This window comes from Gammaproteobacteria bacterium (assembly GCA_029884425.1).
GTDB lineage: Bacteria > Pseudomonadota > Gammaproteobacteria > S012-40 > S012-40 > JAOUHV01.
On the sequence record JAOUHV010000017.1, the window covers coordinates 1 to 46,459 of the forward strand.

Consider the following 46,459-nt stretch of genomic DNA (forward strand, 5'->3'; position numbering starts at 1 on the left):
TTCGTTCAGCTTGATCATCGCCTCGTTAATTTGCTCCGCCCCTTGAGATTGGAAATGCATCGCTTGATGCACCGCCTCAAAACGCGGACTGAGCGTTTCTACCAGATCGATAATTTCCGACTGCTGTTTGCTGACGATCTGCACCTCGTTGACCCCGTGACGCACCAGATCGGTAAAGAAACGAATACTGTCAACTCCCACAGCAACCGAGTCCTGCATCTCGCGAATCATGTGCTCAATGTCCAGAGTCGATACCGCAGCCTGGTCGGCAAGGCGGCGAATTTCCACAGCGACCACCGCAAAGCCACGACCAGATTCGCCGGCTTTTTCCGCCTCGATTGCCGCGTTTAGCGACAACAGATTGGTCTGATCGGCCACTTTGGAAATGGTAGTCACGACGCCGCTGATGCTGGAGGCTTTTTCTTTAAGCAGTTCCAGTTTGTCACCCACGGTGACAACACCCTCGGCCAACTGGCGCATAATATTTTCCATGCGCGACAAGCCAGCGTGACTGTCTTCTGCCGAATTGGAGGCGCGCTCTGCCACACGCCCCACTTCATCCATGGTGAGTACCAGATCTTTGGTGGTAGCAGAAATTTCAGTCGCCGTCGCGGCGATGTCGTGCGTGGTTTGCGCCTGATTTTCTGCGGTTACTTCCAGTTGCGACATGGAGGCAGAAATTTCGGTGGCAGCGGCGGCCAGTTGCACTCCAGAATGTTGAATCTGCGCGACCAGTTCGTTCAAACTTTGAATCATCCCTTGTACGCCCATCGCCAGCTTGGCGAAGGCATCTTCACCTTCCATGTGGACGCTGGCGGTCAGATCCCCTTCGGCAACGTGATTAGCCACCTGTAGCAGCAAATCCACTTTTTGTTGCAATACATCAACTGCTTCACGTTTCTCTTCAATCGAGCCACGAATGTAGTCGACCATCACCTGCAACCGAGTACCCAACTCACCGATCGCATCTTTACCATCAAAACCAACCGTAGCGCTGTAATCCCCCTCAGCCACGCGATTGACCACCGCGAGCAGACTGTCCACTTTGGATTTCAATTCATTGGCGGTGGCATGTTCACGCTCGTGCGCGACGCTGATATTGTCCGCCATGGTGTTGAAGACTTCACCCAAACGTCCCATTTCGTCATTGCTGTCCCATTCCATCCGTGCGTTTTCATCGCCTTCAGAACGAGATTGCAATACTTCCATCATGTGACTGACTGGGCGATTAAACCAACGATTGATGAGCAGGTTGGCGATCAACAATCCAAGCGCAAACAAACCCAGGTTCATCGCGATGTTGAACAGGGTTTCTTCTTTGACTTTGGCATCCATTTCTTCCAGTGAGAAACTGACGCGCACTGCACCATTGACCGAACCTTCGGGCACTTCATGACAGGCCAGACAGTCAACGCCGCGGGTGTCGCGCGTCGCTTCAAACGGCGTCAGGATCGTCAATATCCGTCCTGTGTCGGTTTCGCTGACCACGGTTTGTGGCTCACCTTGCAGTGCCAGGTTATCCAGATCATCCACCGCTTGGGCATCAGCTGAACCTGAACCGTATTGAATCGATACTGGTAGGCCGCGAATCACTCGCGCCTCTCGTACGTGATCACGCGACAGCAACTTTTCGCGCAGCAATCCTCGCTGATCCATCGTGCCAGTCAGCATCATGGTGTTCAGACTGTCGAAATACCAGGTGGTCAAGTCAGTGACCTGCTGCTTGGCAACGGAAAGCGCATATTGGCGCTCGCGGTCAACCGACACCAGGGTGCTCACCACCATTACGGCCAAAAAGATAAGCGCAATGCTGATATTCAGCTTTGCGCGAATAGACAATCCACCAGAAAAAGCCATGCCAGCTCCCTTTGCCACATTTTCTAACAAAATCATTGGGCTACTGCGCTCCCAACCGGCTAGGCGGTTGAGAGCTAACAGTTAATCGGTCGCACAGGCAAAAAAATGAAATCGAATCCAGAAAATTGGATTCGATGCTGAGTTACAGCGCTTTGCTGAATTGCAGATTGTAGGACGCACCGCCAATGGCTGACGCACCGGGTTCGGCCAAACCCTCCTTATGACCATACACCCGCAAGGTCAGGTTCCCGGCGTCCGGCGGCGAAATAAATTCGCAGCGCTGCACCGTGGACGGCAAGGCACTCGCCACTGCCGCAGAATCAGGTACCTGAGGACACAAATCACCCGCCGAGTCGGAATACAAATTCATGTAGACCACTTCGGTTTGGCCGCTCATTGTCAACACGTAGCTTGTATTGGCCTCCAAACCTGCCAGTTTGTAAATGCTTAGCGCATCCCCCATAGCCGCATTCGATGACACCATGCCGCTGACTGCAGCCGCCGCCGGCTGTAGTGTCTTTGCAGGATACGCCGTGCTACCTTCGTTTTCGTAGACTTCAGGCATCACCTGCAGCCTGTAAGGCACTCCACCCAGGTCATCAAGCACGCCAACGTATAACTTACCGCTACTGGTCAGGGCTCCACAGGCCAAACTATTGCGATTCGCCGCCAGGGCCAAACAGGACTCACCAAAACTATAGGGCCGCTGCGCAACCCACAGACGGCTCTTATCCAGTCGCAACGTAGCACCGTTGGCGGTCACCACCTTTACCGTGTAACGCCGATTCAGTGGCAACCCGTTGATCACATGGCTATACCGCTGGACCGGGTCCAATTCACGAACAGAACTGATGTCATAGACCGCACCCTCTTGGAACGTACCGAGGCTGGGCAGTTCGGTCACGTTGATCTGCGTCGTTGACGAGACTGCACCGCCACTGCCGTCTTCGATAACCAGCGAAGTCGTTCCCACCCCCATGGCGGTCACACTACACAACTGGTTATCCACATCGAAAACGCTGCCTTGGGCAACCCCGATATTTGCCGTCATGCACAGCAAATCACTGGGCGTATTGCCCAGATTACCGTCAGCATTGACGTAGGTCACTGAAAAATCACGCACTTCACCAACCACCATGTTGATCACCGCAGGCAACGATACCGATATGCTGGGTAGCCCCGCCGCGGTCACCTGCAGCACCAGATTTGCGACGTGATTGGTGTTAACCCGGGCGGAGACAATCACATTGCCCGGCCCATTCAGCTGCAACACGCCGTTAATCACTTCCGCGACATTGGCATCGCTGGTTTGCCACTGTACCGAATATTCATAATCGGCCAGTATCGAACCATCGGTACCAATCACTGTCAGGATCGGAGTCAGATAAATACCTGCTGGAAACTGACGGGCGGGCACCGGCAAATCAATCGCCACACTGGCCACCCCCTTGGGAGCAATCTCGAACACCAGCGGATTACTGGGCACGCCTTCGTAAGTACCAACCAACGTCACATTGCCGATGTTGTAGCTAACAAATTCGCCCTTGGTGGTCACCGCCCCCATGCCCGGAGGATCCACTTGCCAACTGATCAGGTCGCTACGCAGATCGACCACAGGCTTGGCACCGTTGTAGTCCGCCCGCACAGACAAGCCAACTTTTTCACCCAGCGACAACAGCGTCTTGCCACCCACGGCGCTCAATACCAGTTTGCTCGGTTTCATCGGCGTAACACTGATATCCGCAGTAGCCTGCAACGTACCCTTGGCCGTACCGGTCAATGTGGCTCCAATACGGGCAACCCCTTCCTTCAAACCGGTCACCTTGCCATCGGCAGCCACCGACGCGAATTCCGCGCCGCTTTCCACCGACCTGGTGGCATCATAGGCAGGATCAGTGCGGTCGGTGTATATCGCGTTAACCATCAATTGCAGCACACCGCCCACTGCCACCTGGGTGTCGGTTTTGTCGATTTCTATGCGCTCAATCGCTGCCGGCGTAATTTCTATCTTTTGCTCAACCGATTTGTCCTGATAGGTCAGCTTCAGCACCGCCGACTCATTCGCCCGCAGGCCGCGATAAAAGGTACCGCTCTCCGTCGTCACCCGCTCAAGGATGCCTGTTGGCGTCACCGTCCACAGCACGTCAGGATTGCTGGTAATATCGTAACGAGTGTCGTCATTGACGTATTTGGCTTTTACCGTCAATCCAACTTCCTCGCCCTTGGGCCATTTCCAGATATTTTTGCTGGAAACCACACTGATGCTTTCCAACTGCGCGGGCACCACTTCAACCGACAGTTTGGCCTGTGCGCCGGCAAAATCCACTCCCAGATTACCTTCCCCTTCCTGATCTCCGCGCAATGCATACCCCGTCAACACACCATTCTCGCCGAACTTGCGCAGCAATTGGAAATTATCGGATAAATACTCGGAGACCGCCGCCCAGCGGGTCACATCCTGCGTGCGCCCCCCCTCGTAATGCGCAATCACTTTTACATCCACCTGCTGGTACAGGGGCAATTTGGTCAGGCTGGGGACAGTTACAATCTCCAGCGACTTGGGGGTAATGCGTCCACCAAACCGCATCTGCCCCTGGTTCACGTCCACCTGGTATTCAAACGAATGATGGCCGCCTTCCGAGGGAAAAATATTGTTCAAAACCATCGACCCCGAACCCTCATTGAGGATTTGCGCAACACCCGAGGAAGAAATTGTGAATAACTCTGGATTGGTGGAATAGAAGAAATAGTTGTACGTCAAATCCTGCACGTACCGCTGTTTGGTCGCACCATATCCGCGTTCGAACCGACCGGTCAGACGCACTTCGCCATTGACCAACTGCGGCTCCAGAGCCATCAGATCCGCACGAACCAGTTTTACATCAAACCGTCCGACATATTTCTTGTCGGTGGTCATCAATTTGATGGTGCACTTGCTACCATCGTTAGTGCCTCGCGTCTGCAGCAAGTTTTTCGATTTGTTCGGCCCTACGTAGGCACGCGCAACAGATTCATCATTGGTTTCCCACAAAACCTCGCCATCGTACGGACGGGAAGTACCGTCAGAATATTCCATCTTGGGCTGAAGCTGAACAATGTAACCGGAGGGAAGGCTGACCTCCTCGACGCCCAGGGTCAGACCGGTGGGCGTGGGCTCCATGACTTGTGATGTACCCAAACCGCAGGCCGACAACAGCAGCAACAGCGCTAATCCGAGAATTCGAGAGATGACTGACATATGCATGAGCACCAAAATAACCCACCTGACTTAGGGAAACCTTATTTTACTGGATATGCACCCGGGCGCTACTGACGTTTTTACCTGACACCCCATGGCAAAACTCGCCCTCAGACACTCAAGCACGCCCCACTTTGACACGATAAACACCGTGAATTGTACGCCAACGACCGGGAAGCGCCATGAGTACCGTACACAATTATTACGAAAACCTGGTATTCAGCCAGATTCGCAAGCAAACTGCGCAACTGAACCTGATTTTGGATCAAGAACAGTTCGAGGACGCTGCCTGCCTGGCATTAAACCGCCTGCCGCCGCGCTATGTCCGTTTTGACGTTGATACCACGTTTTACCTCAGCTATGACGAAATGATGGACATCGAACGACGCGTGGTAGCTGCCGTGACCGAAGCATTAGCCATCGTTCGGCAGCCGTCCTGAGGCTACCGTGCACCATATTTGCAACCCAATAATTAACCGGGCAACGACTAAACTACTCTAAGACATTAAAGTCTAACTTAGCCCCGTCGACGTAGTTGCTCAGCAAACCCGTAATCAAGCGCAAGGAATCAACCATGACACGCAACGCACTCAAACAACTTCGAAAATTTGAACAAAGCTTCTGGTTCGACAATATCCAGCGCAGCATGCTGGACAACGGCGACATCGAACGCATGATCGCAGATCAGGATCTGCGCGGCATCACCTCCAACCCATCCATTTTCGAAAAAGCCATTACCAGCGGCAGCGACTACGACAGCCAAATCCGTCAGTTGCTGCGGGAAAAACCCAGCGCCGACAACCGCGCATTTTTCTTCGAACTGGCCATTCGCGACATCCAGGGCGCGGCTGACAAACTGCGCGGCGTGTATGATCAAAGCAAGGGTCTGGACGGTTACGTCAGCCTGGAAGTCTCACCCGACCTGGCACACAACACTCAGGCCAGCATTGACGAAGCCCGCGAGCTGTTCCGCCGCATTAACCGCCCCAACGCGATGATTAAAATTCCTGCCACCAAGGCTGGCATTCCGGTCATCGAGCAACTGATCGCCGACGGCATTCACGTCAACGCCACGCTGCTGTTCTCGGTGGAACGTTATGTCGAAGTGGCCAAAGCCTACATCCGTGGCCTGCAAGCCCGCAAACAACGCAGCGAATCACTGGCCGTCGCCTCGGTCGCCAGCTTCTTCGTCAGTCGCGTCGACAGCAAACTTGACCCACTGCTGGACAAATGCGCCGGCAAAACTGCGGCTCATGATGCGTTGCATGGCCAGATCGCCGTCCTCAACGCCAAAGCCGCCTACGTCGAATATCAAAAACTGTTCGACGGCAAAGACTTCGCTGCACTGAAATCCGCAGGCGCAGTACCTCAGCGTCTGCTGTGGGCCAGCACCGGCACCAAAAATGCGGCTTACAGCGATGTGCTGTACATCGAACAACTGATCGGTCCACACACCGTCAACACCATTCCGCCAGCGACCGCCAAAGCGTTCCACGAGCACGGCAATGCCGCCAACACCCTGATGCAAAATTTGGCTCAGGCACCGGCGCAATTCGGTCAACTGGCCAAGCTGGGCATCGACATGAACAAGGCCATGCAGGAGTTGGAAGACGAGGGTGTGTCCACGTTTGCCAAATCGTTTGACAATCTGCTCGCCGCCATAGGTGAAAAGCGCAACAAATTAGCGCAAAATGCCGCTTGAACCGAACCACCGATCCCGCCACCAGGCGGGATCGGCCTAATAGGAGTCTCAACATCGACATGGAAAGCCAACTGCGAATTTTTGCTGGCATCGAACAACTCAACCAAGCCGCCGCCGAACTGTGGCTAAGTCTGGCCCAACAAGCCATCGCCCAACGTGGCAGCTTTCACATCGCCCTGTCCGGTGGCAGCACTCCAAAGCTGCTGTACCAGCGCATCGCCACACTGGCCAATGCCGAGCTGCTGCAACACAGCCATTTTTACTTTGGCGACGAGCGCTGCGTACCACCGGATCACCCGGACAGCAACTACCGCATGGCAAGGGAAGCGTTGTTTGACCGCGCAGCCATTCCTGCCGCCAATATTCATCGCATCGACGCCGAATTGCCTGCAGCGCAGGCCGCGCAGCGCTACCAGGCGCTGCTGCAGCGCCAGCTTCCCAGCGTCGACGGCATGGGCTGCTTCGACCTGATTTTGCTGGGCATGGGCGAAGACGGCCACACTGCCTCACTGTTCCCCGGCACCACCGCCCTGAGCGAACAACACAACTGGGTCTGCGCCAACGAAGTGCCACAACTTCACACCTGGCGCATCACCTTCAGCTATCCGTTGATCAACCATGCCCGCCATGTCGCCATTCTTTCCGCCGGCGCCGGAAAGGCCGAGGTCATGCGTCAGGTCCACCAGCACAGCCAGCAGCCGCCCTATCCGATCGAGAACATCCGCGCCAGCCACACATTGCACTGGTTGCTCGACCACGCGGCCGCCAGCCGCCTGGAACCTCAGTCATGAGTTTGCGGCTGGCCGCTGACATTGGCGGCACCCGCAGTCGGATATTGGTCAAAGACGTCCAGCAGCGCGAGATCTGGCGACAAAGCTACCCCAGCGCCAACTACGCCAGCCTCACCCAACTGCTGCGCGAAGTCATTGCCCAAACCGGCCCGATTGATGCCGCCTGCCTGGCGGTCGCCGGCCCGGTCAACCCAACCAGGGAGGGACAGCAGGCCCAGGTCACCAACCTGCCCTGGCTGCTGGACAGCGAGCAGCTCAAGGCTGAACTCAACATCCCCTGGCTACTGCTGATCAACGATTTTGCTGCCGTCGGCTACGGCCTGGATGAACTGGCCGAATCCGACCTGCTCACCTTGCAACCCGGAAAACCTCAGCCAAACGCGCCACGGGCGCTGATCGGCGCAGGCACCGGTCTGGGGCAAGCCCTGCTACTGCCGCAACCACAGGGATACCGGGTACACGCCACCGAAGGTGGTCATGTGGACTTCGCCCCCAACAATGCCCTGCAGCAGGAATTGCTGACTACTCTGAATCAGCGCTACCCACACGTGTCGGTGGAGCGCGTCCTGTCCGGGCCGGGACTCGTCGCCATTTTTTCGTTTCTCGCCGATCGGGCGGCGCTGCCGTCTGACGCCCTGGAGGCCATACTCAGCCAGGACGACGCCGCCGCCCACATCAGCCACCTGGCCAACCAGCAACAGCATCCGCTGGCGCGACAGGCGCTGGACATGTTCGTGCAAATCTATGGCGCTCAAGCAGGCAATCTGGCCCTGAGCGTGCTACCCTATGGTGGTCTGTACATCGCCGGTGGAATTGCCGCTAAGATACTGCCCCGACTACAAAAAGGGGATTTTATGGCGGCGTTTCTGCACAAGGGGCGGATGAACAAGTTACTGACCCAGATCCCGGTCAACATCGTGCTCAATCCAGACGTAGGTCTGCTGGGCGCACTCAAATTAGCCAGCTCACGCCAACGACCATGATTCAGCAGAAAATTTACGATATCCAGGTACACGTCAAACCCCAATACCTGCCCGACCAGTCGTCACCGACATTGGGCCGGTACACTTTCGCCTACACCGTCACCATCACCAACACCGGCAACCAGGCCGCACGCCTGCTCAGCCGCCACTGGATCATCACCGACGCCACCGGCAAGGTGCAGGAAACCCGAGGTGAAGGTGTGGTCGGAGAAACCCCCTATTTGCGTCCCGGCGACAGCTACGAGTACACCAGCGGCACCGTCATGGACAGCCCGGTCGGCTGCATGGAAGGCAGCTACCAGATGCTGGCAGACGACGGCATCCAGTTCGACGCCACCATCCCTGCCTTTACCCTGAGCATCCCCCGAGCCCTGCACTAGTTCACATTCCGCATAAACACTGCCTCCAGCCCCTTAAACCTTGGAAAGTCGCTGCCGCTAACGGCCTAGAACCCTTGTTGTTTGGACCAGCTGGAGAGCGAGTGCTAAACACCCAACGCCCGTTTTTGATCGACGACCCTGCGTCGTCGCTGCCAGAGACACCTCGTCTGATGATGCCCTGTGGCGTCAGGCTGGCGCACATCGGTTCGCCAAATCTCGTCAAACACCACAAGGATCCGTGATGATTTCGCCGTCGGACATTCTGTCACGCATTGAAAAGCTCAACAGCCTGGGTATTTCCCTGTCTGCTGAAAAGGACAAACACAAACTTCTGAAAAAAATTCTAGAAGGCGTGCAGACCATCACCAATGCCGATGGCGGCACCCTGTATCTGCTCGACGAGCCCAAAAAGCACCTGCGGTTTGAAATTTTGCAAAACCATTCCAAAGGCATTTATCTGGGCGGCCCCGGTCAACCCCCCATCAACCTGGCCCCAGTGCGTCTACGCCTGGCCAATGGCAAATCCGATACCTCGACCGTCGCGGCGTACGCGGCCAACACCGGCACCACCGTCAACATTGCCGATGCCTACGAAAGCCAGGGATTTGATTTTAGCGGCACCAAAGAATACGACCGCATCATTGGCTATCGTTCCAAATCGTTCTTAACCATCCCGATGCGTAATCACGAAAGCGATGTCATCGGTGTGCTGCAATTGATTAACAGCACCGACAAATCCACCGGCGAAGTTGTCCCCTTCACCAGCGAAGACCAACGTCTGGCCGAATCGCTGGCCTCACAGGCCGCCGTGGCATTGACCACCCACATTTTGATCACCGACTTGCAGGTATTGCTGGAAAAATTTATTGGCGTTATCGCCGACGCCATCGACGAAAAATCACCTTACACCGGCTCTCACTGCCGACGCATTCCAGAAATTGCAATGATGTTTGCCCAGGCCATTCACGACAATGAACACGGCCCGCTGGCAGAGGTGCGCTTTTCTGACGAGCACATGTACGAAATTAAAATTGCTGCGCTGATGCACGACTGCGGCAAAATCACCACGCCGGTGCATGTCATCGAAAAGTCCACCAAACTGGAAACCATTTTCGACCGCATGGAATTAATCAATTCACGATTTGAAACGCTGTATCGCGATGCTGAAATTGATTGGCTGAAGGTGCAACTTGACGCTAATGGCGACAAGAAAAAACTCAAAGCGGCAGAAAAGCACTATCGCGATACGCTTGCCCAGCTCAATGACGACCAGCGTTTTTTGCAGCAAAGCAACAAAGGCAGCGAGTCCATGAGCGCCGATGCACAGAATCGCGTCAAAGAGATTGCCAAACGCCAATGGCGCGACAGCGAAGGCCAGCAGCGGCCGTTGCTCACTGAAAATGAAGTCCTCAATCTCAACATCGTCAAAGGCACCTTGACCAGCGACGAACGCGCCATCATCAACGGCCACATTTCCACCACCCTTCGCATGCTGGAATCACTGCCCTTCCCCAAGCATCTGAAAAATGTGCCCGAGATCGCCGGTGGTCATCACGAGCACATGGACGGCAGCGGCTATCCACGCGGTTTAACCCGAGACCAAATGTCAGTGCAGGCGCGCATGATGGGCATCACCGATATTTTTGAAGCGCTCACTTCCGCCGACCGCCCCTACAAAAAACCCATGCCCCTCAGCCAGGCATTGGGCATCCTGGCAAAAATGCGCGATGACCAGCACATTGATGCCGACTTGTTCGAAATTTTTATTCGGCAAAAAGTCTATCTGCAATACGCGGAAAAATTCCTCAAACCCGAGCAGATGGATCACATCGACGAAGCTGCGCTGTTACAGCGTTCGCGTGCGCACCAGCGCAAAAGCGCCTAGCCACGAAATCGGCCATCGTCTTTGAACAAACTATTGCGATTATTCAGCACCCACGTCACGAACCGTTCCTCACGCAACGCCAAACGCACCAACAGCGGCAAACGGCCATGAACCTGCCGCAACACCATTGCCATCACCTTGTCATTCTGCGCGAACGCCGCCATTGACTGGCCACTTTGCTGCGCGGCCTGCTGCAGCATCAACTGAACCATGGGTAAATGCGGTTCAATCAATCGTTCTATTCGCTGACGAACTTGTTCCACTGACATGCTTAATTCCCTCCTGCAATCACTTCATTCTAACCGTCCTGCCCCTGCCGTACAGCCTGGAGCCATGTTATTCTTGCCCCCATGCAAAATAATCCCTTGTTGGCCGCCCATCCCCGACACAACGCCGTGGTTAAAGCCTCTGCCGGCGTGGGCAAGACCTATCTGCTCGTGACCCGCCTGCTGCGTCTGCTGCTGGCCGGCGCACAGCCCGATGCCATCCTCGCAGTCACCTTTACCCGCAAAGCGGCGGCAGAAATGCAAACCCGCCTGCTCGAACGCCTGCTGGAACTGTGCGCCAGCGACGATCAACAACTGCGCAAACAACTTCGCGACATTGGCGAAGATGACAGCGACGCCACCTGTCAGCGCGCCCGCCAGTTGTTCGAACAACTGCTACGCCATCCCATCAAGGTTAAAACCACCACCTTCCACGCCTTCTGCCAGGACATTCTGCGCCGATTTCCGCTGGAAGCCGACGTGCCGCCAGGTTTCGCCCTGCTGGACAAAACCACCTTGCTGTTGGACAGCGCCTGGGACGCAATGTGCGATCAGGCCACGCGTGCGCCCAACGACGAACTGGCGCTCGCACTGGAAACCCTGTTCAGCCACTGCGGCACGCTCAACAGTGCCCGCGAAGCCCTGGATCAATTTATCAATTTCCGTGCGGACTGGTGGGCCTACATCGCCGACCAGACTGATCCCGTTGCCTATGCCAGCCAGCGCCTGCAACAACAACTCGACATCAATGCCGACGACAAACCGCTCGCGCTGTTGCAAAACGAATCCACACAACAACAATTGCGCACTTTTGCGCAACTGCTGGCCAAACATCAGACTGCCACCAACGAGAAATTCGCCCAAACCCTTGCCGATGCGCTCGCCAATACACCGGACCACGAGGCGTTTTTCAGCAGCGTGCAGGAAGTATTTTTCAGCCAAAGCGGACCTCGCTCACGCAAGGCCAGCAAAGCCCAGCAAAAATCCATGGGCGTGGATGGTGAACAACAGTTTCTGCAAATTCACAGCGAAATGTGCGCATTGCTCGATCGCATCAACGACCTCCGGGCACGACATAAAACCTATCAGCGCAGCCATGCCTGGTATCTGGCCGGCAATCATTTTTTGCAACAATACCAGCGCCTGAAACAGGAACAACGCCAACTGGATTTTGGTGATCTGGAATGGAAGGCGTATCAACTGCTGAGCAACAGCGACAATGCCCACTGGGTGCAATTCAAACTCGACCAGCGCATTGATCATTTGCTGGTGGATGAATTTCAGGACACCAACCCCACGCAATGGCGACTGCTGCTGCCACTGCTGGAAGAAATGGCCCAGGCACAACGCGACAGTCGTTCAGTGTTTCTGGTGGGTGATGACAAACAATCCATTTACGGATTTCGTCGCGCCGATCCGCGCCTGCTTGATCAAGCCGGTCAATGGCTGAAACACCATCTGGATGCGCGCCAGTATCCGATGGATAAATCACGCCGATCCTCACCAGCCATCATGGATGTGGTCAACAACACGTTTGCGCACGAGCAAATGCAACCGCTCATGCCGTTTTTTACGCCGCATGATACGCATCAAACACTGTGGGGCCAGGCAGAATTACTGCCCCTTTGTCGCGCCGAAGACAGCGATGCCAACGATGAAGAAGAAATCAGCATCGAACTGCGCAATCCACTCGAACAACCACGCGCTGGCGGTGAAGCCCATGCCAGCACGCTTGAAGCCAGTTTGGTCGCGCAAAAAATCCGTCAATTGATCGATCAGCAAACGCCGATTGGCGACGAAAAAAATGCCCGCGCCTGTCGCTATCGCGACATCATGTTGCTGTTGCGCTCACGCACCCACGTTCAGGCATTTGAAACGGCGCTGCGCGAACACGGCATTCCCTATCTGGGCGCGGACCGTGGCACTCTGCTTGAAACGCGCGAAGTTCAGGACATGGTGGCGCTGCTGGAATTGCTCACGCTGCCATTCAACAATCTGGCGCTGGCCACCTGCCTCAAGTCGCCACTGTTTTCCTGCAGCGATGACGATCTAACGCTCATTGCACAACATTGTTCCGCACAAAAAAGCTGGATGGATACGCTACTGGCCGATGACAATTTTGCCGCGCCGCTCTCGCCTGCCTTGCAGCGCGCCCGCGAATTATTGTCGCAATGGCTGCCGCTGGCCTTGCACACGCCCATTCATGATCTGGTTGATCACATTTATCACCAGGGCGATGTGCTGGCGCGTTACCAAGCCAGTATCCCGTTTTTTTTACGCCAACGGGCACAGCGCAATCTGGGCAAATTTCTGCAACTGGCGCTTGAGGTCGACAGTGGCCGCTATCCCAGCAGTGGTCGCTTTCTGGCTACGCTGGCTGAAATGCGTGGCAACACTGACGAAGCGCCCAACGAAGCCAGTCCAGGTGAAAGTGCCGATGCAGTGCGCATCATGACCATTCACTCTGCCAAGGGACTGGAGGCGCCGGTGGTGTTTTTGCTCGACAGCGCGCGCGAAACCCAGGCCCGCCACGCCAACAAGGCGCTGGTCTACTGGGCAGATGACAACACCTCCGAGCAAAACAAACCGGAGTATTTTTTCCTGCTCGGCAAAAAAGACGATCAGGACGCGATCAGCCAACAACTGCTGCAACAACTGGCCACGCGCAACCAGCAGGAAGATGCCAATCTGCTGTACGTTGCCATCACGCGCGCACGGCAATTGTTGTTCATCTCCGGCAGTCAGGGAAAACGCAGCAGCAACGGCGGCTGGTACGGCCAGTTGCAACAATCGTGGCCGCATGATGACGAACAACAGCCACAAATTATTTGTTCCAACACACCGCCGGCAATTCGCCAAACTGACACAACCACCACGCCGCAACCACAACCGCAGCTGGATTGGTTGCATCAAGCGGCCACCAGCGACAGTAACGAACAGGCGTCCAGCCCCAGTGAACTCGGCAACGATGAACTGGTCGACAGCGAATGGCAGGGCGAACACAATCGCCAGCGCGGCAATGCGATTCATCGCTGCTTGCAATTGCTCAGCGAGCAGCCCACGCTGGATCGGATGCAATTAAAAAATCAGTTGGCGTTTGAAATTAACGTCAGCCACGATGCCGATATTTTGCAACTGGCCATTGACGAAGCCATGCAAACACAACAGCATCCGGCAACGCATCATCTGTTCGATAGCACCAGCATTCAACGCAGCTGGAACGAGGTCCCGGTGCAATATCGTCAACGCCAACAGCAGCAACACGGCATCATCGACCGTCTGGTGGAAACCGACAACGGCATTATCATCTGCGATTACAAAACCCATCGCGTGCAAGGCGAGCAACTGGCACAAACCGCGCAACACTATTTCCCACAACTACAGGCCTATGTCGATGGCATACGCCAATTGTGGCCAAACAAAACCATACAGGCACAACTGGTATTCACTCACACCAACACCGTCGTTGCGGTCCCCCTGGAAACACGCCCTTAGGAGCAATCAATGAGCACTAACGAATTTGTTCACGTTGTCACCGAAACCAGTTTCGAGCAAGACGTCATACAGCGCTCACAACACGTTCCTGTTGTGGTCGACTATTGGGCTGACTGGTGCAACCCCTGCAAAATTCTGATGCCTATCCTGGCCAAACTCGCCGGTGAATATAAAGGCGCGTTTCATCTGGCCAAGATCAACACCGAACAACAGCGCAATTTGTCCGCACAGCACGGAATACGCTCGCTGCCCACGGTGCGCATTTATCGCCACGGTGAAGTGGTTGACGAGTTCAACGGCGCGATTCCGGAAAGTCGGGTGCGCGAAATTATTGAAAAACACATCCACCGCCCGGAAGATGAATTGCTGCAGCAAGCGCTTCCGCTTCTTGCCTCGCAGCAAACAGCCCAGGCAGTTCCGCTGCTGCAACAGGCACTGCAACTCAATCCACACAGCATAAAAACACTCACGTCATTAGCCGATGCCTATTTGGCGCTGAACATGAGTGATGAACTGGCGACAATGATACAAAATTTGCCGGTCAATCTGGCCGAAGACAGCAGTTTGCAAGTCTATGTTTCACGCATGCGCTTCGTTCAACGGCTGCAAAACGCACCGGATCAGGCCAGCCTGGAACAACGCATTGCCGCCAATGACAGCGATGTGGAAGCCCATTATCTGCTCGCAGCCTATCGGGCCACTCAGCAACAATGGGAAGCAGCGATGGATGGTTTTTTGAAAGTCATTTCGCTGGATCGAAAATTCGGCGATGACGCCGGACGCAAAGCCGTGCTGGAAATTTTTAATATTCTCGGCGGCAGCGGCCCAGTGGTAACCATGTATCGAGTAAAAATGGCGCGCCTGCTTCACTAGCCCGGCGCGCCCAACAAGTTACGATCATTGCACCGCGTAACCGCGGCCACGCCAGGCGCGCATGCCGCCTTTCACCACACGCAAGTGGCTAAACGCATGCCGCGCCAGCAGCTCCGCAGCCTTGCTGGAACGTCGATCTGTATGACAAATCAGTGCAATCGGTTGTGCCTTATCCGCACCCAATTCGGCCAGACGCTGCGGCAGAGCCTCCAGCGGAATATTGATCGCGCCAGCAATGTGCCCCAATTCGCCACGAAATTCGTCAGCATTGCGCACATCCACTACCAGCAATGACTCCGCATTTTGTTGACGCTGCTGCAGTTCATCAACGCTAATCATCTGCCGCTTCATTTGCTTGATAAAGCGCGGCAAAAACATCGCCACCGCCAACAAAGCCACAGCCAACAGAATTTTTTGAATTAAACCATCACCACCGGCAACGGCTTCGCGACCTGCATAACCAAGATAGGTGTAGGCAATTGCGCCAGGCAGCATGAAAACATACGACGCCAGCACAAATTGCAGCAGCGGAATTCGCGTCAATCCCAACGCATAGTTCAGTAAATTAAACGGAAACAGCGGCACCAAACGAACAAAGGCGACAAACCGCCAGCCTTCGTTTTCCACGCCCTGTTTGAGCTGTTTCACCCGGCCTGTGGATTTCTGCTCAACCCAATCCGAAGCAATGTAGCGCGCTAACAAAAATGCCACCGTGGCCCCCAAGGTCGCGCCGGTCAGGTTATAAACCGTTCCCAGCACTGGGCCAAACAAGGCTCCACCAACAAGTGTCAACACCGCACCAGGAAAAAACAGCACCGTGCCCAAGGCGTAAATCAGCATGAACAGCAAACCGCCAGCCGCACCCGTATCGCTGATTTGCGCCTGCAATGCCGCCACATCCAATTGATCACGAAAATAACTGGCAACCAACACGCCTGCGACAATCAGCACCAACAACAACCATTTGCCAAGATTATTTTTCATCGCTGTTACTCCACTGCCGACGATTAATGGCATAGCCAGTAATCTTGCCTTTAAAAGGCAAACTCAACATTCCCGGCAACCACGTCACCTGCTTGGCCTCACGATAGTGATGAATACCGATGGTCATTCCCTGATGACCATGTCGCGGCTGCGCGATGTATGTGCCAAACAATCTATCCCAGATCGCCAGATTAAAACCAAAATTGCTGTTGGCTTCGTTATCCTCCACCGAGTGATGCACGCGGTGCATGTCCGGTGTCACAATCAACCAGCGCAGCACCGCATCCAGCGAAGCTGGCAAACGCACATTACCGTGATTAAACATCGCCATCGCATTCAAAATCACTTCAAACACCACGATGGCAATCACCGGCGGCCCCAGCACAATGATGGCGGCAAACTTGATCAGCATCGACAAAATGATTTCCAGCGGATGAAAACGCGCGCCAGTCGTCACGTCGTAATCAGGATCTGCGTGATGCACGCGATGCAAACGCCACAACGTCGGCACGGCATGCACCAGCACATGTTGCAGATAAATAATGAAATCCAGCGCCACCACCGACACCAGCACCGCCAGCGGCAATGACAGTGGATAGTGGTTCAACAATCCCCAGCCCTGCTGCGCCGCAAACGCAGCCATGCCCACGGCCGCCGCCGGAAACAGCAGTCGCAGAATAAAACTGTTGAGAAAGACCAGGCCAAGATTGTTCAGCCAGCGCACACCTCTGGAAACCGTCAGCATCCGCGCCGGTGCCAGCGTCTCCCACACCCCCATCAACATCAGGGTGCCAAAAAAGAAGCCCATGCGAATGGTTACTTCATGCTGGGCAACAAACTCTGCAAAAGCCATAATGCGCCTCGGGTTAATATTCAAATGATTACTTGAATACAATATAGTCCAGCACTACCTTGTATTCAAGTAATTATTTGAATACCATGAACCCAGTCACACAACAGGTTCATGGCATGAGCAGTTTTAAAAAACAGCTATTCACCCAGTTTGCCCATATTGCCAAGGCAATGAGCAGCGCCAACCGATTGGAAATACTGGAATTTTTAGCCCAGCGTGAATACTCGGTCGAAGACCTGGCGCAGCGGATGGACCTGAGCATTGCCAACACCTCACATCACCTGCAGCAACTGCGCCACGCCGGCCTTGTCACCAGCCGCAAGGACGGCCTGCGGGTGTTTTATCGACTCAGTGGCAACGATGTTTCAATGCTACTTGATCAATTACGCGGTGTCGCTGAACGCCATCTGGACGAGGTTGGGACGCTCATTGACACCTACCTGCGCGCCAAGGACGACATGGAACCCATCCCCCGCGACACCCTGCTACAACGCGCCAAGGAAGGCTCGGTCACTGTTTTGGACGTCCGCCCTGCCGAAGAGTTCGCCGCGGGTCACCTTCCCGGTGCCATTAACATTCCGCTGGCGGATTTGAAAAAACAACTGGGACAACTGGATAGCCAACACGAAATCGTGGCCTACTGCCGAGGCCCTTACTGCGTATTGGCGTTTGATGCGGTAAAACTATTGCGCGAACAAGGACTGTCAGCGCGACGTTTGGAAGATGGCTTTCCCGAATGGCAAAATGCGGGGTTGCCGGTTGAGAAAACAGACAAACAATAATACCGATTGAATATTTCTGCCACGGCAAACGGTCATGCTACAGCCCAAACTGCTTGCGTAAAATGGCATCCATCCAGCGGCTGGGCAGCAGCCAGGCCAGCGGCGCAACGATTTTGGCCTGGCCAACGCGATAACGCGGTTTAGGATTGGTTGCACGCAACGCAGTTTCAATCACCTGCACCACACAATCCACAGACACGGCATTTTTATCCGGTGCCCCTACCGTTGCCAAGTACCTGGAAATCGCCGGCTCGTAGGGCTGCAACCGCTGCGCATCGAACGTTTTCTGCGATGTCTCACTGCGAGATCGACTGCGCTCCCAAATCGAGGTTTTTATCGGCCCCGGTTCAACGATGCTGACCTTGATGCCTTGCCCCTGGGTTTCCATACGCAGCGCATCAGTCATGCCTTCCAGCGCGAACTTTGACGCAACATATGCTCCCCAGAATGGAAACGCCACACGTCCCGACAACGAAGTCACCATCACCACCCGACCTTGGGTCTGCCGCAACAATGGCATGAACGCCTGCGTCACCGCCAACGTGCCGATGACATTCACTTCCAGTTGCTGACGCGCATCATCAATATTGACGCATTCCAGCGGCGCAATCATCGCAACTGCGCCGGCGTTATTGATCAACGAAAATGTCTCGTTTTCCGTCATTTCCTGACTAATGCGACGATAGGCGTTGGCAATCGACATGCTGTCGCAAACATCAAGAATCAATGGCCGGATATTGTTGTCTATTTTCTTTAAGGCTTCTGCATCTTTTTCTTTGCGCACCGATGCATAAACGGTGAAACCCTGCGCCGCGAATTTTGCCGCGCAAGCGGCACCAATACCACTGGAGGCACCGGTAACAAGAATCGTATGCTTGTTGGCCATTTCCATCTAACCTGATTTTTCTCATTGAAGATTGGCCGCCATGCTAACCCCATTACCATGGAATTAGCAATTCCCGTTACGGCAGAAAAAATTGGCAGAATTGTATTGAGCGACGAGTGATATTCACTCACTCGTCGCAGGGAAAAATCAGCGTGATGCGGCCTGAGCAATCCAGCGCATTCCGCGTTTTAACAATTGCAGAAAATCATCGACGTAAGTAAACACCACAGGAATCACCAGCAATGACAACACCGTCGATGTCAGCAATCCACCAATTACCGCCACCGCCATCGGTGAGCGAAAACTGGGCTCGGCTCCCAGGCCCATTGCCACCGGCAACATGCCCGCGCCCATGGCAATGGTAGTCATGATAATCGGTCGCGCACGTTTGGCACACGCATCAACCAGCGCCTCAAAACGCGGCATGTTATGTTCACGCCGCGCCTTCACCGCATATTCCACCAACAGAATAGAATTTTTACTCACGACGCCCATCAACATCAGCAAGCCGATAATGACCGGCATTGAAAACGCATGATCCATCATCAACAAGCCAAGGAACGCGCCACCCACCGAGAACGGCAATGCCGCCAAAATAGTCACCGGCTGCAAAAAGTCATGGAACAACAACACCAGCACGATATAGATGCACAACACGCCGATCAGCATCGCATAGCCGAAACTGCCAAACAGCTCCATCATGCGCTCCGCTTCACCGGAAGCAGGCTGGCTAATACCCGCAGGCAATTGTTGCAGCGACTGCATGTTATTAATCTGCTCCTGCAGCGTTCCCACCTGCTGCCCCGCCAATTCGATTTCGATGCTCACATTTCGCTTTCGGTCCAACCGATCAATTTCGCTGGGGCCACTTCCCAGCGTTACTTCAGCCAATGCCGACAAGGGCACAAAGCCGTGTTTCGCGGGCACCTGCAATTGTTTTAGCGCTTCGATATTCTGTCGAACATCTTCTTGCAAGCGAACCCGAATGGGAATTTGTCGTTGTGGCAAATTCAGTTTTGGCAAACGCACTGCGTAATCGCCACCTGTTGCCACCCGAATGGCATTTGCCAACGCTTCGCTGGTCACACCCAAATCTGCCGCGCGAGCATAATCGGGCGTGATATGAATTTCCGGGCGCTGTAAACTCGCACTGGAGGTGATATTGCCGATATCTTTCAACGTCCGCAGTTCGTTTTCCACCACACGCGCGGTATCGTTCAGGGCAACCGCATCTTCGCCCTGCAATACCAACTGGAATTTTTCACCTGACCCACCCAGGCCAACCGAGGTGCGAACCCCCGCCAGCGGTTTCAAACGCTCGCGAATTTCATTCTCCACTTCCGCCTGTTTTCGCGGCCTGTCGTTGCGGTGTTTCAGCGTAATGGTCAAGGTCGCCTTGCGGATGTCACTGCTGGCACCTTCACCAAACGGTCCGTGCCCGGCACTCACACCAACGGCGGTAAATATCGACACAATGTCATCAACCGGCAGCAATAATTCACGCGCCTGCTGTGCCGCAACAATGGTGTCTTCCAGGGTACTGCCCGGCTGTAATTCCAGCTTTACGGCGGTTTGATTTCGATCCGCCGCAGGCAAAAATCCCTTGGGCAACAAGGGCACCAGCATCAGCGATCCAATAAAAAACAGCAACGCCAGCGAAATGGTGATTTTGCGATGCGCCAGAGTCCAGCGCATCCAGCCCAGATAGCGCTGCTTCAGTGGACCATCTGGCTTTTGCGAGCCGTGTTCCTTGAGAAAATACGCCGCCATCATCGGTGTCAGCATTCGCGCCACCAACAATGAGGTTAGTACCGCCACCGCTGCGGTAATCCCAAATTGTTTGAAGAATTTCCCTGGAATGCCGCCCATAAACGCCGTCGGCAAAAACACAGCTACCAGGGTCATGGTGGTGGCAATCACCGCCAGACCAATTTCTCCTGCGGCTTCGGTCGCAGCCTCCAGCGGCTTTTTGCCCATACGTAAGTGACGCACAATATTTTCGATTTCAACAATGGCGTCATCGACCAAAATGCCGACCACCAACGCCATCGCCAACAGGGTCAGCACGTTGAGACTGAAATCGAGATAGTTCATCACGATGAAGGTTGGAATAATCGATAACGGCAAGGCCGTCGCCGACACCAGGGTCGCACGCCAATCCCGCAGGAAAAGAAACACCACCAGAATCGCCAGGAAGGCGCCTTCGTACAACAATTCCATCGAACCGTGATAATTGTCTTCAACCGCATCGACGGTATTGTAGGCTTCGACAATTTTTATTTGCGGAAACTGCTGCTGAAGTGTCTGCGCTACTTTGCGCACCTTGTTCGCCAGCTCCACTTCGCTCACACCACGCAGGCGCGTGATGTTAAAGCCAATCACCGGCTTTCCATCCAGGAAAGTATAGGTCGACCGTTCCGCCACGGTGTCACGCACGTGCGCAACTTCACCCAGGCGAATCGTACGCCCATCGGCCAAAGGAATTTCCAGCGCAGCAATATCCTGCGTGGTATGAGCAGCCGCCAGGGTGCGTATGGTTTGAATCGCACCACCGACATCTCCCCGCCCACCGGAGGTGTCCTGCTGAACCGATTTCAATCGTTCAGTAATTTGTGCCGGGGTAATGCCCAGTGCATTCATTTTCAGTGGATCAAGATCAACCGCGATTTCACGATCAACACCACCAATCCGTGAAAATGCGCCCACACCTTCCACTGCGCGCATGGCTTTGCCGATTTCATTATCGACAAACCAGGACAACTCTTCTTCATCCATGTGCTCCGACTGCACCGTGAAGGTGGCAATCGCCGCTCCGGTAGTGGTGATTTTGGAAACGATGGGATCATTCATGCTTGCCGGCAGCTTGGCACGAATACTGTCGATGGCATTGCGCACATCATTGACAGCCACTTCGGTGTCTTGATCAATATCGTATTCGACAATGATCGTAGCTGTGCTATCTGCGATGGTGGTACGTAAATGCTTTACGCCACCCAGATTGGCCAGTTTATCCTCAATCAACCGCGCCACTTCGGTTTCCAACTGACTGGGGGATGCTCCTTCCAGCGTCGCAGTCACCACCACGTTGGGCAGTTCAATATCAGGAAAGTTTTGAATACCTAATTCGCGAAAACTTTGAATCCCCAGCAGTGTCAGCAGGACAAACAGCAGAATGCCGGGAACCGGATTTTTTATCGACCAGGCCGAAACATTCATTGCTTAACTACCTTGGGTGCAGCGGCATTTTCACTGACCTGCACGGCATCACCACCGTTGAGGAATGCGCCGCCACTGAGCACAATGCGCGCATTGGCACTGAGCCCCTTGACGACTTCAACCCGGTTATTGGATCGCTGCCCTGTTGTCACTTTGCGTTGAATTACGCGCTGATCGCTACCCACTTCGAATATGTAGCTGTAGCCATCACGCAACACCACAGCGGATTCAGGCACGGTCATTACTTGTTTTTTCTCGAACAAAATTTCGCCTTGGGCAAACATTCCTGCGCGTGCATTTTTGCTCGACAACAAATCCACATACACCAACGTCTTGCGCGAACTGACGTCCGCCACGGGCGATTTCATCCGCACTTTGCCTTCGATTTGTTCGCCACTGGACAATCGCAAACGAGCATCTTGTCCTGGCTTCACTTTCGCCACCTGCTCGGCCATCAATTCCGCTCGCCATTCCAGACGGTTTTTCCGTACCAAACGAAACAATTCAGCACCCACCTGGGGCACAGCACCAAGCATGGCGCTGCGAGCGGATACCACGCCGTCATCCACGGCAACAATTTCGGTTTGTCTCAGGCGGATTTTTTGACTTTGCAATTGCGCTTCTGCGGATGACAAATTAGCGCGCGCCTTGTCGCGAGCCACCAAATACTGGGTCACCATTTGCTCAGAGTAAACACCACTCAGTTTTGCTTCCTCAGCACGCTTGGCATTTTCTTCCGCTTCACGCATCTCGGCATTGGCCTGCGCAACCAGTGCTTCTTTTTGTGCCAGATCGGCCCTTACCATGTCGGATGCCAGTAACGCCATTTTTTGCCCGCGTTTCACTTCATCACCCACATCCACCAGAATGTCGGTCACGCGCAATCCTGTCGTTTCTGCTGCCACAATCGCCTCTTGCCAAGGCCAAATTCCGCCACTGGCCAATTGGGTTTCGCTCCAGCTTTCAACGCTGGGAGTAATCGTTTTGACCGCCAATACCGGCCTTTCTTTTTTTGCCGCGTCGGGCTTGTCAGCTGCATTAGGCATGGTCACAGGCGTCAAACTTAGTAGCGCCAGCATCAACAGCGCATTGGTCTTTTTAAAATTCATTGTTATTCCTCGACACTGGCCAGTGTCTTTGACGTCAAACCTAACGCATTAAAAATTAGTTCGCCTGCGGTGGCCGATGCCTGCGTTAATACATCTACGCATGGCTGCCCAGCCCCCATAGTCGCCAGCAGCGCGTGACGTGAAACGATCACATTCAGCATCGTTCCCATCAATACATACGCTTGTAATTTCGCACGATCGGAGTTTTCATCGATGTGCTGCAATCCGGCAATAATTCGGGTAAATATTTGCTGCGAAGGCTGCGCGCGGCGCTGGTAAATCAGCTCAAATCCCAGACCGGGAAACGACAGCTCGCGCACTACTAACATCGCATACCAACGACGATGTGGCTCACAGGGAAAGCGACTGAAAAAACTGTCTATGTAAACACTCAGAGTAATGGCCAGGGCATCGCGATCGCCTTGCGCCTCATCAATCATTGCCTGCAGTTGCTGCATGGCATGGCTAAAATTTGCTTCATCTTCCGCCAGCAGCGCCTCAAACACCGCCCGGTACAGACCTTCCTTGCCGTCAAAATGGTATTGCACTGCCGCCACATTGGCACCGGCAGCCGCACAGATCTCGCGCACGGACACGCCTTTAAATCCCGATTCGGCAAACAACGGAATCGCCGCCTGAATCAAGCTGTCCCGGGTTTCTGCGCTTTTGCCGTCCATACCTTTTTTCCATCAAAATCTAACCTGCACCTATAGTACGGCTAAATATTCAACGATTCAAACAAATGTTTGAATCTTGCCAACCTATAAAAACAAGGTGATTTATGCCCTAGAAGACAAAAAAAGGGAGGTCTCTTGACCTCCCCTGGGGATTCGCTTACCGGTAATCCGCAGACCGTCAGGGGGCCTTGCCCACCAATTTACGGTCCATTTCCCGCACTCGCACCACTTGCTGCCAGAACAAATCCTCAAGAATATCCGGGACGCGACTGATCAACTTGCGAAACACATGGGCATAAATACGTATACACACGCAGTCGGTTTTGGCGCGGGCACTGGCCGAGCGAGGTAAACCATCCAGCGCCGACAATTCACCCAACGTCGAGCCCGCCTGCAAATCATCCAGCACAACTTCTCGCTGATCGCGATCGCTGACAAAGGCCTCGATATTGCCCTGCAGAATCAACAGCAGATAATCACCAAGATCGCCCTCACGCCAAATCATTGTGCCGGCAGGAATGCGCATTTCCACACCGCAACGATACAACTCGCGCAGCGAGGCTTCGGAATATTTTTTCTTCTGAATAAAAAACCCGCTGAACTCGACATTCAACAACTCATAAATTCGCTCAACACTGTCTTCTTCGATGTACACCACTGAAAATGCCAGTTGATGCTGATAGTCCAGCGCCAGATCGGAAATGATGTTGGAGAACAATGCGCGGAAGCCTCGATAGTCCGGACGATACTGACTGACATCCACGGCAGTGCCGTTGTAGCCGATGTAAAACGCAAACACTTTGCTTTCCTTGCCACGCCACAGCTTCTGCCAATCAGGACGAATGTCATTGGCAAAGCATGCAAACGGATCCAGGCCAAAGGCGTGAAAACTCAAATCCGACAGACCATCACTGCCGTAGCGCAATGGATTCAGCTCAATCGGGATAAACTGATCTTTGTAAAACCGAAACTCACCATGCAGCGGCAATGATTTCGCCTGCAGGGTTTTATTCATCTCGGTGAAAAACACCACCAGCTTATCGTGCAAATCCTGATAAATCTCATGCGTGGTGTAGTACACCACGTGCAGATAGGCTTTGTTGTCAGGAATGGGGTGATGGCAAATGTTGGTAATGACCGGTTTGCCTTCGGCGTCGAAAAACATGTCAGCCGCATATTCTTCGCCTTCGATAAATTCTTCAATCAGAAAATCTTCCGTCGACAACACCTTGTCGGAAAAAATACTGACTTTGCGCGTCAGCTCCTGTTCGATGTCGCGCACAACTGCGGACAAATCCATTTTTCCCTGCAGCATTCGTCCGCCACTGCCCCAGTAACCTTTCACTGGTTTGACGAAATATTTTTTGCTGGGGTCCAACTGCTGCGTGGGCAAATCACTCAACTTGATCGGTTTGAAATACAAGTTGGGAAACATGCCCTGCAACAACTGCCGACTGGAAACTTTGTTCTTCAGTTGCTCGACCGCATGGCAACGCTGCGGATCATCCCAGCGCTGCAACACCAATTCCAATACAGTTTCAGAGGTGATGCAGACTTTGTCCTGGGCGGCAAAACGGATTCCGGGATCATCCAACAGTTGCTGTCGCGACAACACGCGCAGGTGTTCGCCTTGAGGGATCACATTCAAAATCCCTGCTCCTGCATGGTCCGCAACGATAAACCAGGTGGTTGCTGCATTGCTCATACACTGTCAGCGCTCATCAAGTGTTGGCCGGAAATCAGTTACGATGGGAGTTTTTCTGTGAACGTCAGGGGCGTACTAACCGGCATTCATCCTCACCCCATCCTTGCAAATCATCGCTATCCGCACATTTGCAAGATTTAGCCTCCCATGACATGGACTTATATCGGCGCAATCCAGCATCGGCTTGACGCGACCAATAACACAATCGCGCCGATTATGCCGCCGCCAACACCTGCCAGAGCCCCAGGCCACTGACGATGGTCAGCGCGCCGCCTATTACCTGCTTAAACAGCGCATCATTGCGCAATATGTAGTCATGCGCCTTAAGACCTAGAACATGACCAATCGCCGCGATGGGAATCAATACCAGCGATGATTGCCAGTGCAGCGTTACTCCCAAACTGACAAACGCCGTCATTTTGATTGACACCAGAATGAACCACAGCACAAACAGGGTATTGCGCAATTGTTCGCGCACCACGTTACGCATGAACACCGCAATCATCAGCGGCGCACCGGTCAGTGAAGTACCTGCCACATAGCCGCCCAGTGCCAGCAATACTTTGTCACTCCAGGTACTGCTGCTGGTAATCGCAATATTCAACGTCCACAGCACTGCGTAAAACAGCGTAATGCTGTAGATAAACACCACCAGCCACAGGTTGGGCAAATTCACCAGGCCCAACACCCCAACCAAGGCCGCAGGAATAACGTAGGGCGCGACCAGTTTTAGATATCGCCAATCGACATTGTCGATGCGGGTACGCAGGGTGATAGCGGAAAAAAACAATAAATGCAGACCGATAACCGGCAACCAGAACAGCGGCTGATCATAAATGAACAGCATCAGCGGCAAGCCCAGCGCCGCACCGCCAAAACCCAGTCCACTGCGAACAAAACCGGTCCAGACAAACAACACGGCAACGCCGATTAGTTGCCACAGGGAAAAATCCAATAATGGGGAGTTCAAAATAAGATCATCGCAACAAGACAGAAAGCGACATTATAGCGCGCCCAATCTCAGTGATACACCGCACACTATCACAAACGCCAATCGCGAATCTGTTGTGCTGCCCGAATTCCTGAGCGCAACGCACCTTCCATCGTGCCTTGCCAGTCATACACTGAATCCGTATGTTCACCGGCAAACAACACATTGCCCACAGGCAGTGCCTCCAGACCAGCTATCCCGGTGAAATACCCCGGGGCATTGCAACTGTAACTGCCTTTGGCAAATTCATTGTGCGGCCATGCCTGCAACACTGCGGCGATTTGCGCATCGTCGGTGCGAATTTCCAATCCCTGAATGCCGGGATAAACCAGATTCAAATCGCGCAAAAACGCAGCCGCGTTTTTCTGCACAGCATCAGGCAACAAACTGGCACCGCGCTTTCCAGAAGAAAAATCTGTCAAAATCGCATGCTGACTGGTCGCCAAGGTAGGATTGGTTTCCCAGGTTGTTTGATGATTGGGCAAATCAGCTTCCGCCAGACCGTCGTAGCCTAGCTCACGCCAATAGGGACGCTGAAATGCGTACATGGTTTTCGCGTTGGTTCCTGACTGCAACGAGGCAATCGCATGGTTTTTCCATGCAGGAAACTGCAGCGAATCGTCCAGCGCAATATTTTTCAGCACACTGAATGGAATAGCCAGCACGACCAGATCGTGCTTGATCACCTGGCCGTTGGCAAAACTCAACTGCACTTGACCATTGGCTGTGCGTCCAATGTGTTCCAGCGCCATTTGATAGTGAATCTGTGTCTCCAGTTGTGCAGCCATGCGCAGCGGAATCTGCTGATTGCCTTCAACCACGTGATAGCGCTCGTCACTAAACAGCCCCCAAGGCCGCCAATAGGTATTGCGATCAGAGTTCATAAACAGCAAGAAACTCAAGCAACTTTGCTGTTCCAGCGGCACGCCGTATTCGCCTTCGCAGGCAGTGCGAAATACGGCTTTAAGCAGCGGGCTGGCACCCTTGCTGTCCAGGTAATCCGACAAATTAATTTTGTCCAGCCGCGCATCATGTTCAGTGTGTTGCTGTGCTGTGGGTTGCGCCGACAGCATTTGCAAATCATCCTGCATTGCGGCAACCAACGCATTGTAGTCTTCGATAATATCCTGATCGCGATAATGTTGACCGAAGAAATAATAGGCGTGTTCGCCCGGTATTTTTGTGATGTCTTCCAGGGTCAAACCAAATTCACGTGCGTAGGCCAGCATGTGATCATGACGTGAGTCAATCAGCTCGCCCCCCAGCTCGATGTTGTGGCCAAAAAAATTCGTCTGTGAATAGCAACGACCACCCACACGTTCGGAGCCTTCATAAAGGCTGGCGCGGATTCCTCGTTTGGCTAATTCATAGCCACAACTGAGTCCGGCAATCCCTGCGCCGACAATGCCAATACTTGGCGCGTGCGAATGCGGGTGTTTTTTCCTTTTGAGATTGGTCAACGCCTTTGACGCCAGCGAAGTGACTGCGCCGCGTGCTGACTCTAGCGACTGTGCGATCGTTGGCGATTTATCGAATTGGAAAATCTCAATGCCTTCGTCAACAGGCACCTTGTTGATCAGGCATAAATGCGCAATCGCCTGAAGCTCTTGCAATCGGATAAAAGATTTGCTCCTTGACATACATTTTCTCTGATTCGTAATTCAATATTCGTCGTTGATGCATTTCAAACAGGAGTCTTTTCAAAAAATATTGATAAGGGGTGATGCCTCTATTTATCGTCCACTTTTTTGCAAAGCTGTAATACCTCCAAAATAATATGAACAACCTAGCGCCCCGTCACAAAACCAAAGCTATATAGATCACGCACAAAATCTGCCGAACGCCGCAACGGCGCAGCCCCAAGACACACGGCGCTATTCGAATTCCTGCCCAATCGCCACGCCGGCACCAAACACTCCGCCATTTCGATAAAAAACTGTGACGCACTTCTCACTTTGCAGCGAATTCACTAAAATCCCCGAGGCAAACTCCGTTAATGGATACAAGATTTGGGAATTTTTTCCCAAAACACAAACCTCGGAGAAGCGCCATGATGTCTACCAGCACACGCAAAGTAATCAAGACAGTCCCCAAACAACAACCATCACAAGGCTACCTGTTGCCCATCGAAGGCGTGCTGGCAAAAATCCGCAACGTTGCCAAAGATGAAAATGTAACCACCTTGCAGATCTGCCAGATCATTGCGCAAAACCCCATGCTGCAATATGACATCATTTACGTCGCTAACACATTGCGCGCTTCGCAAACAAAAATCGCTAACATTTATCATGCGGTTCTGTTTCTGGGCTTGGAAAAAGTGGATTCCATCATTGCAGCACGCGTTGCGCTAATTCAATAAACTTCGTGACTGCGCAAAAAAATGCACTGGCAGCACATTCACGACACGACTTTTTCTCACACTAACGAACAATCAATCGAATGCATCACGCCGCGCGCTGACGTCGCCGACTGACATCAACAAAAAACACCACGGCGTATACTCACGCCACACTGCATTGCTCATGCTGCCACAGCAGCATACACTGACGTTCTGTACTCTGAATGACTCTCGACTCACAACATGACGCAAGCGCCTCAACGCCACTCATCCATCATTGCGACGGCATGGCTATTCATCCGCGCAATCAGCACCGATATCCGCTCGGGCAGAATAACGCTGTGGGCCGGCAGCATGGTGTACACCACTCTGCTATCACTGGTGCCCTTGATCGCCGTCAGCTTTTCATTACTCAAAGCCTTTGGTGTGCACAACCAGTTACGCCCGTTGCTAAACGAGTTACTCACACCGCTGGGAGAACAGGGACAAATCCTCAGTCACAACATCATCACTGCAGTCGATCAAGTGCAGGTCGGCGTGTTGGGCGTGGTGGGTGTGGTGTTCCTGTTTGTGACCGTGGTGCTGATGATTTCAAGGGTTGAAGAGGCTCTGAACGAACAATGGCAAACCCAGGACGTGCGTCCGTGGCACAGCCGAATCGGCTATTATTTGAGCGCCTTAATCTTGGCTCCACCACTGGTAGTGTCAGCTTTCAGTTTTTTGGGTGCCTTGTTTTCGGCTTCCCTGCCCTACGCGCCCGCCCTGTTGTTGACACTGTGGCCAAAAATCACCATCGCTGTGCCGCTGTTCGTCACCGTGCTGGCCTTCATGCTGATTTATCTTTTTTTGCCGTTTACCACGGTTCGCCCCGGCGCGGCGCTGATTGGCGCACTGTTTTCCACTGCTACCTGGAAACTGTCAGGCTGGGCTTTTGCCTCGATTATCAGCCACGCCAGCCATTACGACGCCATTTATTCCGGTTTTACCATTGTCATTGTGCTGATGATGTGGCTGTACCTGAGCTGGTTGATTTTCATTCTGGGTGCTCGCATCGCCTTCTATTGTCAGCAGCCCCACGCCATGCACTTCCCCAGTCGCATGCCGCCGAGCACCGACCAGGAACTGCTGGCACTGAACCTGATGTTCCGCATTGGGCTGCACTTTCGCCAGGGAATTCCCGGCCCCACCCAGGCCCAGCTCAGTCTTGCGCTGGGACAAAACGACCATGCCGTGGCACAGCTTCTGCACAGACTGGAGCAGTCGGGGCTGGTCAACCAGCTGCGCAAGGGGAAGTTTGTGCCGGCCAAGGCACTGGACAGCATCAGCCTGTTTGACATTGTCAGCGCCGTTGATGACACCGCCAGCCAGGCTCCCCTGCCAGACTGCCCAGCCCTGCAGGAAGTGCGACAACAATACGCTCGAGCACGACAACAAGCGTTGGTCGCCATCAGTCTGAACCATTGGTTACAACAATCTTTGATAAAGAACCCCACACTAAAATGAAGCGCGTGTTTGTCCGTTTGCTGCAAGTGGTGATGCTACTTTTGTTGCTGGCGTTTATTGCGCTGTATCTGGCAACGCAGCGGTTCGTGGCGGAGACGCTGTATGCCTATCTTAAGCAACAAGGCGCGAGCAATATTGTGTTGGGCGACCTCAGCCTGGATCTGCTGTTGGGAAAGGCGAGCCTGTTCGAACTCAACTTCAATGGCAAAAACGGCCAGCCGGTGAAAATTACCTACGCGTCAGTCAATCTTTCCTGGATCGCATTGACCCAAGAAAAAATCGTATTCACCCAAATCAATATTCATCAGAGTGATTTGCCAATTCGAATCGCCGACAATCGCGTCAGCATTGCCGGCATTCCATTGCCCGGCGAACATGAAAATTCCAACATCTGGCCGGTTTCTTTTGAACAAATTGATGGCCGCGACAACAAAATCGCCCTGACCTACGACAATCAAACCTACGATCTTGCTATCCGCCAACTGCTTTTACGTCAAACTGGCCCCAGCTCGCTCAAACTGGATGTATCGCTCAAACACAAAAGCACCGAGCTACGCACCCAGGGAAATATCAGCTGGAAACCATCTGTGGCACTGGATCTGAACATCGATGCTGAAAAACTTTTTTTGCAGGACTATACCGGCGTTGTTTCTCTGCCAGAAGCCATCGACTTCGACGGAGAACTCAAAGGCAACATTTCACTCAAATGGCAAAATAAGGCATTGGAAATCAATGGCGAAGTCCGCAGCGATGATTTCAATCTGCAACTGCCCTCTGACTTATTGCTTCATGCCGACAAGGCTGTTTGGCAAGGACATTACACCGTATCACCCAGCCAGCCCTGGCAATTGTTCGGCGACCTGCACCTTTATCAAGCCTTTCTGCAAAATGAACCGGCAAAATATCGCTACATACACACCGACCATATCGTTGCCCAGGAATTAATGATCGACAGCAGCGAATCCATAACTGCCGGCTCTATTGTTGCTGATTATGTCGATGCGTTTGGCCCGACAGAAGGCGCGAGCAAATCGTATCTGCTGTCCGCTGAATCACTACAGCTCAATGACAACGTACTCAAACAGCTTCAACGCCTTGATGTCGGCGCAGCCAATATTCGTGGTGCCACAATACGCATCACCCGCAATCCGCAGAAAAAAATCGAAGAGTTGTTGCCATACGCAGCAACCCAGACTGACCAAAGCGACACTGAAAGTCTGACAGAAAAAAAACGCGAAACGGAAAAATCACCGTTTGTATACCACATCCAGCAGCTGGATATTTTGGCGGACAGTCGGCTGCAGTTTACCGATAACAGCATCACACCGGATGCCAAACTGCTGATCATGCCACTGGAAATTCAGGCGACCAATGTCAACAGCAACGACGAAGTTCGTGCCAAAGTCACCGTCAACGCCACCATAAACCGCTATGCCAGCCTGCATGCGGAAGGTGAGATGTTCCCCCTATCTCCCACCAAACTAACCGACCTGGATGCGGAGATTCGCGACCTGGAATTACCTGCACTCAGTGGCTACAGCGCCAAAAATGGTGGATTCAATATCAAGCGCGGCCTGCTCAACAGCACCTCAAAAATCCATATCGAACGGCAAAAACTGCGTATCGATAATCAGGTTTTCATTACCAATTTCGCCCTGGAAAATTTGCTGGCTCAACAGGAACAAAACGAAGATCTTGGCCACATTGGCATGCCGTTGAACCAGGGACTGCGCTTACTGAAAGATAAAAATGGCGATGTTCGCTTCAGCCTGCCTATTCGCGGCAACATCGACAATCCGGACATTTCCTATCGCGACATCACCCAACAGGCGGTGAAAGGTGCGTCACAGGGTGCGGCTATTTTGTTCCTGCAGCAATTTCTCCAGCCCTGGAGTTCGATCTATGCCATCACAAAATTCAGCATCGGTCAGTTTTCCTCCACTCGCTTGCAACCGATCACCTTCTCGGCCAATGACAAACAACTCAGCGATGACATGCAGGCTTATCTCGCCAAGCTGGCTGAGTTGCTGACGCAGAAAGACGATCTGCGCCTGGAAATTTGCGGTGTCAGCGGCAAAGCTGACGCGGAAAAATTGCAGGGGAAAGACCCGCAATTGAGTCAGACAGAACTTAGCCAAATTCAATTGCGCCTGGCTGAACAGCGCGCACAATTAATCAAGCAACAACTGGTGGAAACCCACGGCATCAAACCATCGCGGTTATTTATCTGCCAAGCGCGGATTGATGACAATCCCAAAGGCGAACCTCGCGTCAGTCTCAGACTGTAATCAGTCAAGGCTGGCGCACTATTTCTCCCGCAATTGCTGACAGACAATGCAGCGCGCTGCAGCGGGCTGAGCCTGCAATCGCTTCAAACTGATGTATTCACCACACTCGGCGCAAAAGCCATATTCGCCGCGCTCCATCTTTGCCAGCGCCTGCTCAGTCTCCATCAACTCCTGTCGATGCTTTTGCACCAGCACCGTATCCACATCCTGCAATAGTGTCGAAACAGCTTCTTCACCACGATCATGCACTGCGCCTGCAAGCGTTTGCAGATGCGCTTGTTCGGTTTGCAGCAATTCTTCCTGAATGTCGCCCAGTAATTGTTGGCGACGCTGTTGCAACTGCACACGCAACGCGGCCATTTGTTCTGCGGTTATCGCTTTGCTCATAAACATCTCCACACTCATCAAATCATCGTCGTAATTGCAGCTCAGCTACTCCACTACCTGCGTCAAAATGGACTGCATGCAGCTTAGCAACCGCGCCAAATCGTCTTTGCGCACATACGTGGGACGCCACACCAGTGCGATCTGCCGATGCGGTCCAGGTTCGGCCAATGGTCGCAAATTGATTCCGCTTTGCGCCACCAACGCACTGTCTGCCGCCATTTGCGGAATAAAGGTAATGCCCTGACCTCCGGCCACCATTTCAATCATGGTGTACAAGCTGGTGCCCTGCACCGTAGTGGCACTCTGCCGACTGGCGCGCCAATGACACGCCGCCAAAGCATGATCACGCAAACAGTGACCTTCCTCGAGCAGCATGATTTCGTCGGCAGGCAATTGGGTGGAAGATAATGCCCGCGCCTGCGCCAGGCGATGTCCCGGCGGAAAAGCGATGCAGAAATTTTCCTCGAAAATAACCCCGTGCTCCAATCCACCCAGCTCGTACGGCAACGCCATCAGCGCGCAATCAATCATGCCGTTATTCAGGCGCTCCAACAATGCCGCGCTTTGTTCCTCCACCAACTGCAATCGCAACTGTGGAAACATCTCCCGCACTCCCGGCAAAATTTTCGGCAGCAAAAACGGCCCGATGGTGGGAATGACCCCCAACCGCAATGTCCCGATCAACACGCCGCGCCGCCCCTTGGCCAGCTCCACCATTTGCGCGGCTTCATCGACAATTTGTCTGGCTTTTGGCTCCAGCATCACTCCCAGCGGGGTCGGCATAACCTTGCGTTTGCTACGCTCAAACAAAACACCACCAAGAACACTTTCCAATTCCTGAATTCCGGCGCTTAATGTCGATTGGGTGACAAAGCAACGCTCTGCCGCCTGACCAAAATGATTAAGCTCCAGTACAGCGAGAAAATATTGCAACTGACGAACGGAGGGGAGATGCATGATCGAATTTCTCTCTTACAGAAACAGATTTAATCCATTGGAGCCATGTTAGCCCCATTCCTACACTGTTGCCAGCGTTCCACCGTCTTACTCACAAGGAGAAACTGTATGAAATATTTAGTGATTTCACTGGGGCTGATCACCAGCGGCTCGGCCTGGGCCATGGCCCCCCTGCCTGACAGCGTCCCCGTGCCTGCCGACAACCCCATGACTGCTGCCAAAGTGGAACTGGGCAAGCAGCTGTTCTTTGATCCACGCCTGTCGGTTGACGGCACCGTATCGTGCAACTCCTGCCACAACGTCATGGCCAGCGGTACCGACAATCGCGCCACTTCTGTCGGCATCAACGGTCAACGCGGCGGTCGCAGTGCCCCCACCGTCTGGAATGCGGCGTACCTGAGCGCGCAATTCTGGGATGGTCGCGCCGCCACCCTGGAAGATCAGGCCAAGGGCCCACCCTTGAACCCGATCGAAATGGGCATGCCCTCTGCCAAGGCAGTAGAAGATCGTCTGTCCAGCATCCCCGGCTACAAGGCACAGTTTGAAGCTGTATTTGGCGGCGTCAGCTACGACAACATGGCCAAAGCCATCGCCGCCTACGAGCGCACCCTGATCACTCGCAACAGCCCATTTGATCGCTACATGAAAGGTGACAAAACCGCCATGAGCGAACAAGCCGTCAAAGGGATGAAGCGCTTTGAAGAGCTGGGTTGCTCCGGCTGTCACAGCGGTGCCAATTTTGCCGGCCCGGAAATGGCCGTCGGTGAGGGTTTCTACCAGAAGTTCCCCACCCACGACAGCGAATACACCCAGAAATATGACCTCAAGTCAGACCAAGGCCGCTTTGGCGTCACCAAAAAGCCAGAGGACATGAACGTCTGGCGCGTCCCTAGTCTGCGTAACATCGCCACCACCGCGCCCTATTTCCACAATGGCTCGGTGAAAACCCTGGGCGAGGCCATCCGCGTCATGGGTGCCACTCAGCTGAACAAAACCTTGAGTGACGAAGAGGTTGCCGACCTCAGTGCCTTCCTCAAAAGCCTGACCGGCGACTTCCCTGAACAAACCATGCCCCGCCTGCCCGGCATAGCCGGCACCAGCATGGTGGGTGACGAGAAGTAATCCCCCCTCTCAGCCCGGCCACCGCGCCGGGCTTTCTTCGACAAAAGCGATTACAGATTCAATTTTAATCAATTTCACCAATCATGGTTTAACCCGCTACAGTGTCTGTCAGTCCCACCCAAACCTAGGAGCCTCACATGAACAGTAGCACCGCCAAAACCGTGAAAAACCTGGAAGCCGCCTTCGCCGGCGAATCCATGGCCAACCGCAAATACCTGTATTTCGCCAAACTCTGCCGCGAAATGGGCGCAAATGACGTAGCCGAAGTATTTGAACAAACGGCCGAACAAGAAACCGCCCACGCCTTTGGCCATCTGGATCTGCTGTATCCCAAGCACACCCTGACCCCGCAAAAAATGCTGCAAATGGCGATTGACGGCGAAACCTACGAATACACCGAAATGTACCCCGCCTTCCGCCACACCGCCCTGGAAGAAAAAGATCACGCTGCGGTCAAAGAAATGGATGAGCAGATCAGCGAGTCAAAACAGCATGCGCAACTGTTCGAGACAGCCGCTAAACGTTTCGCTGCCCTGGCCAAAGTAGAAGAGCGCCACGCCAACCACTACCGCGACACGCTGGCCAAGGTCAGCAAGTAATCACCACAAAACAAGGAGAATCAACATGAAAGTCTACCAATGCATCGTATGTGGCTACACCTATGACGAAAGCGCCGGCGATCCCGACCACGGCATTGAACCCGGCACCCGCTGGAAAGACGTCCCCGCTGACTGGAGCTGTCCTGATTGCGGTGTCAGCAAAGACGATTTTGAAATGGTCGAGGTATAACGATGTCCCCTATTGTCATCATCGGCAGTGGTCTGGCGGGTTATTCGCTGGCGCGCGAGTTTCGCAAGCTGGACGCCACAACACCGCTGACCATCATTACTGCCGATGATGGCCGTGCCTACTCCAAACCGATGCTCTCCAACGCCCTCACCCAGGGCAAGGAGGCATCGGCTCTGGCCAGTGCTGATGCAGAAAAAATGGCAGCGCAATTCAATGCCCGCATCATCACCGGGCAAACCGTACAGGCCATTGAGCCAAAACAACAGCGCATCGTTTTAAACAATGAAACGCTGGCCTATCGACAACTGGTGTTAGCCGTCGGAGCAACACCGTTTCGTGCCGACATTGACGGTGACAGCGATGCCATCTTGTCGGTCAATAATCTGCGCGACTACGAAATCTTCCGCGCCCAGCTGCAAGGCAAAAAGAGAGTCGCATTGCTTGGCGCTGGCCTGATCGGCAGTGAATTTGCCAATGATCTGGCCAACGCCGGCCTGCTGGTCGATGTGATTGATCGCAACGCCTGGCCACTGGGACAACTGGTGCCGCAACAGATTGGGCAGGCTCTACAGTCCGCATTGCAAAAGCTCGGCGTCACATTTCATTTCAACACCAGCCTGAAACGCATCGACAAAACCAATAACGGATTCAGTTACAACTGGAGAGCGGCGAAGTGTTGCACAGCGACGTGGTGCTCTCTGCCATCGGCCTGCGCGCCAATACCCAGCTGGCACAACACGCTGGACTGGACACAAATCGCGGCATTGTCGTCGACGATTTTCTACAAACCTCAGACAAACATATTTTTGCATTGGGTGACTGTGCCGAAATTAATGGAAAAGTGCTGCCCTTTGTATTGCCACTGATGCACAGCGCCCGCGCATTGGCAAAAACCTTGGCCGGAGACGCAACACCGGTGCAATTTCCTCCCATGCCGGTAGCAGTGAAAACCGCAGCCCTCCCCATCAGCGTACTGCCTCCCGGTGACGCACACGGACAATGGCAGATTTTGCAACAAGACAACCATATTCAGGCTCTGTTTCGCGATGCTGAACGACTTAAAGGCTTCGTACTCAGCGGTGACTACGCCAAACAAGCGCAGTCACTGTGCAAACAGCTATAGCTGAGCACGTACATGCCGTATACTTGGCGTGTTTATTCCGAATTCGAACTTTTTACTTTATTCGAACAGGTGCCCTGATGCCCAGCAAAAACAAACTATTCCTTTCCACCCTGCTGTTGATCGCCGTATTGTTCGGCGGCTGCATGCCTACTGACCGCAATCCGCAGGATGACGAATCCAACAATGTCAGCGAACCGGTGTATTAAAATCGTTTGCTACACCCGGCCAAACGTCTACGGTACTGAAAATTGTTTTTCGCAAACCCGAAACCTGCGAACGAATCCAGCGTCCGCCATCAGACACACGATCGGCACACTGTCGCTCCTGCGCAATTATTCAGCAAACACCAAAAATATCGCATAATTTCAGTCACTAAGGCATGACAACCGGCCTGGTATTTGCCTATAATCCCAAGATGATAACGCTACTCCGCCCTTTTCGTTGCAGCCGTGGTCTGCCTGTTTTACTGGCAGCCGCGTTGCTGTCTGCCTGCAGCAGTCTCACACCTCGCGAGACTGGCGAATTGGCATCCATTGAGGCACCTGCTCCTCTGCCGGAAACGGTGATCGTTGCCATGTCTGTCATCGATACGCCATATCGGCGCGGCGGCAGCTCTCCCAGCAGCGGCTTTGATTGCAGCGGTCTGGTTTACTATGCCTATCGTCAATTAGGAGTTGAGATCGCGCGCAGCGCCATTGAACAATTCCGTCAGGTCCGTCGCATTGCGCAACAGGAACTGGCAGCTGGCGATCTGGTATTTTTCCGCCTCAACAGCAAAGCAGTTTCCCACGTCGGCATTTATCGCGGTGACGGCCAATTCATTCACGCGCCGTCTACCGGCAAACGCGTCAGCTATGCACGCCTGGACGACCCCTACTGGCGCAAGCGCTACGTTGGCGCTGGTCGCTACGAAATCCCCAGCTGAGTTTTAATCATTTCTGATCTGCCCTCAACCAGGGATGTTTGCGCTATTTTTCGATCACGCTGCGACTATGATCAATAACTACGTCGTATTCCTTGATCTTGTTACGCAAGGTCGTGTGATTCATCCCCAGATAGTCCGCCGTTTCCTGGATTTTTCCCTGGTGTTTTTCCAACGCTTCAAGAATGAACTGTTTCTCCACCGCCTTGGTATATCCACGCATATCCGACTTGGTGTTGCCAATCTCCAGCAGCGCATACGCCAATTTCAGGCGATGCATAAAAAAGCGAATCCCCACCGACAAATACACCACCCGCTCACGATGCAGGTAATAAAACGCCACGGCTGCATACAAAATGACCATCGGACCAATCATAGTTACCGGTATTGCGTACGGCGTGCGCGACAACAAATCAACCACAACCAGCGCAGCTATCAATGGCACAAACGAGACCAGCGCCACAATATTGCGTGACGCAACCACTTTATCCTCCATATGCACGCGAACATTCCGCCACAATGTCGCGATGGTCGCCATCGCGGCTAACAGCGCAAACAAATCAAAACTCCAGCCCAGCACGCCGTCATTGTGCAAAATGGCGTAGTGTTCAACGCGATAATCATCCACCATCAAACCCGCCAGGTGAAACACCGTCAACAGCACAGGTACGGCATAAAGCGCATTGCGCAGCATCGAATTGACGGGTTTGCCAGAAAGCGAAACGGCAAACAACCACAGATGCGCACACATAAAGTAAACCGAAATTAAATAAGCATCCGCAACATAATCAATGTCGTTAGGGAAAAACGGCCAAGTCAGGTAAAACAGCACCGTTACGATGTTCATCACCCCCAGATTGGCAAACAGCGCAATCGACTCCCGCGCCACGCCCTTTGCCAACAGCCGCTTTAACAAATAAATACAACCGGACGCCGACAACGCCGGCAGTACCGCATAAATCCATGTTTCCATCATGCAAGCCTTCCTTTTTTATTGATGATTCATGTTGCACTTTATTCACAACTGCCCTCCTGCCACATCCACCGGCAAGAGGGCAGAGCCTAAACTAATTTACCTTACGCAGCCTGCAAATACTTGCTCAATGGCAGGCAAGAATTTACCAGTGCCGCAAACTCAGTTGGTTTTTCATACATGGGACTATGTCCGCATTGATTGATGATATTCAATGAAATATCAAACTGCTTAAATGCCTCAAGCGTTTCCGATAAGGGAGTAATCACATCATCCCTTCCCCAAATAGCGTGAATTGGGCAACGAATATTCGGCAAAATATCCACCGCCCGCAAGGCGTTACTCTCCCTCATCAAACCTGCAATATTCCGCAAATTATCTCTAAACACCTCTGCGGTCCGCTCCACAATCTCCGCAGGCAAAAGATCTCGGTCAAACATGATCAAATCACCCAGCTTTCGCGCCGTCTCCATCGCATTGTGTCGCGACAAGCGAATCGGCAGAATCGCCTCGCCAAACCCTGCTGAACCGGAAATGATCACCCGACTGACCCGGTCAGGCTCCAGTGCGGCGACATTCATGCAAACGTAGCTCCCCAGCGAATTCCCCACCAAGGTCACGGGCTCATCAATCTTGGTCAGCGCTTCGATAATTTTATCCGACAACTCGCCAACTGAACCACCCAACTCGCTAAGCGGCTCACTCATGATGTAACAACGTGACGCATTAGGAATCTTGGGATAGGTATCCTGCCACATCCACCCCCCCGCAAACATTCCACTCACAAAAAACAGGGTATTTTCGTTATTCAATTTAACAACATTCATCTCTTTTCTCCTATAGGAATGATTCAAAGGCAGGTCGAAAAAAATCGACCAGCCCTAGCATGCATCGCCCAAAGGAACCTGTAAAAGAGTGTGTTTTTTGTAACTTATTGATTTAGTTTAATATAAAAAAATCGAATGTCATTCACCCCGGATTGTGAACGTTCGATTTTTTTCAATTAAAAAATATTTTTTTATCCATTAAACCACCCTAAATCAATAAGTTACACTGGCTAGACATCTGTTAACCATAGCAAAAGCAGTGTACTTGCGGGGTTTTATGGAACAAAGCACTAGCGATAAAAATATCCTCACTTTCCCGGTCGATCTGGCAGCAGAGCGAGGCAAGCCCAATGTACGCGACCTAAATCTCACCACGCCGTTTACTGCTCATGGGCTGAGTTTTTGGATGCCGGTGAACTGCCGATTTTCAGTAGGCACGGACACCCTGGTTTGTTTTCAGTTGCTGCCAACCACCGTCGGAGAAACGCCCTACCCCGACGTACGCTACTGGATACTGAATAACACCTCGGTTAAAAAGGACTATTACTATCGAGCGAGGGAAATTGACTTCACTCAGGCTGTGGGCATCACCCTGATCCCTCGCCTAGCGCGAGTCGATGACACAGGGCAGGTTTCACACTATTTTCTGGAAGCGTTTCATCAAGCGGACAACATCCGCCTGGTGCTGAAATATCCCAACCCGTTTACCTCGGCATTTTTCATTGATGGCGTATTGATTCCGAAAATTCTGCCAAAGTAGCGAAACGGGGCTAAAACACACCGAACACGACACTGATATTGAAGGATGTACCACTCAAATCGCTGTTCGAGATCCCCGCATAGTCAACGCCACTGACATGCCTATAGGACACCCCGGCATTCACCTTGACCACTTTCGCCACGTTCATGGCAACGCCAGCTGACGGCTCCAGCAGCATCACCCCGTCACTGCGCACCGGAAGATTTGAATTGGCGGCACTGGACTCCTGCAAATCACCCGAGCTGATCAAGCAATCCGCGTAGTAGTGCACACTGTCAAAGGGGCGAATGAATGTGCCAAGCAATAACCCGCCATAGCTGAAGTTGCCGTAATCACCCACATCCTTGATGCTGGAAAAACCGCCACCGCCCAGATAGAAGTGATGATTTACCAACCAGGCACCATAGCCGCCAACCATCAAATGATCTTCCCCTTGCAGCTGAGTCATCCGAACCATCGGACCACCAAGGCCGCCGGAGTCCATCTCCCCCGTCACCAACAGCTGGCGCTCTTCCGCCATCGCTGACGCCGAACAAACCAATAACGCACAGACCAGCCACTTTTTCATTGCACATCCTCTCTATAAACTACTCCGACCAAACCGCGAACTCATTGCCGGTTGGGTCCTCAAAATGAAACCTCCGCCCTCCAGGGAAGGAAAAGGTCGGCTTGGTGATCTTGCCGCAGTGCTGCTCTATCAGCCTCTGGCTGGCCTCCAGATCCTTGCTGTAGAGCACCACCAGCGCGCTACCGTGGCGGGTCGACATGCTTTTGTCCGTGGCGTAAAACCCTCCGTTAATTCCCTCGCCCAAAAAGCTGGCGTACTCAGGACCATGATCCATAAACATCCACTCGAATACTTCCGCAAAAAACGCCTTGGTCGCCTCCATGTTGGTGGTTGGCATTTCCAGGTAATCAATCTTGTTATGGGCACTCACGCAAGACTCCTCTAACGAGAACAACGGCAACCAATCCATTATGTTTCACAAGGACATTGAGCGCAACCTTGGCCGCTTAAAACGCAAAAAGGCCCCTAAGGGGCCTTTTTTATCGTACCGGCAATCAGCTTACACGCTGGTCATGTACCAACCAACAGCAACCACCATCAGTACGAACAAGGGGATACCCACAGCGCTCCATGGGCTATCGAATGTTTCCAATTTAGGTGCAGACATCATTTCCTCCAGAACATCAATTACGTCTACTACGCTGGATACCGCAAACCGGTCAGCGACAGTCACACTACAGGCAGCCCTTGCCAGGGTCAAGTCACTCGAGCGCATAACTGGCGAATCTGGCGCCAAATCGAACAAAAAACGCTCAGCCTATCCCGCCGCGTATCCGTCCCACAATACCAATGTTGCTTGGGCGGATTCCAAATTTAGCCGAATTTCCAGTTCGCAATATTCGTTGTAGGTCTCCTCCGGGGTGGGATCATCCGCGCAGGCACATCCAGGGATCGCCCCTTTAAAAAACACGCCTACATGCAGCGACAACCAACCGGATTGCAGTTCCGCACTCAACAACATCGTGCTGATATCGTCGGGCAGCGCATAGGCAGAGTAGCGTAACTGCGACTGCAGCGGTAAAACTTCCAGCCCCAAGCCTGCCACCTCGCGCTGCAGTGTTTGCGCGAACGTCGCTTGCCCCCAGGCCGCAGCCGATTCAGGAAGATATAAAGACATGAGCTAGACTCTGATTTATTATCCGCGCCGAATTCGCTGCAGCAACTCGATGGAGGCATCGACCTCGACTTTGCGCACTGCGACACTTTCCACGTTCACTCCCAGCGGAATATTTTTTTCTGCGGCAAACGCCTGCAGTTCTTGCCAGGTTTGCACACAGACATCGACGGATTTTTGCAGAATATCCTCTGAGTAACGCAAATCATTTTCCAGCCAACGAGGAATACTGATTCCCAGCCACTTCATAAATTGCAGTGTTTTTTCCGAACCACACGGCGTCAGCGTTAAGATCATCGGCACCAGCGGGATTCCGTGATCACGGCCGAAATAATAGTAATCGGACAGAAAATTCTTGGTAGCATTAACGTCATACACACCCTGCGTCACAAAAAACGAACAACCCTGCTGAATTTTGCCAAACACGCGCTGATGCTCATCGCCTTTCAACTGATGCCGTTCAGGTATCGCCACGCCGCCCAGCAACACATCGGGGCGCAGCGCAGCTTTCAACGCATACGCCTCGCGCATGCTCATCGTGACTGGCTGATCCCGCGATGCGGCGCCAACAAACACCGTCGCGCTATCGGTTGCTGACAAATTAACCAAAAAATCGCTCAACGCCTGCCGACTGTATTTTCCGGCGGCGCGATACAGAATTTTTGCCATTGGCAACGACGCCAGATGTTGGCGACTGTATTCAAAACAATCCAGAGTTGCCATAAATGGAAACGGACGCTCGTCATCGGTGCGCGTGGCTTCGTCCTGAATGTCGTACAACACCAAGCCATCAATGGGCAATCCCAGTAAACGCTCAACCTGCCTGGCGGCAATTTCACGCACTTTATCTTCTGCCGTATCCGCTTTGGGCGGCACCATGCCGTAAAGCACAATACCACTTTCACGCTGCCTGATTTTATCCGCCAATGTCATACGCAAACCTGATCACCAAACAAAGTAGCCATCCTATCCCGAAATACGACGCGCGCGAATGTCGGCCAGTAATTCCTTCGCAGCGGCGACACCGGACATCGCCGCACCTTCCATGTAGCCTTGCCAATCATAAAACGAACTGGTGTGCTCGCCAGCAAATTTCAGTGCGCCTGCCGATTGTGCTTCCAGACCGGCAATGCCAGTGAAATAACCAGGCTGATTGCCCACATACGAACCTCGACTGAACTGCTGTGCACTCCAATGCGCACGCTCAAGCACATAACGACCTTCACTGTCTTTCAGTGCAACCGCCTTCGCGCCGGGAATGACCTTGTCGTAATCAGTCAAGAATTGCTCTGCCTGAGCCTGTAAAACATTTGGTTTGATTTGCATGAAACTACTGCCTTCACCATGACAGTCACTGCAATTTCCCGCAGAACCATTCAGCGAACCTTGTAAGCGTCGCGCCAGATTGCCGCCGGAATAATTGGTAATCACCCCCACCTCCGTGTGCTGCGACCAATTGGTTTCCCAAGTATTTTGCAACTGAGGCAAATCGCTAAGCACATCTCCGCTGTTACCAGCCTTGATCCACGGACGACCGTTAAACGCATACATGGTCTTGACGTTATCACCATATCGCAGCGTATTGATCGCGCGCATTTTATCCGCTGACAATTTCAACGATGCATCCAGTTCGACCGTACGCAACACAGTGAACGGGATTGCCAGCACCACTGCATCGGCGATTTCCGCAGTTGGCAAATTATTGAAATACAATTCAAATTGATTTTGACCATTGCGCGCCAAGCGCGTCAGACGCATGCCTTGTTCAATTTTTCCGGGCAAGGTTTTAGCCAGACGAATGGGAATTTGATCCGAACCTTCAGTGATGTGATAACGCTCGTCACTGTAAATCCCCAACGGAGAAAATTCATCGTCAACTTCCAGCGACAACAATAAATTCAGCGCGCTCTGTTCCGAGGTTTCCAATCCGTACTCGATATTGCACGCAAGATCCAGCGCCACTCTGGCCAATGGCAAATCGCGAGCATGTTTGTCCAGATAGGCGGCCAAATCCATGCTGTCTAACGCGACTTCTACCTTGGTATGCTTGAAGAATGTCGGCTCATGAATTTTGGCCTGATCCGGCGCAATGCGTTTGGCAAACACCCGAATTTGTTCAACCACACTTTCCTCTGAATGCGCCTTGCCATTCAAAAAGAAAAAACTCTCGCCAGGAATATCTTCCACATCCTCCAGCGTTAATCCTAACTGTTTAGCGTAGGCCAGCAGCAACGGATTTTCTGAATCAACAAATTCACCACCGCGTTCAATCACTTTGCCGGCAATGCGCCGGCTCGAACACATGCGCCCGCCCAGGCGATGCGGATTGGCTTCGTAAATGGTCGCTGTCACACCTTGCTTGGCCAATTCCGCTGCACACACAATTCCCGCCGTGCCACCGCCAACAATGGCAATACGCGCCTTGGTTTTGATTCTATCCGCTGCCAGCAACGCCTCAGGAAACATCGTTGCACCGGCCAATGCACCAGAAATTTTCAAAAACTTGCGACGCTCCAGCAGATGCTGCCGAAAGTAAAAAGTCGCCTCATCCCGTCGCACCATGGCTTCTTGAGTTGAGATGCCGTGTGCATTAGCCATACGGGCCAAACGGAATGCCTGTTTCACTTTTCGGAACAACTGACTTTTGGCCATACGACTCCCTCTGATGACATTTAGTCGCAGAAAACTACTCAGTTTCGCGCATTTTCTACCGAATTAAAACCGAACAAAATACTCGCACGCCAGCCTTTATTGGACGTAGCCACACTGAAATTCACCGGGAAATTAACCTCGCCAACGCGATATGTTTTACCCATCGCAAACGCCATTCCGATTCCGCTGATGGAAACATTAGGCCCAATAACGTATTCATAGCCGCTGGGCATACGCAGCCCCGTCACCCAGGAAACACTGGGCAACAACACCCCCTGATCCGCCCCGCCCAGCAACGGTACTAGCGCAGTGATTCCCTGTGGGCCCTGATTGGTTGTGAAAAAATTCCGCTCAAATTGCCAGCCAAACTGAGTAATGGTGTCGGACAAATACAAATCATGAGAACGCGCAAACGCCAACGTTTCCGACGATAACACGGTCACACCAATCCTCGGTCCCGACAAATTTTCCGCATGGCAAACCGCACTCGCCGCACCAATCAACAATGCAACACACCATCGCAGCCAACGTTCCATAACTCTCCCCAGTCAACAAATTCAGATTGTTCAAACTAACACAAAACAGGCAACCACTGCGTCGATGACCAATTTGTTTACCAACTGGCAATTGTCCGCCAAAAAGCTCTACATCAGATTCCAGGTATTCAAATCCGCCAAACTCATGCCCAAACCACCACCGAGAGCAATATAGGCGTCGCGAATAGCTGTCCCTTTTGCCACTTCCACCAACAATTGATCGCGCAATATCGCCAGATTGGCCGGATCACCCGCAGCCACAGAAAGCAGCGAAGGCCACAGTGCCGTGTCATATTGTGGCGGGGTCAGCATCAGCAAATGGGCAAACACCAGCCGGGCATTGTCGTTATCAGCAATGGCAATTTCCAAACTCTCTGCATGCGCCAGAATCGTCACATTCGAAATACCACGCTTTACCGCCAAGTCCGGAATTGGCATCCATACTTTGAGAGCGCTATTTTTTTGCAGTTCGGTGATCTGCAGATTGGCACTATCCAATTGCTGCTGCACCTGTGTACAGTCGGACCCGTTCTCGCTAATACACCCAGCCAGAGGGATAGCAGCGATGATAGTGAACGTCCGCAATGGACGGGAAATGTTCAAAAAAGTAACCATGCTCGCACCCTAATTTAGTCTGAAGCCCATGAGGAAATACTTCCCCAAAAACCAGATTTATATCAGGTAAATATTTTGGATGATAGATGACTGACAACTGGAAGCCACATTGTGCATCCGAGATAAAACGAGCTCAAGGTAAAAGCAAACGCACGCAGTGCGTGCTTGTGACAGGTAACTTTTACGGTTAAAAACCGCTACCGCATTTTCGCCCGCACAAAGAAAACCGCCCCTGTCGTAAGACAGGGGCGGTTTGGGTATAGAAGCCTGGCGATAACCTACTTTCACATGGCAGCTGCCACACTATCATCG

Annotated in this window: 43 protein-coding genes and 1 pseudogene; 20 read left to right on the forward strand and 24 right to left on the reverse strand. The window is 53.0% G+C overall.

What is annotated here, in order from left to right:
• On the reverse strand, positions 1-1,857 hold a 1,857-nt coding region (locus OEW58_06485), incomplete at its 3' end, for a methyl-accepting chemotaxis protein (protein MDH5300993.1).
• 142 nt (positions 1,858-1,999) lie between these two features.
• The gene (locus OEW58_06490; GenBank protein MDH5300994.1) at positions 2,000-5,095 is read right to left on the reverse strand and encodes an Ig-like domain-containing protein; all 3,096 of its coding nucleotides are present in this window, start codon (positions 5,093-5,095) and stop codon (positions 2,000-2,002) included.
• A gap of 182 nt (positions 5,096-5,277) precedes the next feature.
• On the opposite strand from OEW58_06490, the gene OEW58_06495 reads away from it, so the two are divergent.
• From OEW58_06495 to OEW58_06525, 7 genes are all read left to right on the forward strand, one after another.
• Positions 5,278-5,535, forward strand: a complete 258-nt coding sequence (locus tag OEW58_06495; protein ID MDH5300995.1) for a late competence development ComFB family protein — start codon at positions 5,278-5,280, stop codon at positions 5,533-5,535.
• A 134-nt stretch (positions 5,536-5,669) separates the two neighbouring features.
• Positions 5,670-6,797: a transaldolase gene (gene tal / locus OEW58_06500; protein MDH5300996.1), complete on the forward strand. Its 1,128-nt coding sequence runs from the start codon at positions 5,670-5,672 to the stop codon at positions 6,795-6,797.
• Between the two features lie 59 nt (positions 6,798-6,856).
• Complete coding sequence (gene pgl, locus OEW58_06505) at positions 6,857-7,588, forward strand: 6-phosphogluconolactonase (protein MDH5300997.1); 732 nt, start codon at positions 6,857-6,859, stop codon at positions 7,586-7,588.
• Positions 7,585-8,571, forward strand: coding sequence for a glucokinase (locus tag OEW58_06510; protein MDH5300998.1), 987 nt, complete (start codon positions 7,585-7,587; stop codon positions 8,569-8,571). Before pgl ends, OEW58_06510 begins: the two co-directional genes overlap by 4 nt.
• Complete coding sequence (gene apaG / locus OEW58_06515) at positions 8,568-8,951, forward strand: Co2+/Mg2+ efflux protein ApaG (GenBank protein MDH5300999.1); 384 nt, start codon at positions 8,568-8,570, stop codon at positions 8,949-8,951. Before OEW58_06510 ends, apaG begins: the two co-directional genes overlap by 4 nt.
• Before the next feature lie 101 nt (positions 8,952-9,052).
• A complete protein-coding gene (locus OEW58_06520) occupies positions 9,053-9,193 on the forward strand; it encodes a hypothetical protein (protein MDH5301000.1) in 141 nt (46 codons plus the stop codon).
• Positions 9,193-10,836 (forward strand): GAF domain-containing protein, encoded by a 1,644-nt coding sequence (locus OEW58_06525; GenBank protein MDH5301001.1) that lies wholly within the window; start codon positions 9,193-9,195, stop codon positions 10,834-10,836. The genes OEW58_06520 and OEW58_06525 overlap by 1 nt, the downstream gene beginning before the upstream one ends.
• Here the strand turns inward: OEW58_06525 and OEW58_06530 are convergent.
• Positions 10,833-11,105, reverse strand: coding sequence for a hypothetical protein (locus OEW58_06530; protein ID MDH5301002.1), 273 nt, complete (start codon positions 11,103-11,105; stop codon positions 10,833-10,835). The two genes, OEW58_06525 and OEW58_06530, sit on opposite strands and share 4 nt — an antisense overlap.
• A gap of 81 nt (positions 11,106-11,186) precedes the next feature.
• Here OEW58_06530 and OEW58_06535 point away from each other — a divergent pair, with 81 nt between their 5' ends.
• Together OEW58_06535 and OEW58_06540 are read left to right on the forward strand one after the other, a co-directional pair.
• Positions 11,187-14,597, forward strand: coding sequence for a UvrD-helicase domain-containing protein (locus OEW58_06535; protein MDH5301003.1), 3,411 nt, complete (start codon positions 11,187-11,189; stop codon positions 14,595-14,597).
• A gap of 9 nt (positions 14,598-14,606) precedes the next feature.
• Positions 14,607-15,470, forward strand: a complete 864-nt coding sequence (locus tag OEW58_06540) for a tetratricopeptide repeat protein (protein MDH5301004.1) — start codon at positions 14,607-14,609, stop codon at positions 15,468-15,470.
• Between the two features lie 24 nt (positions 15,471-15,494).
• Here OEW58_06540 and OEW58_06545 read toward each other — a convergent pair whose 3' ends face one another.
• Positions 15,495-16,454 (reverse strand): VTT domain-containing protein, encoded by a 960-nt coding sequence (locus OEW58_06545; GenBank protein ID MDH5301005.1) that lies wholly within the window; start codon positions 16,452-16,454, stop codon positions 15,495-15,497.
• Positions 16,444-17,307: a sterol desaturase family protein gene (locus OEW58_06550; protein MDH5301006.1), complete on the reverse strand. Its 864-nt coding sequence runs from the start codon at positions 17,305-17,307 to the stop codon at positions 16,444-16,446. The genes OEW58_06545 and OEW58_06550 overlap by 11 nt, the downstream gene beginning before the upstream one ends.
• Before the next feature lie 116 nt (positions 17,308-17,423).
• On the opposite strand from OEW58_06550, the gene OEW58_06555 reads away from it, so the two are divergent.
• The gene (locus tag OEW58_06555; GenBank protein ID MDH5301007.1) at positions 17,424-18,089 is read left to right on the forward strand and encodes a metalloregulator ArsR/SmtB family transcription factor; all 666 of its coding nucleotides are present in this window, start codon (positions 17,424-17,426) and stop codon (positions 18,087-18,089) included.
• A gap of 37 nt (positions 18,090-18,126) precedes the next feature.
• Here the strand turns inward: OEW58_06555 and OEW58_06560 are convergent, their stop codons facing one another.
• The 7 genes from OEW58_06560 to OEW58_06590 form a co-directional block, all read right to left on the reverse strand.
• Entirely contained in the window at positions 18,127-18,975 is an 849-nt protein-coding gene (locus OEW58_06560; protein MDH5301008.1) for an SDR family NAD(P)-dependent oxidoreductase, read from the reverse strand.
• A gap of 147 nt (positions 18,976-19,122) precedes the next feature.
• A complete protein-coding gene (locus OEW58_06565; GenBank protein ID MDH5301009.1) occupies positions 19,123-22,191 on the reverse strand; it encodes an efflux RND transporter permease subunit in 3,069 nt (1,022 codons plus the stop codon).
• A complete protein-coding gene (locus OEW58_06570) occupies positions 22,188-23,300 on the reverse strand; it encodes an efflux RND transporter periplasmic adaptor subunit (GenBank protein MDH5301010.1) in 1,113 nt (370 codons plus the stop codon). Before OEW58_06570 ends, OEW58_06565 begins: the two co-directional genes overlap by 4 nt.
• Before the next feature lie 2 nt (positions 23,301-23,302).
• Positions 23,303-23,977 carry a CerR family C-terminal domain-containing protein gene (locus OEW58_06575; GenBank protein ID MDH5301011.1) on the reverse strand — a complete coding sequence of 225 codons (675 nt, stop codon included), beginning with the start codon at positions 23,975-23,977 and terminating at the stop codon, positions 23,303-23,305.
• A gap of 178 nt (positions 23,978-24,155) precedes the next feature.
• Positions 24,156-25,682, reverse strand: a complete 1,527-nt coding sequence (locus OEW58_06580; protein ID MDH5301012.1) for an ATP-grasp domain-containing protein — start codon at positions 25,680-25,682, stop codon at positions 24,156-24,158.
• A gap of 214 nt (positions 25,683-25,896) precedes the next feature.
• On the reverse strand, positions 25,897-26,655 hold the full coding sequence (locus OEW58_06585) for a TSUP family transporter (protein ID MDH5301013.1): 759 nt from the start codon (positions 26,653-26,655) through the stop codon (positions 25,897-25,899).
• 68 nt (positions 26,656-26,723) lie between these two features.
• The gene (locus OEW58_06590) at positions 26,724-28,313 is read right to left on the reverse strand and encodes an NAD(P)/FAD-dependent oxidoreductase (GenBank protein ID MDH5301014.1); all 1,590 of its coding nucleotides are present in this window, start codon (positions 28,311-28,313) and stop codon (positions 26,724-26,726) included.
• A gap of 410 nt (positions 28,314-28,723) precedes the next feature.
• Here OEW58_06590 and OEW58_06595 point away from each other — a divergent pair, with 410 nt between their 5' ends.
• From OEW58_06595 to OEW58_06605, 3 genes are all read left to right on the forward strand, one after another.
• A complete protein-coding gene (locus OEW58_06595; GenBank protein ID MDH5301015.1) occupies positions 28,724-29,032 on the forward strand; it encodes an HDOD domain-containing protein in 309 nt (102 codons plus the stop codon).
• A gap of 222 nt (positions 29,033-29,254) precedes the next feature.
• Complete coding sequence (locus OEW58_06600; protein ID MDH5301016.1) at positions 29,255-30,514, forward strand: YihY family inner membrane protein; 1,260 nt, start codon at positions 29,255-29,257, stop codon at positions 30,512-30,514.
• Positions 30,511-32,802, forward strand: a complete 2,292-nt coding sequence (locus OEW58_06605; GenBank protein ID MDH5301017.1) for a DUF748 domain-containing protein — start codon at positions 30,511-30,513, stop codon at positions 32,800-32,802. Before OEW58_06600 ends, OEW58_06605 begins: the two co-directional genes overlap by 4 nt.
• Positions 32,803-32,820: 18 nt before the next feature.
• Here OEW58_06605 and OEW58_06610 read toward each other — a convergent pair whose 3' ends face one another.
• Both OEW58_06610 and OEW58_06615 read right to left on the reverse strand, forming a co-directional pair.
• Positions 32,821-33,189, reverse strand: coding sequence for a TraR/DksA family transcriptional regulator (locus tag OEW58_06610; protein ID MDH5301018.1), 369 nt, complete (start codon positions 33,187-33,189; stop codon positions 32,821-32,823).
• Positions 33,190-33,234: 45 nt separating this feature from the next.
• Positions 33,235-34,146 carry a hydrogen peroxide-inducible genes activator gene (locus OEW58_06615; protein MDH5301019.1) on the reverse strand — a complete coding sequence of 304 codons (912 nt, stop codon included), beginning with the start codon at positions 34,144-34,146 and terminating at the stop codon, positions 33,235-33,237.
• 108 nt (positions 34,147-34,254) lie between these two features.
• On the opposite strand from OEW58_06615, the gene OEW58_06620 reads away from it, so the two are divergent.
• The 6 genes and pseudogenes from OEW58_06620 to OEW58_06645 all read left to right on the forward strand — a co-directional run bounded on the left by OEW58_06620 (position 34,255) and on the right by OEW58_06645 (position 38,105).
• Complete coding sequence (locus tag OEW58_06620; protein ID MDH5301020.1) at positions 34,255-35,268, forward strand: cytochrome-c peroxidase; 1,014 nt, start codon at positions 34,255-34,257, stop codon at positions 35,266-35,268.
• 137 nt (positions 35,269-35,405) lie between these two features.
• Entirely contained in the window at positions 35,406-35,867 is a 462-nt protein-coding gene (locus tag OEW58_06625) for a rubrerythrin family protein (GenBank protein ID MDH5301021.1), read from the forward strand.
• Between the two features lie 25 nt (positions 35,868-35,892).
• A complete protein-coding gene (locus OEW58_06630) occupies positions 35,893-36,057 on the forward strand; it encodes a rubredoxin (GenBank protein ID MDH5301022.1) in 165 nt (54 codons plus the stop codon).
• A gap of 2 nt (positions 36,058-36,059) precedes the next feature.
• Positions 36,060-37,180 (forward strand): annotated as a pseudogene (locus OEW58_06635) (FAD-dependent oxidoreductase).
• Between the two features lie 77 nt (positions 37,181-37,257).
• Positions 37,258-37,386 (forward strand): hypothetical protein, encoded by a 129-nt coding sequence (locus tag OEW58_06640; protein MDH5301023.1) that lies wholly within the window; start codon positions 37,258-37,260, stop codon positions 37,384-37,386.
• Between the two features lie 173 nt (positions 37,387-37,559).
• Positions 37,560-38,105 carry a C40 family peptidase gene (locus OEW58_06645; protein ID MDH5301024.1) on the forward strand — a complete coding sequence of 182 codons (546 nt, stop codon included), beginning with the start codon at positions 37,560-37,562 and terminating at the stop codon, positions 38,103-38,105.
• Between the two features lie 43 nt (positions 38,106-38,148).
• Here the strand turns inward: OEW58_06645 and OEW58_06650 are convergent, their stop codons facing one another.
• Together OEW58_06650 and OEW58_06655 are read right to left on the reverse strand one after the other, a co-directional pair.
• Complete coding sequence (locus tag OEW58_06650) at positions 38,149-39,078, reverse strand: hypothetical protein (protein ID MDH5301025.1); 930 nt, start codon at positions 39,076-39,078, stop codon at positions 38,149-38,151.
• A 101-nt stretch (positions 39,079-39,179) separates the two neighbouring features.
• A complete protein-coding gene (locus tag OEW58_06655) occupies positions 39,180-39,902 on the reverse strand; it encodes an alpha/beta hydrolase (GenBank protein ID MDH5301026.1) in 723 nt (240 codons plus the stop codon).
• 277 nt (positions 39,903-40,179) lie between these two features.
• Between OEW58_06655 and OEW58_06660 the strand changes: the two genes are divergently transcribed.
• On the forward strand, positions 40,180-40,662 hold the full coding sequence (locus OEW58_06660; GenBank protein MDH5301027.1) for a hypothetical protein: 483 nt from the start codon (positions 40,180-40,182) through the stop codon (positions 40,660-40,662).
• A gap of 10 nt (positions 40,663-40,672) precedes the next feature.
• On the opposite strand, the gene OEW58_06665 is transcribed toward OEW58_06660, so the two are convergent.
• From OEW58_06665 to OEW58_06700, 8 genes are all read right to left on the reverse strand, one after another.
• Positions 40,673-41,230: a hypothetical protein gene (locus tag OEW58_06665; GenBank protein ID MDH5301028.1), complete on the reverse strand. Its 558-nt coding sequence runs from the start codon at positions 41,228-41,230 to the stop codon at positions 40,673-40,675.
• 19 nt (positions 41,231-41,249) lie between these two features.
• Entirely contained in the window at positions 41,250-41,600 is a 351-nt protein-coding gene (locus tag OEW58_06670) for a VOC family protein (GenBank protein MDH5301029.1), read from the reverse strand.
• A gap of 129 nt (positions 41,601-41,729) precedes the next feature.
• The gene (locus OEW58_06675; protein ID MDH5301030.1) at positions 41,730-41,945 is read right to left on the reverse strand and encodes a hypothetical protein; all 216 of its coding nucleotides are present in this window, start codon (positions 41,943-41,945) and stop codon (positions 41,730-41,732) included.
• Between the two features lie 42 nt (positions 41,946-41,987).
• Positions 41,988-42,347, reverse strand: coding sequence for a hypothetical protein (locus tag OEW58_06680; protein MDH5301031.1), 360 nt, complete (start codon positions 42,345-42,347; stop codon positions 41,988-41,990).
• 18 nt (positions 42,348-42,365) lie between these two features.
• On the reverse strand, positions 42,366-43,277 hold the full coding sequence (locus OEW58_06685; protein ID MDH5301032.1) for a methylenetetrahydrofolate reductase: 912 nt from the start codon (positions 43,275-43,277) through the stop codon (positions 42,366-42,368).
• Positions 43,278-43,310: 33 nt separating this feature from the next.
• Positions 43,311-44,996 (reverse strand): FAD-dependent oxidoreductase, encoded by a 1,686-nt coding sequence (locus tag OEW58_06690; GenBank protein MDH5301033.1) that lies wholly within the window; start codon positions 44,994-44,996, stop codon positions 43,311-43,313.
• A 38-nt stretch (positions 44,997-45,034) separates the two neighbouring features.
• Complete coding sequence (locus tag OEW58_06695; GenBank protein ID MDH5301034.1) at positions 45,035-45,532, reverse strand: hypothetical protein; 498 nt, start codon at positions 45,530-45,532, stop codon at positions 45,035-45,037.
• A gap of 108 nt (positions 45,533-45,640) precedes the next feature.
• On the reverse strand, positions 45,641-46,147 hold the full coding sequence (locus tag OEW58_06700; protein ID MDH5301035.1) for a hypothetical protein: 507 nt from the start codon (positions 46,145-46,147) through the stop codon (positions 45,641-45,643).
• Between the last annotated feature and the right edge of the window lie 312 nt (positions 46,148-46,459).

Excerpts from the sequence above, each read along its gene's own strand:
- OEW58_06620 (MDH5301020.1), top strand. The coding sequence starts at position 34,255 with ATGAAATATTTAGTGATTTCACTGGGGCTGATCACCAGCGGCTCGGCC.
- OEW58_06685 (MDH5301032.1), bottom strand. The coding sequence starts at position 43,277 with ATGACATTGGCGGATAAAATCAGGCAGCGTGAAAGTGGTATTGTGCTT.
- OEW58_06560 (MDH5301008.1), bottom strand. The coding sequence starts at position 18,975 with ATGGCCAACAAGCATACGATTCTTGTTACCGGTGCCTCCAGTGGTATT.
- OEW58_06625 (MDH5301021.1), top strand. The coding sequence starts at position 35,406 with ATGAACAGTAGCACCGCCAAAACCGTGAAAAACCTGGAAGCCGCCTTC.
- OEW58_06490 (MDH5300994.1), bottom strand. The coding sequence starts at position 5,095 with ATGTCAGTCATCTCTCGAATTCTCGGATTAGCGCTGTTGCTGCTGTTG.
- OEW58_06495 (MDH5300995.1), top strand. The coding sequence starts at position 5,278 with ATGAGTACCGTACACAATTATTACGAAAACCTGGTATTCAGCCAGATT.
- OEW58_06690 (MDH5301033.1), bottom strand. The coding sequence starts at position 44,996 with ATGGCCAAAAGTCAGTTGTTCCGAAAAGTGAAACAGGCATTCCGTTTG.
- pgl (MDH5300997.1), top strand. The coding sequence starts at position 6,857 with ATGGAAAGCCAACTGCGAATTTTTGCTGGCATCGAACAACTCAACCAA.
- OEW58_06540 (MDH5301004.1), top strand. The coding sequence starts at position 14,607 with ATGAGCACTAACGAATTTGTTCACGTTGTCACCGAAACCAGTTTCGAG.
- OEW58_06595 (MDH5301015.1), top strand. The coding sequence starts at position 28,724 with ATGATGTCTACCAGCACACGCAAAGTAATCAAGACAGTCCCCAAACAA.
- OEW58_06675 (MDH5301030.1), bottom strand. The coding sequence starts at position 41,945 with ATGCGCTCGAGTGACTTGACCCTGGCAAGGGCTGCCTGTAGTGTGACT.
- OEW58_06550 (MDH5301006.1), bottom strand. The coding sequence starts at position 17,307 with ATGGCTTTTGCAGAGTTTGTTGCCCAGCATGAAGTAACCATTCGCATG.
- OEW58_06665 (MDH5301028.1), bottom strand. The coding sequence starts at position 41,230 with ATGAAAAAGTGGCTGGTCTGTGCGTTATTGGTTTGTTCGGCGTCAGCG.
- OEW58_06655 (MDH5301026.1), bottom strand. The coding sequence starts at position 39,902 with ATGAATGTTGTTAAATTGAATAACGAAAATACCCTGTTTTTTGTGAGT.
- OEW58_06660 (MDH5301027.1), top strand. The coding sequence starts at position 40,180 with ATGGAACAAAGCACTAGCGATAAAAATATCCTCACTTTCCCGGTCGAT.
- OEW58_06530 (MDH5301002.1), bottom strand. The coding sequence starts at position 11,105 with ATGTCAGTGGAACAAGTTCGTCAGCGAATAGAACGATTGATTGAACCG.
- OEW58_06510 (MDH5300998.1), top strand. The coding sequence starts at position 7,585 with ATGAGTTTGCGGCTGGCCGCTGACATTGGCGGCACCCGCAGTCGGATA.
- OEW58_06645 (MDH5301024.1), top strand. The coding sequence starts at position 37,560 with ATGACAACCGGCCTGGTATTTGCCTATAATCCCAAGATGATAACGCTA.
- OEW58_06615 (MDH5301019.1), bottom strand. The coding sequence starts at position 34,146 with ATGCATCTCCCCTCCGTTCGTCAGTTGCAATATTTTCTCGCTGTACTG.
- OEW58_06630 (MDH5301022.1), top strand. The coding sequence starts at position 35,893 with ATGAAAGTCTACCAATGCATCGTATGTGGCTACACCTATGACGAAAGC.
- OEW58_06555 (MDH5301007.1), top strand. The coding sequence starts at position 17,424 with ATGAGCAGTTTTAAAAAACAGCTATTCACCCAGTTTGCCCATATTGCC.
- OEW58_06570 (MDH5301010.1), bottom strand. The coding sequence starts at position 23,300 with ATGAATTTTAAAAAGACCAATGCGCTGTTGATGCTGGCGCTACTAAGT.
- OEW58_06680 (MDH5301031.1), bottom strand. The coding sequence starts at position 42,347 with ATGTCTTTATATCTTCCTGAATCGGCTGCGGCCTGGGGGCAAGCGACG.
- tal (MDH5300996.1), top strand. The coding sequence starts at position 5,670 with ATGACACGCAACGCACTCAAACAACTTCGAAAATTTGAACAAAGCTTC.
- OEW58_06580 (MDH5301012.1), bottom strand. The coding sequence starts at position 25,682 with ATGAGCAATGCAGCAACCACCTGGTTTATCGTTGCGGACCATGCAGGA.
- OEW58_06605 (MDH5301017.1), top strand. The coding sequence starts at position 30,511 with ATGAAGCGCGTGTTTGTCCGTTTGCTGCAAGTGGTGATGCTACTTTTG.
- OEW58_06640 (MDH5301023.1), top strand. The coding sequence starts at position 37,258 with ATGCCCAGCAAAAACAAACTATTCCTTTCCACCCTGCTGTTGATCGCC.
- OEW58_06610 (MDH5301018.1), bottom strand. The coding sequence starts at position 33,189 with ATGAGCAAAGCGATAACCGCAGAACAAATGGCCGCGTTGCGTGTGCAG.
- OEW58_06700 (MDH5301035.1), bottom strand. The coding sequence starts at position 46,147 with ATGGTTACTTTTTTGAACATTTCCCGTCCATTGCGGACGTTCACTATC.
- OEW58_06565 (MDH5301009.1), bottom strand. The coding sequence starts at position 22,191 with ATGAATGTTTCGGCCTGGTCGATAAAAAATCCGGTTCCCGGCATTCTG.
- OEW58_06650 (MDH5301025.1), bottom strand. The coding sequence starts at position 39,078 with ATGATGGAAACATGGATTTATGCGGTACTGCCGGCGTTGTCGGCGTCC.
- OEW58_06545 (MDH5301005.1), bottom strand. The coding sequence starts at position 16,454 with ATGAAAAATAATCTTGGCAAATGGTTGTTGTTGGTGCTGATTGTCGCA.
- OEW58_06600 (MDH5301016.1), top strand. The coding sequence starts at position 29,255 with ATGACGCAAGCGCCTCAACGCCACTCATCCATCATTGCGACGGCATGG.
- OEW58_06590 (MDH5301014.1), bottom strand. The coding sequence starts at position 28,313 with ATGTCAAGGAGCAAATCTTTTATCCGATTGCAAGAGCTTCAGGCGATT.
- apaG (MDH5300999.1), top strand. The coding sequence starts at position 8,568 with ATGATTCAGCAGAAAATTTACGATATCCAGGTACACGTCAAACCCCAA.
- OEW58_06695 (MDH5301034.1), bottom strand. The coding sequence starts at position 45,532 with ATGGAACGTTGGCTGCGATGGTGTGTTGCATTGTTGATTGGTGCGGCG.
- OEW58_06575 (MDH5301011.1), bottom strand. The coding sequence starts at position 23,977 with ATGGACGGCAAAAGCGCAGAAACCCGGGACAGCTTGATTCAGGCGGCG.
- OEW58_06535 (MDH5301003.1), top strand. The coding sequence starts at position 11,187 with ATGCAAAATAATCCCTTGTTGGCCGCCCATCCCCGACACAACGCCGTG.
- OEW58_06525 (MDH5301001.1), top strand. The coding sequence starts at position 9,193 with ATGATTTCGCCGTCGGACATTCTGTCACGCATTGAAAAGCTCAACAGC.